This is a genomic window from Nocardia vermiculata NBRC 100427 (genome assembly GCF_001613265.1).
GTDB lineage: Bacteria > Actinomycetota > Actinomycetes > Mycobacteriales > Mycobacteriaceae > Nocardia > Nocardia vermiculata.
The window spans coordinates 111,909-164,753 of the sequence record NZ_BDCA01000016.1; the positions used below are offsets into that span (position 1 = coordinate 111,909).

At 67.5% G+C, this 52,845-nt stretch carries 50 protein-coding genes and 1 pseudogene (1 of these 51 cut by a window edge); 28 read left to right on the forward strand and 23 right to left on the reverse strand.

Going from position 1 to position 52,845, the window contains the following annotated elements:
* On the forward strand, nt 1-142 hold the 3' portion of the coding sequence (locus NV2_RS17870) for a hypothetical protein (RefSeq protein WP_157102958.1). Its footprint begins 71 nt before the window's first position; 142 of the gene's 213 nt are visible here — the last part of the coding sequence; its start codon lies beyond the left edge, outside the window; its stop codon occupies nt 140-142.
* Nucleotides 143-237: 95 nt separating this feature from the next.
* Nucleotides 238-2,412 carry a S9 family peptidase gene (locus NV2_RS17875; RefSeq protein ID WP_067875496.1) on the forward strand — a complete coding sequence of 725 codons (2,175 nt, stop codon included), beginning with the start codon at nt 238-240 and terminating at the stop codon, nt 2,410-2,412.
* 76 nt (nt 2,413-2,488) lie between these two features.
* Here NV2_RS17875 and gad read toward each other — a convergent pair whose 3' ends face one another.
* Nucleotides 2,489-3,898 (reverse strand): glutamate decarboxylase, encoded by a 1,410-nt coding sequence (gad, locus tag NV2_RS17880; protein WP_067875327.1) that lies wholly within the window; start codon nt 3,896-3,898, stop codon nt 2,489-2,491.
* A gap of 162 nt (nt 3,899-4,060) precedes the next feature.
* Between gad and NV2_RS17885 the strand changes: the two genes are divergently transcribed.
* Complete coding sequence (locus NV2_RS17885; RefSeq protein ID WP_067875330.1) at nt 4,061-5,431, forward strand: dipeptidase; 1,371 nt, start codon at nt 4,061-4,063, stop codon at nt 5,429-5,431.
* A 30-nt stretch (nt 5,432-5,461) separates the two neighbouring features.
* Here the strand turns inward: NV2_RS17885 and NV2_RS17890 are convergent, their stop codons facing one another.
* Nucleotides 5,462-6,106: an MBL fold metallo-hydrolase gene (locus NV2_RS17890; protein ID WP_067875333.1), complete on the reverse strand. Its 645-nt coding sequence runs from the start codon at nt 6,104-6,106 to the stop codon at nt 5,462-5,464.
* A 104-nt stretch (nt 6,107-6,210) separates the two neighbouring features.
* On the opposite strand from NV2_RS17890, the gene purS reads away from it, so the two are divergent.
* Both purS and purQ read left to right on the forward strand, forming a co-directional pair.
* Nucleotides 6,211-6,447: a phosphoribosylformylglycinamidine synthase subunit PurS gene (gene purS, locus NV2_RS17895; protein WP_067875335.1), complete on the forward strand. Its 237-nt coding sequence runs from the start codon at nt 6,211-6,213 to the stop codon at nt 6,445-6,447.
* The gene (gene purQ / locus NV2_RS17900; RefSeq protein WP_067875338.1) at nt 6,444-7,130 is read left to right on the forward strand and encodes a phosphoribosylformylglycinamidine synthase subunit PurQ; all 687 of its coding nucleotides are present in this window, start codon (nt 6,444-6,446) and stop codon (nt 7,128-7,130) included. Before purS ends, purQ begins: the two co-directional genes overlap by 4 nt.
* Before the next feature lie 15 nt (nt 7,131-7,145).
* On the opposite strand, the gene NV2_RS17905 is transcribed toward purQ, so the two are convergent.
* Nucleotides 7,146-8,213: a substrate-binding domain-containing protein gene (locus NV2_RS17905; RefSeq protein WP_067875340.1), complete on the reverse strand. Its 1,068-nt coding sequence runs from the start codon at nt 8,211-8,213 to the stop codon at nt 7,146-7,148.
* A 46-nt stretch (nt 8,214-8,259) separates the two neighbouring features.
* Between NV2_RS17905 and NV2_RS17910 the strand changes: the two genes are divergently transcribed.
* Nucleotides 8,260-8,694, forward strand: coding sequence for a MarR family winged helix-turn-helix transcriptional regulator (locus tag NV2_RS17910; RefSeq protein WP_067875343.1), 435 nt, complete (start codon nt 8,260-8,262; stop codon nt 8,692-8,694).
* A 23-nt stretch (nt 8,695-8,717) separates the two neighbouring features.
* Complete coding sequence (locus NV2_RS17915) at nt 8,718-10,016, forward strand: M18 family aminopeptidase (protein WP_067875346.1); 1,299 nt, start codon at nt 8,718-8,720, stop codon at nt 10,014-10,016.
* Here the strand turns inward: NV2_RS17915 and NV2_RS17920 are convergent.
* Complete coding sequence (locus NV2_RS17920; RefSeq protein ID WP_245662656.1) at nt 9,965-11,281, reverse strand: glycosyltransferase 87 family protein; 1,317 nt, start codon at nt 11,279-11,281, stop codon at nt 9,965-9,967. The two genes, NV2_RS17915 and NV2_RS17920, sit on opposite strands and share 52 nt — an antisense overlap.
* A gap of 161 nt (nt 11,282-11,442) precedes the next feature.
* Here NV2_RS17920 and purL point away from each other — a divergent pair, with 161 nt between their 5' ends.
* On the forward strand, nt 11,443-13,737 hold the full coding sequence (purL, locus tag NV2_RS17925) for a phosphoribosylformylglycinamidine synthase subunit PurL (protein WP_067875350.1): 2,295 nt from the start codon (nt 11,443-11,445) through the stop codon (nt 13,735-13,737).
* 15 nt (nt 13,738-13,752) lie between these two features.
* On the opposite strand, the gene NV2_RS17930 is transcribed toward purL, so the two are convergent.
* Together NV2_RS17930 and NV2_RS17935 are read right to left on the reverse strand one after the other, a co-directional pair.
* Complete coding sequence (locus NV2_RS17930) at nt 13,753-14,472, reverse strand: DUF2334 domain-containing protein (RefSeq protein WP_067875352.1); 720 nt, start codon at nt 14,470-14,472, stop codon at nt 13,753-13,755.
* A 75-nt stretch (nt 14,473-14,547) separates the two neighbouring features.
* On the reverse strand, nt 14,548-14,832 hold the full coding sequence (locus tag NV2_RS17935; protein ID WP_067875355.1) for a YiaA/YiaB family inner membrane protein: 285 nt from the start codon (nt 14,830-14,832) through the stop codon (nt 14,548-14,550).
* Between the two features lie 140 nt (nt 14,833-14,972).
* On the opposite strand from NV2_RS17935, the gene NV2_RS17940 reads away from it, so the two are divergent.
* The 3 genes from NV2_RS17940 to NV2_RS17950 are packed head-to-tail and all read left to right on the forward strand — an operon-like array spanning nt 14,973 to nt 17,799.
* Nucleotides 14,973-16,730: an alpha/beta hydrolase gene (locus tag NV2_RS17940; protein ID WP_067875357.1), complete on the forward strand. Its 1,758-nt coding sequence runs from the start codon at nt 14,973-14,975 to the stop codon at nt 16,728-16,730.
* A 13-nt stretch (nt 16,731-16,743) separates the two neighbouring features.
* Nucleotides 16,744-17,364, forward strand: a complete 621-nt coding sequence (locus NV2_RS17945; RefSeq protein WP_067875360.1) for a CPBP family intramembrane glutamic endopeptidase — start codon at nt 16,744-16,746, stop codon at nt 17,362-17,364.
* 48 nt (nt 17,365-17,412) lie between these two features.
* Nucleotides 17,413-17,799, forward strand: a complete 387-nt coding sequence (locus NV2_RS17950) for a sterol carrier family protein (protein ID WP_067875362.1) — start codon at nt 17,413-17,415, stop codon at nt 17,797-17,799.
* Here the strand turns inward: NV2_RS17950 and NV2_RS17955 are convergent.
* Complete coding sequence (locus NV2_RS17955) at nt 17,779-19,140, reverse strand: YhgE/Pip domain-containing protein (RefSeq protein ID WP_444980694.1); 1,362 nt, start codon at nt 19,138-19,140, stop codon at nt 17,779-17,781. The genes NV2_RS17950 and NV2_RS17955 overlap by 21 nt on opposite strands.
* 112 nt (nt 19,141-19,252) lie before the next feature.
* Between NV2_RS17955 and purF the strand changes: the two genes are divergently transcribed.
* Nucleotides 19,253-20,836, forward strand: coding sequence for an amidophosphoribosyltransferase (gene purF, locus NV2_RS17960; protein WP_067875368.1), 1,584 nt, complete (start codon nt 19,253-19,255; stop codon nt 20,834-20,836).
* Nucleotides 20,837-20,863: 27 nt separating this feature from the next.
* Here purF and NV2_RS32705 read toward each other — a convergent pair whose 3' ends face one another.
* Complete coding sequence (locus NV2_RS32705; RefSeq protein WP_067875370.1) at nt 20,864-21,493, reverse strand: TetR/AcrR family transcriptional regulator; 630 nt, start codon at nt 21,491-21,493, stop codon at nt 20,864-20,866.
* A complete protein-coding gene (locus NV2_RS17970) occupies nt 21,480-22,346 on the reverse strand; it encodes an alpha/beta fold hydrolase (protein WP_067875372.1) in 867 nt (288 codons plus the stop codon). The genes NV2_RS32705 and NV2_RS17970 overlap by 14 nt, the downstream gene beginning before the upstream one ends.
* A 190-nt stretch (nt 22,347-22,536) precedes the next feature.
* On the opposite strand from NV2_RS17970, the gene purM reads away from it, so the two are divergent.
* Complete coding sequence (gene purM / locus NV2_RS17975; protein WP_067875375.1) at nt 22,537-23,655, forward strand: phosphoribosylformylglycinamidine cyclo-ligase; 1,119 nt, start codon at nt 22,537-22,539, stop codon at nt 23,653-23,655.
* A 282-nt stretch (nt 23,656-23,937) separates the two neighbouring features.
* Here the strand turns inward: purM and NV2_RS17980 are convergent, their stop codons facing one another.
* From NV2_RS17980 to ygfZ, 4 genes are all read right to left on the reverse strand, one after another.
* Nucleotides 23,938-24,144: a DUF3073 domain-containing protein gene (locus NV2_RS17980; protein WP_067875378.1), complete on the reverse strand. Its 207-nt coding sequence runs from the start codon at nt 24,142-24,144 to the stop codon at nt 23,938-23,940.
* Between the two features lie 186 nt (nt 24,145-24,330).
* On the reverse strand, nt 24,331-25,293 hold the full coding sequence (locus NV2_RS17985; protein WP_067875381.1) for an asparaginase: 963 nt from the start codon (nt 25,291-25,293) through the stop codon (nt 24,331-24,333).
* The gene (locus tag NV2_RS17990) at nt 25,290-26,054 is read right to left on the reverse strand and encodes an MOSC domain-containing protein (RefSeq protein ID WP_373863580.1); all 765 of its coding nucleotides are present in this window, start codon (nt 26,052-26,054) and stop codon (nt 25,290-25,292) included. Before NV2_RS17990 ends, NV2_RS17985 begins: the two co-directional genes overlap by 4 nt.
* Nucleotides 26,051-27,178 carry a CAF17-like 4Fe-4S cluster assembly/insertion protein YgfZ gene (gene ygfZ, locus NV2_RS17995; RefSeq protein ID WP_067875502.1) on the reverse strand — a complete coding sequence of 376 codons (1,128 nt, stop codon included), beginning with the start codon at nt 27,176-27,178 and terminating at the stop codon, nt 26,051-26,053. Before ygfZ ends, NV2_RS17990 begins: the two co-directional genes overlap by 4 nt.
* A gap of 81 nt (nt 27,179-27,259) precedes the next feature.
* On the opposite strand from ygfZ, the gene NV2_RS18000 reads away from it, so the two are divergent.
* The 5 genes and pseudogenes from NV2_RS18000 to cydC all read left to right on the forward strand — a co-directional run bounded on the left by NV2_RS18000 (nt 27,260) and on the right by cydC (nt 34,590).
* Complete coding sequence (locus tag NV2_RS18000; RefSeq protein WP_067875387.1) at nt 27,260-28,171, forward strand: aminodeoxychorismate lyase; 912 nt, start codon at nt 27,260-27,262, stop codon at nt 28,169-28,171.
* Between the two features lie 180 nt (nt 28,172-28,351).
* Nucleotides 28,352-29,800, forward strand: a complete 1,449-nt coding sequence (locus tag NV2_RS18005) for a cytochrome ubiquinol oxidase subunit I (RefSeq protein WP_067875390.1) — start codon at nt 28,352-28,354, stop codon at nt 29,798-29,800.
* Between the two features lie 10 nt (nt 29,801-29,810).
* The gene (gene cydB / locus NV2_RS18010; RefSeq protein WP_067875393.1) at nt 29,811-30,872 is read left to right on the forward strand and encodes a cytochrome d ubiquinol oxidase subunit II; all 1,062 of its coding nucleotides are present in this window, start codon (nt 29,811-29,813) and stop codon (nt 30,870-30,872) included.
* A gap of 2 nt (nt 30,873-30,874) precedes the next feature.
* Nucleotides 30,875-32,563: pseudogene (cydD, locus tag NV2_RS18015) on the forward strand (thiol reductant ABC exporter subunit CydD); the annotation flags it as partial.
* A 314-nt stretch (nt 32,564-32,877) separates the two neighbouring features.
* The gene (cydC, locus tag NV2_RS18020) at nt 32,878-34,590 is read left to right on the forward strand and encodes a thiol reductant ABC exporter subunit CydC (RefSeq protein ID WP_067875396.1); all 1,713 of its coding nucleotides are present in this window, start codon (nt 32,878-32,880) and stop codon (nt 34,588-34,590) included.
* A gap of 525 nt (nt 34,591-35,115) precedes the next feature.
* Here the strand turns inward: cydC and NV2_RS18025 are convergent.
* The 6 genes from NV2_RS18025 to NV2_RS18050 all read right to left on the reverse strand — a co-directional run bounded on the left by NV2_RS18025 (nt 35,116) and on the right by NV2_RS18050 (nt 39,251).
* Nucleotides 35,116-35,796: a heme-binding beta-barrel domain-containing protein gene (locus tag NV2_RS18025; protein ID WP_067875504.1), complete on the reverse strand. Its 681-nt coding sequence runs from the start codon at nt 35,794-35,796 to the stop codon at nt 35,116-35,118.
* Nucleotides 35,797-35,977: 181 nt separating this feature from the next.
* The gene (locus NV2_RS18030) at nt 35,978-36,283 is read right to left on the reverse strand and encodes a DUF1416 domain-containing protein (protein ID WP_067875399.1); all 306 of its coding nucleotides are present in this window, start codon (nt 36,281-36,283) and stop codon (nt 35,978-35,980) included.
* Between the two features lie 6 nt (nt 36,284-36,289).
* Complete coding sequence (locus tag NV2_RS18035; RefSeq protein ID WP_067875402.1) at nt 36,290-37,123, reverse strand: sulfurtransferase; 834 nt, start codon at nt 37,121-37,123, stop codon at nt 36,290-36,292.
* 82 nt (nt 37,124-37,205) lie between these two features.
* On the reverse strand, nt 37,206-37,691 hold the full coding sequence (locus tag NV2_RS18040) for a DUF4395 domain-containing protein (protein WP_067875405.1): 486 nt from the start codon (nt 37,689-37,691) through the stop codon (nt 37,206-37,208).
* A gap of 310 nt (nt 37,692-38,001) precedes the next feature.
* Nucleotides 38,002-38,448, reverse strand: a complete 447-nt coding sequence (locus NV2_RS18045; protein WP_067875408.1) for a thioredoxin family protein — start codon at nt 38,446-38,448, stop codon at nt 38,002-38,004.
* On the reverse strand, nt 38,445-39,251 hold the full coding sequence (locus tag NV2_RS18050; RefSeq protein ID WP_067875506.1) for an LmeA family phospholipid-binding protein: 807 nt from the start codon (nt 39,249-39,251) through the stop codon (nt 38,445-38,447). Before NV2_RS18050 ends, NV2_RS18045 begins: the two co-directional genes overlap by 4 nt.
* A gap of 328 nt (nt 39,252-39,579) precedes the next feature.
* On the opposite strand from NV2_RS18050, the gene NV2_RS18055 reads away from it, so the two are divergent.
* The 6 genes from NV2_RS18055 to pstB all read left to right on the forward strand — a co-directional run bounded on the left by NV2_RS18055 (nt 39,580) and on the right by pstB (nt 45,733).
* Entirely contained in the window at nt 39,580-40,344 is a 765-nt protein-coding gene (locus NV2_RS18055; RefSeq protein WP_067875411.1) for a winged helix-turn-helix transcriptional regulator, read from the forward strand.
* A gap of 200 nt (nt 40,345-40,544) precedes the next feature.
* Nucleotides 40,545-41,522: a mycothiol synthase gene (mshD, locus tag NV2_RS18060; protein ID WP_067875415.1), complete on the forward strand. Its 978-nt coding sequence runs from the start codon at nt 40,545-40,547 to the stop codon at nt 41,520-41,522.
* A 324-nt stretch (nt 41,523-41,846) separates the two neighbouring features.
* On the forward strand, nt 41,847-42,959 hold the full coding sequence (gene pstS / locus NV2_RS18065; protein ID WP_067875417.1) for a phosphate ABC transporter substrate-binding protein PstS: 1,113 nt from the start codon (nt 41,847-41,849) through the stop codon (nt 42,957-42,959).
* A gap of 104 nt (nt 42,960-43,063) precedes the next feature.
* Entirely contained in the window at nt 43,064-44,032 is a 969-nt protein-coding gene (pstC, locus tag NV2_RS18070) for a phosphate ABC transporter permease subunit PstC (RefSeq protein ID WP_067875508.1), read from the forward strand.
* A complete protein-coding gene (pstA, locus tag NV2_RS18075) occupies nt 44,032-44,937 on the forward strand; it encodes a phosphate ABC transporter permease PstA (protein WP_067875420.1) in 906 nt (301 codons plus the stop codon). Before pstC ends, pstA begins: the two co-directional genes overlap by 1 nt.
* A gap of 19 nt (nt 44,938-44,956) precedes the next feature.
* On the forward strand, nt 44,957-45,733 hold the full coding sequence (gene pstB / locus NV2_RS18080; protein WP_067875424.1) for a phosphate ABC transporter ATP-binding protein PstB: 777 nt from the start codon (nt 44,957-44,959) through the stop codon (nt 45,731-45,733).
* 43 nt (nt 45,734-45,776) lie between these two features.
* Here the strand turns inward: pstB and NV2_RS18085 are convergent, their stop codons facing one another.
* The gene (locus NV2_RS18085) at nt 45,777-46,118 is read right to left on the reverse strand and encodes a cupin domain-containing protein (RefSeq protein WP_067875426.1); all 342 of its coding nucleotides are present in this window, start codon (nt 46,116-46,118) and stop codon (nt 45,777-45,779) included.
* Entirely contained in the window at nt 46,115-46,909 is a 795-nt protein-coding gene (locus NV2_RS18090; protein ID WP_067875428.1) for a class I SAM-dependent methyltransferase, read from the reverse strand. The genes NV2_RS18085 and NV2_RS18090 overlap by 4 nt, the downstream gene beginning before the upstream one ends.
* Nucleotides 46,910-46,992: 83 nt before the next feature.
* Between NV2_RS18090 and NV2_RS18095 the strand changes: the two genes are divergently transcribed.
* The 4 genes from NV2_RS18095 to NV2_RS18110 all read left to right on the forward strand — a co-directional run bounded on the left by NV2_RS18095 (nt 46,993) and on the right by NV2_RS18110 (nt 49,860).
* On the forward strand, nt 46,993-47,652 hold the full coding sequence (locus NV2_RS18095; protein ID WP_067875432.1) for a helix-turn-helix transcriptional regulator: 660 nt from the start codon (nt 46,993-46,995) through the stop codon (nt 47,650-47,652).
* A gap of 190 nt (nt 47,653-47,842) precedes the next feature.
* Nucleotides 47,843-48,301, forward strand: a complete 459-nt coding sequence (locus tag NV2_RS18100; RefSeq protein WP_067875435.1) for an MTB12 C-terminal domain-containing protein — start codon at nt 47,843-47,845, stop codon at nt 48,299-48,301.
* 12 nt (nt 48,302-48,313) lie between these two features.
* The gene (locus tag NV2_RS18105; protein WP_067875438.1) at nt 48,314-49,042 is read left to right on the forward strand and encodes an ABC transporter ATP-binding protein; all 729 of its coding nucleotides are present in this window, start codon (nt 48,314-48,316) and stop codon (nt 49,040-49,042) included.
* A complete protein-coding gene (locus NV2_RS18110; protein WP_174550603.1) occupies nt 49,039-49,860 on the forward strand; it encodes an ABC transporter permease in 822 nt (273 codons plus the stop codon). The genes NV2_RS18105 and NV2_RS18110 overlap by 4 nt, the downstream gene beginning before the upstream one ends.
* 9 nt (nt 49,861-49,869) lie before the next feature.
* Here the strand turns inward: NV2_RS18110 and phoU are convergent, their stop codons facing one another.
* Both phoU and NV2_RS18120 read right to left on the reverse strand, forming a co-directional pair.
* Nucleotides 49,870-50,541 (reverse strand): phosphate signaling complex protein PhoU, encoded by a 672-nt coding sequence (gene phoU, locus NV2_RS18115; protein ID WP_067875441.1) that lies wholly within the window; start codon nt 50,539-50,541, stop codon nt 49,870-49,872.
* A gap of 97 nt (nt 50,542-50,638) precedes the next feature.
* Nucleotides 50,639-52,495 carry an LCP family protein gene (locus NV2_RS18120; RefSeq protein WP_067875444.1) on the reverse strand — a complete coding sequence of 619 codons (1,857 nt, stop codon included), beginning with the start codon at nt 52,493-52,495 and terminating at the stop codon, nt 50,639-50,641.
* Nucleotides 52,496-52,845: the final 350 nt, after the last annotated feature.

Here is a 52,845-nt window from a genome sequence, read left to right on the forward strand (position 1 = left end):
GCACAGTCACAGCAGCTGTCCCAACGACCAATGCCCGCGTCGCAAAGCCGCACTGTTCTTCCTGATGGAATCTCGCCGTTCGGCCCGCGGCAACGGGCGTGACCTGCGTCGGCCTACGCCGCGCACTACCGGGCTGGGTTAGCTCGGGATCGGTACCCGCACTCGCCGCCGTGGATGACGACGGCGAGTGCGGGGTCCTGCGCCCGCTGGGGGCGGGCCGCGATTACGGTGGTCACCATGGCTCTCGACAGTGGTACCGGAACCATCCCGAATACCGGCGATCCCGCGGCGGTAACCCCGCCGGTTGCCAAACAAATCCCGGCGCAGCGCACCCATCACGGTGACACTTTCGTCGACCCCTACGAATGGCTGCGCGATAAAGACGACCCCGAAGTGGTTGCCTATCTCGAGGCCGAGAACGCCTATACCGACGCGCAGACCGAACATCTGGCTCCACTGCGCGCGCGGATTTTCGACGAGATCAAATCACGCACCCAGGAGACCGATCTGTCGGTGCCGGCGCGGCTCGGCGACTATTGGTATTACTCCCGCAGTTTCGAGGGGCGTCAGTACGGCGTGCACTGCCGTTGCCCGGTGTCGGACCCCGACGACTGGACCCCGCCACAGCTCGACGCCGACGTAGAGATCGCTGGTGAGGAGATTCTGCTCGACAGCAATGTGCTCGCCGAAGGGCACGATTTCTTCGCCCTCGGGGCCTATTCGATCAGCCACGACGGCACTCAGCTCGCCTATTCCACCGATACCGTCGGTGACGAGCGGTATGTGCTGCGCATCAAGGATCTGCGCAGCGGTGAACTGCTGGGCGACGAAATTCCCGGGACGGCGCCCGGTGCGACCTGGTCGCTGGACGGAACGCATATCTTCTATCAGACCGTCGACGAATCCTGGCGGCCCGATACCGTGTGGCGGCACCGTCTCGGTTCCGCGCACAGCGACGACGTGACCGTATTCCACGAGCCCGACGAACGGTACTGGGTGAGTATCGGGGCCACCCGTTCCGAGAAGTACCTGATGATCTGGGTCGGGTCGAAGATCACCAGCGAGGGCTGGATCCTCGAATCCGACCGGCCCGAGGGCGAGTTCCGGGTGCTGCTGCCGCGCCGCGAGGGCGTGGAGTACTCCGCCGAGCATGCGGTGATCGGCGGGCGCGATCGGCTGTTGATCCTGCACAACGATGTGGTCGACGGCGTGAAGGCGGAGAACTTCGTGCTGGCCGAGGCGCCGCTGGAGGACCCCTCCGCGATGACCGAGCTGATCGGGCACCGCGACGATGTGCGGCTCGAGGATATCGACTGCTTCGCCGAGCATCTGGTGCTGTCGTACCGGCGTGAGGCGCTGCCGCGGGTAGCGGTGTGGCCGTTGACCGCCGACGGCTACGGCGAGCGCCGGGAGCTGGACTTCGGCCTGGAACTGTTCTCCGCCGGTATGGGATCGAATCCGGAATGGGCGCAGCCGACACTGCGGGTGGGCGTGACCTCGTTCATCACCCCGATGCAGATCTTCGACTACGTGCCGGCCACCGGTGAGATGATGCTGCGCAAGCAGCAGCAGGTCCTCGGTGGTTACGATCCGGAAGAGTATGTGCAGCACCGCGATTGGGCGACCGCCGCGGACGGCACCCGAATTCCGATCTCGGTGGTGCGCCGTCGCGACAGCGAGGGTGCCGAGCCGAAGCCGTTGCTGCTCTACGGTTACGGCTCCTACGAGGCCAGCATCGACCCGGGTTTCTCGGTGTCACGGCTGTCGCTGCTGGACCGGGGTGTGGTCTTCGCCGTCGCACATGTGCGCGGCGGCGGTGAGATGGGCCGGCTCTGGTACGAGCACGGTAAGACGCTCACCAAGAAGAACACCTTCACCGACTTCGTTTCCTGCGCACAGCATCTGATCGACGCCGGGGTGACGACACCGCAGCAGATGATCGCCGACGGCGGTAGCGCCGGGGGTCTGCTGATGGGTGCGGTGGCCAATCTGGCACCGGAACTGTTCGCCGGCATTCTCGCGAATGTGCCGTTCGTGGATCCGCTCACCTCGATTCTCGACCCGTCGCTGCCACTGACGGTCATCGAATGGGACGAGTGGGGTAACCCGCTCGAAGATCCCGAGGTCTACGCCTATATGAAGGCGTACTCGCCGTATGAGAACGTCGCGGCGCAGAACTATCCGGCAATTCTGGCGATCACCAGCATCAACGACACCCGGGTGCTGTACGTGGAGCCGGCCAAGTGGGTTGCTGCCCTGCGGGCCACGAAGACCGGAGATTCCCAGCTCCTACTGAAGACCGAGATGAGCGCGGGACACGGTGGGGTCAGCGGACGCTACGAGAAGTGGAAGGAAGTGGCGTTCGAATTCGCCTGGGTCCTCGATACCTTGGGTCTCGGCGGCGAGAACTGAGCTACCCGGTGGCGCCGTCGCCGACGGCGCCACCGGTGCGTACCGGCCTGGTCCGAGGTGTCGAGGCGGGAAGCGGCTACCGCAGGTCGAGTGCGTTCGCGATCGACTCGTCCGATACCGCGGCGGTGGCATCGTGGGTGAAACCGCCCGCTTCCCGGCGGGTCAGCGGCACCGACAGCGGATGTTTCCGCAGCTGGTCGATGCATCGGTCGATATCGGCCAGCAGCAGATCGGCCATATCGTGGGTGAAGCCGTGCCGGATGACCGCGCGCATGATCGTCTCGTCCTGCCGATCGGCGGGCAGCGGGTAGGCGGCGATCAGCCAGCCGCGCGAGCGCAGCCGCTCGGACAGGTCGTAGAGGTTGAACCCCGGATCCCCGCGCAGCTTCCACGACACCGCACTGATGCCCTGCTCGGTGGAGCCGTCGTGAATCATCTCGAACAGCCCGGTATCCGACAGCCCCTGGGCCAGGTGCCGGCAGACCCGGTAGATCGCCGACTGCACCCGGGTGTATCCGGTTCGGCCCAGTCGGATGAAGTCGTAGTACTGGGTGATGGCCTGCCCGCCCGGTCGGGAGAAGTTCAGATTGAAGGTAGCCATGCTGCCGCCCAGATAGTCCACATCGAAGATCAGCTCGGCGGGCAGGTCGTCGGTGTCGCGCCAGATCGCCCACCCGGCGCCCAGCGGCGCCAGTCCGGTCTTGTGCCCGGAGGCGTTGATCGACTTCACCCGCGGTAACCGGAAGTCCCACACCAGATCCGGTGCGGTGAAGGGAGCGAGGAAGCCGCCGCTGGCGGCGTCGACATGCAGGGGAACGTCCAGTCCGGTGCGGGCCTGCAGTTCGTCCAGTGTCGCACTCATCGCGGCGATGTCCTCGAACAGGCCGGTGTAGGTCTGGCCCATGGTCGCCACCACCATGATCGTGTTCGAATCACAGTGTGCGGCAAGGTCGTCCGGATGCATGGTGTAGCGGTCCCCGCGCAGCGGCACCTGCCGGATCTCCACATCGAAATACCGGGCGAACTTCTCCCAGCAGACCTGGACCGGCCCGCAGACGAAGTTGGGCACGCCCTGCCCGCCACGTTTGCGCCAGCGTGTCTTCGCCGCGAGGCCACCGAGCATGGCGGCCTCGCTGGAACCGGTGGTGGAGGTGCCGTGTGTGGTGTCGGGATGCGGTGCATGCCACAGGTCGGCGACCATCCGGACGCAGCGGCGCTCCAACTCGGCGGTCTGCGGGTACTCGTCCTTGTCGACGATGTTCTTGGCCAGGCTCTGAGCCATCAGTCGCTGCGCGTACTCGTCGATCCAGGTGGTGCAGAAGGTGGCCAGATTCATCCGTGAGACGCCGTCGAGCATCAGCTCGTCGTGCACGATCTGGTAAGCCTCCTGCGCCGGCATCTCGGGATCCGGAAAGGTGCCCTTGGGGGCGCCGCGATCCAGATCGGGCATGGCGAACAGGTCGTCTGATTCCGGTAGTGCAGCCATCTCATCCTCTCCAGGGACTTCGATCGCGCTCGGGTTCGTATCCCATGATGCCCTCCGAGCTGCCCGGACGTGGACGAACGGCGCGATGGATACGCGCGCGGGTGGACCGACGGGGCGGATACGGTGGCTCGGGAATGTCGAGCACAGGAGAGGTGGCGGGCGATGACCGGCGACGAACGGACCGCGCGGCTGCGCGCACAGGTGCACTCGCTCATGCCGCAGGCGCGCACGGATCTGGCCCGGTTGGTGGCCTATCGATCGGTCGCCGACGAGCGGCAGTTCCCGGTGCAGGAGTGCCGGCAGGCGGCACGGTGGGTCGCCGATGCCTGCTCCGCCGTCGGGCTGACCGATGTCGGACTGCATCCGACACCGGACGGTAGCGAGGCGGTAGTGGCCAGGTATCCGGCACCCGCCGGCGCGCCCACGGTGTTGCTGTACTGCCACTACGACGTGCAGCCCCCGGTCGACGAGGCGGCCTGGGACAGCCCGGTATGGGAGCTCACCGAACGGGACGGTCGCTGGTACGGACGCGGCGCGGCCGACTGCAAGGGCAATCTGATCGCTCACCTCACAGCACTGCGGGCAGTACAGAACATGATGGGTGACAACGGATTCCCGGTCGGCATCACGTTGGTCGCGGAGGGGTCGGAGGAGCAGGGGACCGGCGGCCTGGAGGAATTCGTCCCCGCCCATCCGGAGCTGCTGCGCGCGGACGCGCTGGTGATCGCCGACTGTGGCAACGTCGCTGTCGGGGTGCCCACCTTCACACAAACCCTGCGGGGCAATGTGAACGTCCTCGTCACTGTCGAAACACTCTCGGGCCCAATACATTCCGGAATGTTCGGCGGTGCCGCCCCGGATGCGACCGCCGCGTTGGTCCGGCTGTTGTCCACCCTGCGTGACGAGCACGGCGACACCACCGTCGCGGGTCTGCCGGCCGAGCAGCGCTGGGACGGCGTGCAGTATCCGGCCGAGCAGTTCCGCGCCGACGCGGGCGTGCTCGACGGGGTGCACTTGCTCGGCAGCGGCGCTGTCGCCGACATGCTGTGGGCCCGTCCGGCCGTGACTATTCTGGGGATCGACGTGCCTCCGGTGGTCGGCTCGGCGGCGGCGATCCAGCCCACTGCGCGGGCCCGGCTCAATCTGCGCATCCCGCCCGGTGTGGACCCCGACTCGGCGTTGCGGGCCCTGACCGCTCATCTGGAATCGAATGCGCCGTGGGGTGCGCGAGTGCACATCGAACTCGAAGGCACCGGCGCACCGTTCCGTTCCGGGACCGGCGGCCCGGCCCGGCGGGCGATGGAGGCCGCGTTCGCCGCGGCCTACGGCCGCCCGGCCACGACGCAGGGACAGGGCGGCTCGATCCCGCTGTGCACTGTCTTCGCCGACACCTACCCGGACGCCGAGATCATGCTGATCGGTGTCGAGGAACCGGCCTGCCTGATCCACGCGCCCAACGAGAGCGTGGACCCCGGCGAGATCGAACAGGTGGCGCTGACCGAGGCATTGTTTCTCACCTCGTACACCGGGTGAACCCCGTCCGCGACGCGGCCGGGTGCGGACTCAGATGTCCCGCTGGGTCTCGGGCTCGACCGTGGTGAACTCGGTGCCTTCCGGTCGCATCTCGGTCAACCGGCCGAAATAGATGCCCTGCGCTTCGGGCGCGATGACGCCGTAGTGGATCGGCAGTGCGGTCCGCGGCGACACCGCGCGCAGGTAGTCGACGGTTTCGCTGAGCTTCATCCACGGTGCCGCGGCGGGAATGGCGAGCACACCTACCGGCACCGGCGGCACCCACAGCGAATCGCCCGGGTGCACGAACTGGGCCGGGTCGGCTGCGCTGCCCAGCTGGAAGACGGTGTTGTCGATGACCGGAATATCGGGATGGATCACCGCATGCCGGCCACCGCCCCCGGTGATCTGCAGGTCACCGACGTTCACGATATTTCCGGCGTGCACGGCCTCCCAGCCCTCGCCACGCTGCTGTGCGGTCTGCGGATCGCTGAGCAGCCGGGCGCCGGGGTTGGCCTCGACCAGCGCTTCGATCCGGGCCGGGTCGATGTGGTCGGGATGCTGATGGGTGATCGCGATGGCGTCGAGCCCGGTGATGCCCTCGAAGCCGTGCGCGAAGGTGCCCGGGTCGAACAGGACCTTCACACCGTTCAATTCGACGAGAACGCAGGAATGACCGAAGTGGGCGATACGCATATGCCCACGCTAGCGCTCGGAGGGCAGGTGGCCCGGCGCGGCGCCGGTCAGCAGCGCCGATTAAGCTGTTGCGGTAATCCCCCCACCAGCTTGAGGAGCAACGCGTGGCACGAGTTGTGGTCGAGGTGATGCCGAAGGCCGAGATCCTGGATCCGCAGGGTCAGGCCATCGCCGGCGCGCTCGGACGACTGGGCTTTCCGGGCGTTTCGGATGTGCGCCAGGGCAAGCGATTCGAACTCGACATCGACGAGAGCGTCAGCGATGCGGAGCTCGAGAAGATCGCCGAGGCCCTGCTCGCCAACACGGTGATCGAGGACTGGAAAGTGGTGCGGCTGCCGTGACCAGCACTGCGCGTATCGGTGTCATCACCTTCCCGGGCACGCTCGACGACGTCGATGCGGCTCGGGCGGTCCGGCTGGCCGGCGGCGAGGCCGTGAGCCTGTGGCATGCCGACGCCGACCTCCGCGGTGTCGACGCGGTGATCGTGCCCGGCGGCTTCTCCTACGGCGACTACCTGCGTGCCGGTGCCATCGCGCGGTTCGCGCCCGTGATGGGCAAGGTCGTGGAGGCTGCCGGTAAGGGCATGCCCGTGCTGGGCATCTGCAACGGCTTCCAGGTGCTGTGCGAGGCCGGACTGCTGCCCGGCGCACTGACCCGTAACGAGGGGCTGCACTTCGTCTGCCGCGATCAGTGGCTGCGGGTGGAATCCAGTGGTACGGCGTGGTCCTCCCGCTACGAATCGGGCGCGCAGATCCTGATCCCGGTCAAGAATGCCGAAGGTCGTTACCAGGCCTCGGAATCTGTCCTCGACGAACTGGAGGGCGAGGGCCGGGTCGTGTTCCGCTACGCGGGTGACAACCCGAACGGTTCGCAGCGTGCGATCGCCGGTATCGCGTCCGCGAACGGCCGGGTCGTCGGGCTGATGCCGCACCCCGAACATGCCACCGAGCCGCTGACCGGCCCGAGCGACGACGGCCTCGGGATGTTTCTGTCGGTACTCGACAGCCTGGTCGCCACCGCCTGAGGGCAACGCCTGCGCTCAGTACAGCGTATCGATGATCCGCAGGTCCACGCCCTCTGCCTGAGCGATCAGGCTGGGCGGGCGGACCACGTGGTTGTGGCGATACCGGCGCGGCCCGGAGGGTGTCTCCAGGATCAGCCCGGTGTCCAGCGCGGCGCGCATCTGCGGCACCTCGAGTGAGCCGACCGCCGTCGCCATGGCCCGTAACGTATGTAATGCCTCGTAGGCGGTGTTTCCGAAGTAGGTGAGCTTCGGTGCGAAGCGCCCGTGCATGCGGTGATAGCGTTCCAGCCGGCCGGGATCGGCGCTGACGTCGGGAAACATACTCGATGCCACGTAGAGGTTGGCATTGGCGCCCGGTCCGGCGGCGAGCAGCATCTGTTCGTCGATGACGGGACTGACCCGCACCTGGCCGGCCGCGCGGCCGGTGGCGCTGAATTGCTGATTGAAACGGACCGCATCCATTCCCACCAGCAACATCACCACCGCATCGGCTGCTCCGAAGCGCGGATCGGTGAGCACGGCGCGGAAATCACGGGTGCCCAGCGGAACGTACCGCTCGTACACGATCGATTCGCGATAGGCGGCGCGGATATCGCGGCCGGTCGCGACCGGCCAGATGTAGTCGTTGCCGATGATCGCCCAGCGGCGGGCACCGAATTCCCGGGCCAGCCACCGCATGGCGGGCAGGATATGGCCGGTGGGGGCCTCACCGATCATCACCACCTCGGCCGGTTCGTTGGGTAATTCCTCGTAGACGTTGGCGAACAGGTACGGAACCCGGCCCGCGGTTACTCGCGCGACTGCCTGACGGACCGCCGAAATATGCCAGCCGGTGATGGCATCGATCATTCCGGTCGCCAGCAGGGCGGCGACTTCGTCGGCGACCTCGTTCGGGGTCCGGCCGCCGTCCACGGTGGTCACCCGGACCTGCCGTCCCAGAATTCCGCTGCCTTCGTTGATTTCTTCGGCCGCAAGGGAAATGGCGGCCTCACACGAGGGAGCGACAATTCCGGCAGGCCCCTGCAGGGGCACGATATTCAGCACCTCGACCACTTCGTCCGGGCTCTCGCTGAAGGAGAACATTCGGTACCCTTCTTCGTATCCGAGCGAAATGATGGGGCGGAGAAATATGTCGACCATTCTAAATGGCGTCGCGACGTTGCACGGTGCACTGCGGGCTGCGGAACGCGGTTGGTTACGTCATCTGGACGCGGCGTTGTGTGATCGGCAGTTGACTGCCGACCAATGGGCGATGCTGTCGAATATGTCCGACCGCTCCGGCATCACCATGAGCGAGTTGGCGCTGCGTGCGCAGCTGCCGCCCTCCTCGGCCACTCGTCATGCCGATGCGCTCGCCGAACGCGGCCTGATCTTCCGCATCGCTGCCGAGGACGACCGCCGCCGGATCCTGATCGGGCTGACCCATCGGGGTAAGGACCTGGTGGATTCGGTGCGCGAGGAGGAGACGCTCGCCGAAATGGATCTCCGCCGGCGCATCGGTGCCGGAAACCATACGGAACTGCTGCGGCTGCTCGAGTTGATGGTGCAGACCGAGTCCGAGTGAGGGCCGGCCGATAGGATCGCGGCATGTCCGTTTCCACCGCCGCGACGGCCTCCGGATTGTGCGCCTTCGTCGATTCCGCTCCTTCTCCGTTTCATGTATGTCGGACGGCCGCAGCCGAATTGATCGCGCACGGCTTCACCGAACTGCCCGAGTCCCGGCCGTGGCGCGACACCGGGGGAGCCGGTCGGTACTTCGTGATCCGCGGTGGATCGCTGGTCGCCTGGGCCGGCTCGGCCACCGACCCGGCCGGTACGTTCCGGGTGCTCGGCGCCCATACCGACAGTCCGAATCTGCGGGTGAAACAACATCCGGACCTGGCGGTGGCCGGGTGGCAGCTGATCGGGCTGGAGCCCTACGGTGGCGCCTGGCTCAATTCCTGGCTGGATCGCGACCTGGGGATCTCGGGCCGGTTGACCGTGCGTTCGGGCGATGAACTGGTGCAGCGGCTGGTCCGCATCGACGATCCGGTGGTGCGGGTACCGCAGTTGGCGATCCACCTCTCCGAGGACCGGCGCGGGGTGAGCCTGGACCCGCAGCGGCATGTGAACGGCATCTGGGGGCTGGGCGAGCGGCCGCGGTCGTTCCTCGCCTATGTGGCCGAACGGGCCGAGGTCGCGGCCACCGATGTCCTGGGCTGGGAACTGATGACCCACGACCTGCAGCCCAGCGCCGTCGTCGGCCGTGACGGCGATCTGGTGAGCGCACCGCGGCTGGACAATCAGGCCACCTGCTACGCCGGATTGCAGGCCTTCCTCGCTGCCGCCGACGCGGACACCGGTGTGACCGCGGTGCTGGCGATGTTCGACCACGAGGAGGTGGGCAGCCAGTCCGATCGCGGTGCGCAGTCGGATCTGCTGCCCACGATTCTGGAACGCATCGTGCTGGCGCGCGGCGGTGGCCGGTCGGACTACCTGGCTGCCCTGGCAGGCTCGATCTGCGCCTCGGGGGATATGGCTCACGCCACCCATCCGAATTACCCGGACCGGCACGAACCGGCCCATCGCATCGAGGCCGGCTGCGGACCGGTACTCAAGGTCAACCAGAACCTGCGCTACGCCACCGACGCGGTCGGCGCCGGGGCCTTCGCACTGGCCTGCGCCCAGGCCGGGGTGCCGCTGCAGCGCTACGTGCACCGCGCGGATCTGCCCTGCGGTTCGACCATCGGACCGATGACCGCCGCCCGTACCGGCATGCCGACCGTCGACGTGGGGGCGCCCCAGTTGGCGATGCATTCGGCGCGTGAACTCATGGGCGCCGCGGATGTGGGGTCCTACGCGGCGGCGCTGGCCGCCTTCCTCATGCCCGCGGCCGCGGGACGGTAGGCGATCACCGCGATGACCAGGGCGGCGAAGGCCACGATCACATAGCCGCTGCCGATGATCTGCTCCCACCAGGCCCAGTCGAGCTCCCGGTCGGCATTGTGCGGCAGCACCCACTGCGGGCCCACCATGAACATCACGGTGATCGCTGTGGTGGCGGCGATCCACCAGCGCCGGCGCGCCGTGCTGCGGTCGTCCGCCCCCGGTTCACCGGCCTTCGGGATGCGGGCGATCGCATCACCGGCGACGAGCAACGCCGGGGCGATCCACACCCAGTGATGCGACCAGGACACCGGCGAGACGAGCAGGACCGCCGCGGTGTTCACCAGCAGTGCCGAGACCCGGTGGCCCTGATCGATCAGCCGCTTCATCCAGACGGCGGCCAGGCCGATCGCGATGAGCGACAGCACGATCCAGATGGTGGTCGCGGTCGCATCGGACACTCCGAGCCGGAAGGCGAACCCCTTGAGGGACTGATTTCCGGCGTACTGGGGCGGGCCGATGCGGCCGGTGTCGAACAGGGTGTGGAACCAGTAGTCGATCGAGTCGTGCGGGAAGAGCGCGAAACCCACCGCGACCGCACCGATCGCCGAGACGATCATGGTCAGGCAGGCGCGCCAGTCCCGGCGGATCAGGAAGTACAGCAGGTAGCCGGCGGGAATCAGCTTGATCGATACCGTGATGCCGATCAGCATTCCGCGCGGCCACCGTGGCTTGCGGACCAGGACGTCGAGTGCGACCGCCACCATCAGGACCAGATTGATCTGGCCGAAGTTGTAGGTCTGGCGGACGGGCTCGGACAGGCCGAGTATCGCGACCGCGCCGATCACCAGGATCAGCCGGGTGATCCGGTCCATCGTCGGGCGGATCCGGATCAGCACCAGCCACAGCGTGACCGCCAGGCTCGCGATCGAGGTGAGCAGCACCAGCCATTGCGCGCCACCCAGTGGCATCAGCGCGAGCGGTGCGAAGAACAGCGCGGCCAGCGGCGGATAGGTGAACGGCAGCCCGATCCCCATGACCTGCGGCATCGGGCCGTAGAGATCGCGGCCGTCCAGCCAGGCGCGGGCGCCGTTGCGGTAGACCTGCAGATCGATGTAACCGTGCCAGATATGGATGACCAGCGAGAAGGCGGCTGAGACGACGAACAGTCCGACGGCTGCCGCGAGCAGCTTGCGCTGCTGAGTGGTCAGTCCCCCGGTGGACCGGTCGGACGATGACGCCGCAGGAAGTTCGTCCGGATCCGCGACGCTGGATCGATCGTTCACGGGCTTACTGTAGCCGGATGCGGGTGCTGCCTGGTCGGGCTGGGTTTGACACCCCTTAGACTGTTGGCGAACCCCCCATCCGCCAGCATTGTGTCTCACACTCCAGCGCCGGAGCGCGTAGCTGCACGTTTGCCCGGCCGAAAGGACCAAGGTAGCCACCCGTGACTGTCCACGTCGACACCGTCAGCGCCGCCGCAGCCACCCCGGATACCCCGCAGCCGTACAAGGAGCTGGGGCTCAAGGACGACGAGTACGCCCGTATTCGCGACATTCTGGGCCGCCGCCCCACCGACGCCGAACTGGCGATGTACTCGGTGATGTGGAGTGAGCACTGCTCCTACAAATCCTCGAAGGTGCACCTGCGCTACTTCGGTGAGTCCACCACCGACGAGATGCGTGCCTCTATGTTGGCAGGCATCGGCGAGAACGCGGGCGTGGTCGACATCGGGGACGGCTGGGCGGTCACCTTCAAGGTGGAAAGCCACAATCACCCGTCCTATGTCGAGCCCTATCAGGGCGCTGCGACCGGCGTGGGCGGCATCGTGCGCGACATCATGGCGATGGGTGCGCGGCCGATCGCGGTGATGGATCAGTTGCGTTTCGGCGCCGCGGACCATCCCGATACCCGGCGTGTGGTCGACGGTGTGGTGCGCGGTGTCGGCGGCTACGGCAATTCGCTCGGCCTGCCCAATGTCGGCGGTGAGACCGTCTTCGATGCGTCCTATCAGGGCAACCCGCTGGTGAATGCGCTGTGCGCGGGTGTGATGCGGGTGGAGGATCTGCATCTGGCCTTCGCCTCGGGCGCCGGTAACAAGATCGTGCTGTTCGGCGCCCGTACCGGCCTCGACGGCATCGGCGGTGTGTCGGTCCTGGCCTCGGACACCTTCTCCGGTGACGAGTCCGGCTCCGGCCGCAAGAAGCTGCCCAGTGTGCAGGTCGGCGACCCGTTCGCCGAGAAGGTCCTGATCGAGTGCTGCCTCGAGCTCTACCACGCCGGCCTGGTGGTCGGTATCCAGGACCTGGGCGGTGCCGGATTGTCGTGTGCGACCTCGGAACTCGCCGCGGCGGGCGATGGCGGCATGCGCATCGACCTGGATCAGGTCCCGCTGCGTGCGGCGAATATGACTCCGGCCGAGGTGCTTTCCAGCGAATCGCAGGAACGCATGTGTGCGGTCGTGACGCCGGAGAACGTCGATGCCTTCATGGCGGTCTGCCGCAAGTGGGATGTGCTGGCCACCGTGATCGGTGAGGTCACCGAGGGCGACCGCCTGCTGGTGAACTGGCACGGCGAGACCGTGGTCGATGTGCCGCCCCGCACGGTCGCCCACGAGGGCCCGGTCTACGAGCGCCCGGTGCAGCGTCCGGAGGAGCAGGACGCGCTGGTCGCCGACACCACGTCGGGGCTGACTCGACCGAAGACCGGCGACGAACTGCGCGCCACCGCGCTGAAGCTGCTGTCCAGCCCGCAACTGTGCAGCCGCAAGTGGATCACCGAGCAGTACGACCGCTACGTGCGCGGCAACACCGTATTGGCCGAACACGCCGACGGTGGCGTGATCCGCATCGACGAGGAATCCGGTCGCGGTATCGCGCTGTCCACCGATGCCTCCGGCCGCTACACCAAGCTGGACCCGTACACCGGTGCCCAGCTGGCGCTGGCCGAGGCCTACCGCAACGTGGCCAGTACCGGCGCCACCCCTAAGGCCGTCACCAACTGCCTGAACTTCGGATCGCCCGAGGATCCGGGCGTGATGTGGCAGTTCCAGCAGGCCGTACGGGGTCTGGCGGACGGCTGTGTGGCCCTGGGGATTCCGGTGACGGGCGGCAATGTCAGCTTCTACAACCAGACCGGGCAGACCGCGATCCTGCCGACCCCCGTTGTCGGCGTGCTGGGCGTGATCGACGATGTGCACCGGCGGATTCCGACCGGGTTCGGCAGCGAGCCCGGTGAGTCGCTGATCCTGCTCGGTGAGACCCGCGACGAATTCGACGGTTCGATCTGGTCGCAGGTCGAGCACGATCACCTCGGTGGAGTGCCGCCGCAGGTCGACTTCGCCCGCGAGCAGTTGCTGGCCGAAGTGCTGACCTCGGGATCGCGCGACGGAATGATCAGCGCCGCACACGATCTCAGCGAAGGCGGGCTGTTCCAGGCCGTCGTGGAGGCGTCGCTGGCCGGTGAAACCGGCTGCCGCATCGTGCTGCCCGAGGGTGACGATCCGTTCGTCGCCCTGTTCTCCGAATCCGCAGGGCGCGTCCTGGTCGCGGTGCCGCGCTCGGAAGAGCCCCGCTTCACCAAGATGTGCACAGCTCGCGAATTGCCGTGGATGCGTATCGGTGTGGTGGATCAGGGCTCGGACTCGGTCGAGGTGCAGGGCCAGTTCTCGGCCACCATGGCCGAACTCCGCGCCGCCCACGAGGGCACGCTGCCCCAGCTGTTCGGCGCTTCCGCGAAGTAGGCGATCCGGCGGCGATTACGCCGCGTGCGGTAGCTGGAACGGTCGCCAGCGGTAGATGTCGGGGACTGCCCGGTGTAGCAGTGCCGAGTCCACCGCGTCCAGCATCGCCTGGCGTGGTCCGGGGCGGGACAGTTGTGGTGCCGAGATCGCCAGGCGCAGCGTGCCGCCGCGCCGCGCGATCCGGCCGGCGCTCAGTACCAGCGCATTGCAGCGGAGGGGTTCGGCCCGCAGTCCTTCGCCGAGTCCGTGTACCCGGCAGCGTTGTGCCGTACCGCTTTCCAGGTCGTGGATGACGGTCGCCGCCAGGGCCAGCCGGAAACCGACCTCGGGCAGCGCCCGCAGTGCGCCGTCGGAGATCGTCCACCGCGGGGCGGCGAACAGTCTGGTGCGCAATCCGGTCTGTTCCAGCACCCGGTCGGCGGCGGTGAGCCGCAGGCGTGCTTCGTGCTGGGGGAGGGTGGCGAATTCCGCGCGGCGGTTGGTGGTGGCGGCCTGGTCGTAGCCGTGTAGCACGATCGCGTCACCGGCCTCGCGGCGCCCGCGCAGCCACTGCTGGGTGCGGGGATCTCCGGCGAGCCGATATTTGCCCTTCAACCGTGGTGCCACCAGCAGCGACAGCCGTACGCCGCGGCTGTCCAACTCCGCGGCGAAGGTGTCCACCTCGTCGACTGTGGTGTCGCGAATCCCGGACACCGAGACGATCAGCTGCCCGGACTTCCGGTCGTTGCCGCTCATGACTCCACTGTGGACCGCGCGGGTATCGGCCTCGTGCAGCCGAGGTGACGCTCCGGAGAATTCCGGGGCGGCCGCTCACACCCGGAACGGATCGTGCTCGGCCATCAACTTCTCCATCCGCGCATCGTCGATCCGCGCGGTGACCCGGCCCGATTCGAACTGATCGCGGATCACCTTGGCCAGTGTGAAGGCGCTGGACACCATGAACAGTGTGGTCATCAGCAGAAATCCGCGCTGCCAGATATCCAGGGGCAGATAGATGATGCCGGCGGTGGCGGCGACGAAGCTCACTCCGAAGGCGATCGCGGCCTGAGCCAGGAACGCGGGGCTGCTCTTCTGCTGGGCGTTGTTGTCACTCATGCTGTCGAGTGTGCGATGCCGCGCCGTCCTGCACGCGCGTAGAACTACTCGAGTGCCGTAGGTAATTCCCGATTCGTCAGTTGCTTGTTTCACGTTCGGAGCTCCCCCGGATTCCGGGCGGGGACAGCCATACTTGTCGGGTGCTCGATACCGCCGAGACTCTCACAACGCTGCGCACGCGCGGCGTTGTGGTCTATCGGCGCGGTCTGAGCCTACTGCGGCGCGTCGAAGACGACATCATCGCGCTCAACTACGTGGGTCTGATCTCGGCCACCGTTTTCTTCGGATGGTCGGTGACGCCGTCGCTGCTGCCACGCGACTGGCTGTTCCAAGGGCTGATCAGTGGTCTCAATGCCGCGATCGGATACGGCGCCGGATGCCTGCTCGAGTGGGGGTTTCGTAAACTCGTCCGGCCGCGCCTGAACTATCGCACACCGTCGCTGCGGATCCGGTACGCGGTGAAGGTGACCATTCTGGTGCTGTGTGTGCTGTCCGCGCTGTACATGCTGGTGCTGTCGGCGGATTGGCAGCACCAGATCTATCACCTGATGGACATGGAAGGCACCACCCGCGCCGCCTATCTGCGCACCGGTGCGCTGAGCCTCGCGGTGGCCGCGCTGGTGGTGGCGATCTACCGCACGGTGCGGTGGCTGGTGCGGGTGGTCGCCCGGCTGCTGAGCCGCTGGGTGCGGGTGCCACCGAAGCTCGCCCCCACCGTCGGTGCGGTCGTGCTGGCAGTCGTGGCCGTGCTGCTGTTCAACGGCGTGCTGTCCCAGGCCTTGATCAACCTCGCCAACTCGGCATTCAGTGTGCGCAACGACAAGGAAACTTCCTACGCGGTGCAGCCGACCGACCCCTACCGCTCCGGGAGCCCGGCCTCGCTGGCCGAGTGGGACACCCTCGGATCCGAGGGGCGCTGGTTCGTTTCGCACGGTCCGGACGCATTCCGGATCGGCGCGGTGACGGGAAAGCCCGCGCGCGAACCGGTTCGTGTCTATGTCGGCCTGGGATCGGCACCGGAGGGGAAGACTCAGGAAGAGCTGGCGGTCGCCGAACTCGAACGCACCCATGCCTTCGATCGCAAGGTGCTTGTGGTCGTCACGACCACCGGAACCGGCTGGGTGAATTCGACCACCGCGGCCGCGATCGAATACATGTACGGCGGCGACACCGCCATCGTGGCATCGCAGTATTCGTATCTGCCCAGTGTGCTGTCGTTTCTGGCCGACCGGCAGAAGGTCGCCGCGGCCGGATCGAGGATGTTCGACGCGGTATACGATGCGTGGTCGGCGCGGCCGGCGCAGACCCGACCGAAACTGCTGGTCTACGGCGAAAGCCTGGGATCGCAAGGATCCGAGGCGGCATTCGGCAGCATGGCCGACCTGCGCTCGAAGGTGGACGGCGCGTTGTGGGTCGGTCCACCGAATTCGAATCGGTTGTGGGAACAGATCGTTGCGCGGCGGGATCCGGGGACGCGTGAGGTGGAGCCGGTCTACGCCGATGGACTGATCGTCCGTTTCGCCTCCAACGCAGCGGATTTGCATAAACCCTCCCCGGAGTGGCGCCGGCCGCGCATCGCCTACCTGCAACACTCCTCCGACCCGATCGTGTGGTGGTCGCCGGATCTGGCCTTCTCCCGGCCGGCCTGGCTCTCCGAACCGCGCGGAGCCGACGTATCGACACAGATGCGCTGGTGGCCGCTGGTGACCTTCTGGCAGGTGGCCGCCGATCTGACCAATGCGCAGGGCGTCAGCGACGGACACGGGCACCGGTACGGGACCCTGGTGCTCGACGGATGGGCGGCGGTACTACCGCCACCGGACTGGAATACCGAACTGCAGGAAAAGATTCGGCTACAGCTGGAACTGGCGGAAGCCTACGAACGTGCGGTGAAGTGAGGCGGTGCGCCCGATGATCGCGCGGACTCTGGCGGCCGCCGGCACGGCCGTGCTGTGGAGCAACGTGGTACTCCCTCGCACCGGATTCGGCATCCGGGGACGCACGATTGCCAACGCGGCGTTCGCGACCGGATACTGCCGGATCTTCGACGGGCGCGGGGAGTGGTGCTCGACTCGTGGCCTGCAATGGGGTGCAGGGGCTTTCGCGCTGACCGGGACGGTATACGCGGCCGCCGCGGCGATTGCGCCGATCCGGGATCGGATGGCCGAGGTCGTACCGCGCGCACCGGAGGTGAGTACGGCCGAATGGGTGGGAGTGCACATCCCGCTGGGGACCGTCTACAGCGAGGAGACGATCTTCCGGGGCACGCTCGATCCACTGCTCGCGTGGTCACTGGGGTCGGCGGGAAAATGGTGTGGACCAGTGGTTTTCGGGCTCTGGCACATCCGCCCCGCGCGGACCGCGGGAGATAGCGTCATCGGCACGGTGATCGCGACCACCGTCGGGGGAGCGGTGTTCTCGTGGCTGCGGCGCCGCACCGGCGGTGTCGCCGCGCCCGCGTCGGCACATCTGGCCTTGAACGCCGGGGGCGCGCTCGCCCCGCGCCTGGCCCGCGTGCTGCGCGACCGCTGAGCGTGCGTGCGCGAGCACTGATCGGCGCCGCTCACTACGCTCGGCGCCATGGCAAGACAATCGGCTGTGGACCCGGCGCAGGTGCGCACTTCGGTGCTGGCGATCGCGGACTGGCTGCGTGACGAGTCGGCGCCGAAGCCGGAACGCGCCCTGCTCGCGGCGGCGGTACGCGGGACGGCACGCAGCCTGGCGGCGACCGCACCGGGGCCCTCCGTGGAGGTCCGGGTGCCGCCGTTCGTCGCGGTGCAGTGCATCGAAGGTCCCCGGCACACTCGCGGTACGCCACCGAACGTCGTGGAAGCCGATCCGCGGACCTGGTTGTTACTGGCCACCGGCCTGCTCGACTACGACGCCGCGGTGCACTCCGGCGCGCTGAGCATTTCCGGGATCCGGGCGAGTGAGCTGGCCCGCTGGTTACCCCTCGTGCCGGTCTGAGGATGCGGTGGCGGGAGCGGCGGTGCGGTTGACGGGCTTGCGCTCCAACCCTTTGTGATCGTAGAAACGCGTCGCGACCAGGCCGAGAACCACCCCGATCGCCAGGCCGAGCACTGTCATCCAGAAGCCGCGGGTGAAGCCGGCGGCGCCGTTACCGCCGAAGTACAGCAGCGAGCGCACGGCCAGGAACACCTGGTGCATCGGTTCGAAGGTGGCCAGCCAGCCGAGATATTCGGGGGTCGCCTCGATCGGCACTGTGCCACCGGAGGACGGCAGGCCCAGCACGATGAACAGCACCATGTTCACCAGCAGCCCGGCCGAACCGATGGTCGCCAGGATGGAGATCCCGGTGAAGCCGACCGCGATCATCGCCAGCACGCCGTAGAGATACAGACCCAGTGGGTTGTCCATCGGCATCCCGAGGGCGCTGCCGACACCGACGAAGATGCCGGAGACCGCGACCGCGGCCACGGCCATTACGCCCCACTTGATCAGCAGTGTCCGCAGTCGCGACACCGGCGTCGGCGGATAGTGCACGTACCAGGGACCGTATTCGGTCGGGATGAATCCGAGCGTGGAATCGATCAGGGTGTGCACGATCATCGCGCCGACCATGCCGGCCAGCAGTAACAGCAGTGCGTAGAAGAACGCCGTGAGCCCTTCACCGGAACCGCCGGGGAGCGGATGGAACTCCTGCACGATGATCTGCAACGGATTCTGCAGTGCGATCCGAGTGGCACCGGACAGTTCGGGACCGGACCCGCCCTCGGGCGGAGTCAGTTGCGCCTGCACCTGTTCGAGGAGCTGCGCGCCGACCTGATCGTTGACCTGAGGCAGCGCCTGTTCGCCGAAGCGGGACACGATCTGGGTGGTGAACGCACCGGAGCGCGGATTGGTCTGCAGGGTGATGATCGGCCGTTCGATATCTCCCGGGACGATACTGCCGACTCCGAGAATGCCCAGCCGCTTGCTGAAATCGCTCGGGATGACGACGGCACCGTAGATCTGCCCGTTCTGCATGCCCTGCTGTGCTTCGGCTGGACCGAGTACCCGCAGGTCGAACTTGTCGTCGGGCACGGCCTGGCGCAACCCGTCGGCGACCTGATCGCCGAAGTTCACCCGATGCTCCTGGCCGGGAGCACCCATGGTTTCGCCGACGTCCTGATTGACCAGTGCGATCGGGAAGTCGTGCAGATTCCGTTCCGGGTCGACGACGTAGTCCAGATACAGTAGACCCAGCAGCCCGGAAATCAGGGCGACCACCGCGACCGGGAACATCCACCGAATAGGGGTCAGCCGCCGGTGATTCCGGCGCTGTGCTGCACTGTCCGTAGTCGACACGCTCGAACCGTAGCAGCAAACAGCCTGCCACCCGGCTGATCCGCGCGCAGGTTTCGGCCGGACGACCCGTAGAATATGTGGTGCCCCCCGCCCGACTAACAGGGAGCAAACGGTGACCAACGCCGACCTGTCGATTAACCGGACCGCGCCTGTGGACGAGCCCGAGAACGAACCTCGTGAGGAGTGTGGCGTCTTCGGCGTCTGGGCTCCGAGCGAGGATGTGGCCAAGCTCACCTACTACGGTCTCTACGCGTTGCAGCACCGCGGGCAGGAGGCGGCTGGTATCGCGGTCGCCGACGGCTCACAGGTGCTGGTATTCAAAGATTTGGGCCTGGTCTCACAGGTCTTCGACGAGCAGACGCTGGCAGCGATGCCGGGGCATATCGCGATCGGTCACTGTCGATATTCGACCACCGGCTCCACCATCTGGGAGAACGCGCAGCCGATCTTCCGTACCACCGCAGTCGGTACCGGGCTCGCGCTGGGGCACAACGGCAATCTGGTCAATACCGCGGAGCTGGCTTCGCGTGCCCGCGATGTGGGCCTGATCAACGGGCGGCTGCCGGGCGAGTCGATCAGCGCGACCTCGGATTCGGATGTGATGACGGCCCTGCTGGCGCATGCCGCGGCCGACAAGAGCATCGAACAGGCGGCGATGGAACTGCTGCCGACGCTGCGCGGCGCCTTCTGCCTGACCTTCATGGACGAGCACACCCTCTACGCCGCACGGGATCCGCACGGGGTGCGGCCGCTGTGCCTGGGCCGGCTGGAGCGTGGCTGGGTGGTTGCCAGTGAAACCGCAGCGCTCGACATCGTCGGTGCGTCGTTCGTCCGCGATATCGAGCCGGGTGAACTACTGGCTATCGACGCGGACGGGGTGCGGTCGCTGCGCTTCGCCAATCCCGAACCCAAGGCATGCGTCTTCGAGTACGTCTATCTGGCCCGGCCGGACAGCACCATCGCCGGGCGTTCGGTCCACGCCACTCGGGTGGAGATCGGCCGCCGGCTGGCCGCCGAGCATCCCGTCGACGCCGATCTGGTGATTCCGGTGCCGGAATCCGGCACCCCCGCCGCGGTCGGGTATGCGCAGGGCTCCGGAGTTCCCTACGGGCAGGGCCTGATGAAGAACGCCTATGTCGGGCGCACTTTCATTCAGCCCAGCCAGACCATCCGCCAGCTCGGGATCCGGCTCAAACTCAATCCGCTGCGCGATGTGATCCGCGGTAAGCGCCTGATCGTCGTCGACGATTCGATCGTGCGCGGCAATACCCAGCGCGCGCTGATCCGGATGCTGCGTGAGGCCGGCGCCCTCGAGATCCACGTGCGGATCGCGTCGCCGCCGGTGCGGTGGCCGTGCTTCTACGGCATCGACTTCGCCTCGCGTGCGGAGCTGATCGCCAACGGCGCCGGTCCCGAACTCCCCGAGGGAGCGGACACCGAGGCCGCGATGGTGGAGAACGTGCGGCGTTCCATCGGGGCCGACAGCCTCGGCTACATCTCGCTGGACGGTATGGTCGCCGCCACCGAGCAGCCGAGTACCAGGCTGTGCGCTGCCTGCTTCGACGGTAAGTACCCGATCCCGCTGCCCGAAGAGGCCGCGGTGGGCAAGAACGTGCTGGAGGGCATGCTCAGCGGAAAGCCGGAAGCGGAACTACTGAGCAACAACGTGAATGCGAATGCGCTGAGCCGTCCCTGAGCGGCCGGCCCGCCGGATTCGGGTGAGTCAGCCGGCGTCGTCGGGTTCCGCGCCGCCCGGTGCGAGGAGCCCGGCGACCAGGGCCAGGACACATTGTTCGGCCTCCGCGCCGGCCGCTTCCGGGTCCTGGGCGTGGGCCACGATCATGCCGGCCTCGGTGACCGCGGCCAGAATCAGTTGTCCCAGAGTGCGTACGGGGAGTGCGGGCGCGAGTCCGGCCTGCACGGCTCGTTCCAGCTGATCGGTAATGAGTCCGAGCCCGTAGCGCGATTCCATCTCCCGCCACGGCTGCCAGCCGAGGACCGCCGGCCCGTCGGACATGGCGATCTGCACGGTTTCCGGCCGCCGGCTGATGGTCAGGAAGGTGTGCAGCCCGATTCCCATGGCTGTCATCAGATCGTTCGGATCGGGCAGGGCCGCGATGGCACCGCGGACCTCCGCTGTGTTGTCGGTTTCCAGCTGTTCCAGCACTGCGACGAACAGTCCGCGCTTATCGCCGTAGTGATGGTGCAGCGCGCCGCGGGTGACGCCTGCCGCGGCGACGATCTCCTCGGCCGAGACCGCGGTGTATCCGCGTTCGGCGAACAGTCGTCGCCCGGCCGCCTCCAGGCCCGCCCGCGTGCTGCGTGATCTGTCCTCCTGGCTACGGCGTGGCATGCAGCCGAGTGAACTCCACGATCATCTCGGTGAGCAACTCGGGCTGGTCTTCGGCGATGAAGGTCAGTGAATCGTCGATGGTCCGCAAGGTGGCATCGGGAAGATCACGGGCCAGGCGCTGCGCGAACTCGATCCGGAACGACGTGTCCTCCGGCGCCCAGGCCAGCAGCACCGGGAGGTCGAGCTCGGGGAAGCTGCGTGCGGCGGCCAGCGTGTGGCGTGGGTGGATATGGCGCAGGAAGCGGCGCAGATCCGCGCGGATGGCTGTCGAACGGCGGCTGGGCAGCAGATAGGAATCCGCGATCTCCGGTGGTATCGGGCGCTTGGTGACCAGGCCGAAGCCCACCGGAAGTCGCTGGGCCGGCCGGAAGCGGAAGACCTGCAGGCCGGCGGTCAGCAGGCCGGGCACCCGGGACAACGCCGGGAGAGCTGTGAACGGCTGCGGGAAGAACTTGTCGTAGGCGTCGCAGTTGGTGAATACGACGCGCCCGATCCGGCTGCGGTCCCGCGACAGCAGGATCTGGGTGATGGCGCCGCCGGTGTCGTTCGCGATCAGCGTGACATCGGACAGGTCCAGTTCGCGCAGGAAGGCTGCGATCAGATCGGCCACGCCGGTGGGGCTGAGATCGGCCGCGGGCATCGGGATGGAGTGGGCGCCGTAGGGCCAATCCGGGGTCAGGCAGCGATGACCGGCTGCGGCGAGACCGGGCACCACGTTGCGCCACAGATCGGCGTTGACGAGCAAACCGTGCACGAAGACCACCGGCGCGCCGGAGCCGGTGTCGTGATAGCGGAGGCGGCCGCCGGGGAGGTCGACGTGCCGAATCGGACCGAGGCTGGTGCTGATTCCCATGACAGGCCTTTCGGAGCGGGGTGGGTACGCCTCCCAGAGTTACCTACATACAGTATGTATGTCAATGGTTTGCTGTGACGCCAGCCTCGAATCCGTACGCACAGGCCAATACCGGTGCAGCATTGTTATCCGGCTCCGGTAGCGTGATCAGGCATCTATCCGCCGATTCGGTTTGGAGCTTTCCCGAACAATGACTGAGCAGACCCCGAGTGGCGCCGGTGTGAACGACACCGGAGCCCAGGAGGCCCAATCCGGAGGCGCGTCCTACGCCGCCGCCGGTGTCGACATCGAGGCGGGCGACCGCGCAGTCGAGTTGTTCGCGCCGCTGGCCAAGAAGGCCACCCGGCCCGAAGTCCAAGGCGGTCTCGGTGGATTCGCCGGACTGTTCGCGCTCAAGGGCGGCTACCGGGAACCGCTGCTGGCGGCCTCCACCGACGGTGTCGGCACCAAGATCGCGGTCGCTCAGGCGATGGACAAGCACGACACCGTCGGCCTGGATCTGGTGGCCATGGTCGTCGACGATCTGGTCGTCTCCGGCGCGGAACCGCTGTTCCTGCAGGACTACATCGCGGTGGGCAAGGTCGTCCCGGAACGGGTCGCGCAGATCGTCTCGGGCATCGCCGAGGGCTGTGTGCTGGCCGGCTGCGCACTGCTGGGCGGCGAGACCGCCGAACACCCCGGCATGATGGGCGTGGACGACTACGACATCTCCGCTACCGGGGTCGGTGTGGTCGAGGCCGACGAGGTGCTCGGACCCGACCGGGTCCGCCCCGGTGACGTGGTCATCGCGATGGGCTCCTCCGGGCTGCACTCCAACGGTTACAGCCTGGCCCGCCGGGTGCTGCTCGACATCGACCGGATGGCGCTCACCGGGCACGTCGAAGAATTCGGCCGCACCCTCGGTGAGGAACTGCTCGAACCCACCAAGATCTACGCCAAGGATTGCCTGGCTCTGATCGCCGAGACCGATGTGCGCACCTTCGCCCACGTCACCGGAGGCGGACTGGCCAACAACCTGGCCCGCGTACTGCCGGCCGGACTGGTCGCCGAAATCGACCGCGGCACCTGGAATCCGGCCCCGATCTTCAAGTTGATCGCGCAGCGCGGCCGGGTCGAACGCGCCGAAATGGAGAAGACCTTCAACATGGGCGTCGGCATGGTGGCCATCGTCGCGCCGGAAGATGTCGACCGCGCGCTGGCGGTGCTGACCGCCCGCCACATCGAATGCTGGACACTGGGCACCGTCAAGAAGGCCAAGGATGCCGATGCCGTACGGGTGGCTCTGGTCGGCGAACACCCGCGCTTCTGAGTAGTAGTGAGCGAGTCTCCTCGGCACGGGCTGCGAGCCCGTGCCGAGGAGGTGCTGTGGTTGTCCGGACGGCGTTGCCGATCCGGCCTGTTACCTGGAGACGTCAGAAACGGGTAATGCCGCCGTCGGCACGGTCCGATTCTTCCGGACGTGCCGTGGCGGCAACCCGTATCCGCGAGCCCTTGGCGATGCGAAAGTCGTTCGACCCGTCGCTGTGATCACTATCGACGTGCGAAAGGGGAGGCCCCTCAGGTCCTCCCCACCGTGTACGTCGATACGAGATCAGCGGCGCCAGTCGTCGATGTCCTCATCGTCCTCCCAGCGCTTGAGTGGTTCGTCCGAATCGTGGTCTTCGGACAGCACACTGCTCTGCCGGGGAGGGTGCCCCGACAGTTCGCGCTGAAGGCTCGAGAAGTCGGTAGACGGCGAGCTGTACTTGAGCTCGCGTGCAACCTTGGTCTGCTTTGCCTTAGCCCGGCCACGGCCCATGGCTGACCCCCTCGCGTCACTGCGGGGCGGCCTGGGGTGGTTTGGCGGCCCCGTTCGAATTAATAATCTTCCTGACAGACACTTTAGCGTGTGTCAGGCAGTCGCGCTCCCAGGAGTGGGTGAAGACTCCGGAACGGCCGCTGTTTGCTGGGGGCCCACACGTGGATTCGGCGGAAACGTGACTTTTTACACGGTGCCGGGGATTGCCCGGATGATGCCGACCCTGGCTCCGCCGCCGAGCACCGGGGGGCCCGCGAGCTCGGCATGAGTCTCGGTCCACTCCACCCCCATACGCTGGAGAATCGCCTGCGTCAGCGGCATTCGGGCCCGGTCGTGCCCGTCATCGATCTTGTATGCGAAGGCCCGGCCGTCCGGCAGCGCACCCGCATGCAGACCGTCTGCTCCGATTTTGCAGAGCAGCCCGGGGGTTGCGCGCATAGTCTCCGAGTCGGGCGCGTTGGTGCCCGAAATCACGTACGGATGGTGCCGAATCGCATCCGCGACCCGGCGTTGCGGAGATCCGGAGGGAGCCGTCGCCAGCCCCGAGTAGGCACGGGCGAGGTTGATCAGCGATACCGGCACGATCGGCAGGCCGCAGCCGTCGATGCCGAGATCGGTTTCGGGTTCACCCGTCAGGTCGACGATGGTCGCGGTGACGGCCTGTTGCAGCGGATGACCCGGGTCGAGATATCCCGACGTCGGCCAGCCGTTGAGCGCGCAGGTCGCCAGCATCGCGGCATGCTTTCCCGAGCAGTTCATGTAGATCGGGCGCGCGGCCGTGGTGACGTCGTGCCCGGCCAGCGCCTCGGCCCGGGCCTGCTCGCCCATCGGCAGATCGGGCGGGCATTCGAGGTCCTTCTCGTCGAATCCGAAGCGGTCGAGCAACCGCTGCACCAGGGCGAGATGTTCGGGCTCGCCGAAGTGTGACGCCGTCGCGATGGCGAGTTCGGCCTCGTCGGCGGGTTCGAATCCGTTCCGCAACAGCGCGACCGCTTGCATCGGCTTGTTGGTCGAGCGTGGGTACACCGGCAGATGCACTTCCCCCAGGCTCAGTACCGGCTCCCCGTCGGCGCCGACGATCACCACTGAGCCGCGGTGCACACATTCGCGGAACCCGGAGCGGACGACCTCCACCAATTCGACGCTCATCGCACTCCTTCGCCGTCGGTCGCGGCACCGGCCGGACGGCGGCCGGTGCGCGGATCGTGGTTCGCGACGCGTCCGGCCGTCCGGCGGGTGTGCCGGGCGACCTGCATCCGGACGTCGTCGGACACACTCGGCTCGGCCGCCAGCAGCTGGGCCAGTCGGTCCGCATCGTTACCGGTGAACAGCTCGCGCACGGTCACACCGTGCGCGGGGACGTGATCGACCTGCACCCGGTCGCCCGCGCCGATCGAGCCCTCGGTGAGCACTCGCAGATACGCGCCGGTGTCGGATTGCAGCGTGAAGCGCTTGACCCACTGCGGCTCGGCTGCCCAGTGACCGAAGGTGGCGCACGGTACCCGGGGTGCGGTGACCTCCAGCAGGGTGTCGCCGACCCGCCAGCGTTCGCCGATCACCGCATCGCTGACCGGTAGCCCGCGGATACGCAGATTCTCGCCGAACCAGCCGGGCGGCAACTGTCGTCCGAGACGGTCGCCCCACTGCCGGGCATCCTCCTCGGCATAGGCGTACACGGCCTGATGGACACCGCCGTGGTGTTTCGTATCGCAGACGTGATCGCCGTCGAGTCCCAGTGCTCGCACCGCGACGCGGTCGTCGACCGGCCGCTTGTCTATCGCGGTACGCCCGACCCGGCTCACCTTCGCGGGCACCTCGAGTTCGGCATGCAGCACACAGACCGCGAGCACCCGTCCCAGCGCACCTGCCTGCCGCACAGCGGCATCCCCGGTGGGTGGGAGAGCGTTCACCGGCCGCGCAGCTTGTCCACGGCGAGCCGGCCGGCCTGCGGGGCCTCGTCGGTGGGGATCGAATCCGGGTCGATGGCCGCGGCCATCGGGCCCGCCTCCAGCCGGGTGTCGGCGCCGACGGCACGTTTGACCAGCGCCAGCGCGATCGGGCCCAGTTCGAAATGGTCGATCACGGTGCCGACCCGGCCGACCGAGCGACCACCGGCGCTCACCGGATCGCCCGCCGCCGGGCGGGCATCCGCGGATCCGTCCAGGTGCAGCAGCACCAGCCGGCGCGGCGGCTTACCGAGGTTATGTACCCGCGCGACGGTCTCCTGGCCGCGATAGCAGCCCTTGTTCAGATGGACCGCGCCGAATTCCTCCGGGCCGCCGATCCAGCCGGCCTCCTGGGGAATGGTGCGGTCGTCGGTGTCGATGCCGATGCGCGGTCGCAACGCCGCGGTCCGCAGCGCCTCGAAGGCCCACAGCCCGGCAGGTTCGGCTCCGGCCGCGGTCAGAGCCGTCCAGCGCTCGCTCAGTTGGGCGCGGGGCAGCACCAGATCGAAGGAATCCTCGGTGGGCCAGGGCATGCGGCGCAGGAATCCGCCGTCGGGGAGCGGGACCGCCTCGTAGACACCGGGCAGTTCGGACACGCCGAGCGCCTCGGTCAGCTCCCGCCAGCGAGGCCCCAGCAGGCTCAGTACCGCGTAATCGGGTTCGGCCTTCGGTTCCGCGGCGGCCCAGAAGACCATCTTCTGCAGGAAACTCAGCAGGTCGGGCCCGCGTTCACTCTCGGTGTCGAGCCATACCGTGCCGTTCAGGTCGGAGAGCACGAAATGATGCTGGACGCGGCCGTTCAGATCCAGATCGAGATCTTCCGCGGACCGGCCGTCGCCGAGTTCCGCGATGTGCTGGCTGGAAATCGTGTGGAGCCAGCTGAGCCGCTCGGCGCCGGTGATCGATGCCACGAAGCGGTGGGAGCGGTCGACGATCACCGCACGGTCGGTGGCGGCGCGTTGTTCGCCGAAGGGATCGCCGTAATGCCACGGGACTGCGGCATCGGGACTGTCTGGCGGGCCGGGCACGGCCCCTGGGAGGCCGAGCAGTGGACTGGGGGCGGCAACCACGGACACGTTCTCCACAATAGGCGGTTCCACCGACTCGCGCCCCCCACCGGCGAACGCGTACCCACGCCAGGTGGCCTCGATTCGCCTAGGCTGCCACGCATGGATCGAGTTCTGGTAACACTCGACGGCGCGGTTCAGGATCCGGGCGCGCCGTTGCTCTTCGCGGACGACATCGGCGCCCTGCGCGGTGACGGTGTCTTCGAAACGGTATTGGTGCGCGACGGCAAAGCGAGTGCGCTGGAATTACATCTGGCTCGGCTGCGGCGTTCGGCGGAGGCGCTGGAACTGCCGGATCCCGACGTCGCGCAGTGGCGTACAGCGGTGGAGGCCGCTGCCAAGGAGTGGGGGAGCGACCGCGAGGGCATGCTGCGCATGGTGCTGACGCGCGGGCGTGAGGGTGCCGAGGTGAAGCGTCCCGGCACCGGTGAACTCTCCGGGCCCGCACCGAGTCTCACCGGTTATGTGATGGTGAGCCCGGTCGCCGACCGGGTCGAACGGGTGCGCTCCGAGGGGATCTCGGTGATCACCCTGGCCCGCGGCATCTCGACCGAGTTGGCGACGAACGCGCCGTGGTTGCTGATGGGAGCCAAAACCCTCTCCTATGCGACCAATATGGCGGCCCTGCGGTTCGCGGCCCGGATGGATGCCGACGACGTGATCTTCACCAGTACCGAGCATCGGGTGCTGGAAGGGCCGCGATCGACCGTGGTCATCCAGCGTGACAAACAGTTGCTCACTCCACCGGCCCGGGACGGCGTGCTTCCCGGCATCACGCAGCGGGCGTTGTTCGCCGAGGCGGAGAAGGCGGGCTGGAAATGTGAGTACAAATCACTGTTCACCGCAGATCTCGTGACGGCAGACAGTGTTTGGCTACTGTCCAGCGTCACGCTGGCGGCTCGGGTGACGACCCTGGACGGGTTGCGCATGTCGGCGCCGGAGTGTGCCGCGGAAATCACGGAAATGGTGGACCGGGGCATCGACAGAGCCTGGAATATCGCCGACTGGAACTGAGGAGTATGCGAGACTGACGCGTAAGCAGTGGGGCCGAGATCCGGAACCCGTTATCGCGCAGCAAAAATTGTAGGGGCGTCGTGACGTAGGACTCGTTGCCCCACGGCCGTTCCGGCGTAGGCTCATCTACTACAGGTAGTAGTACGTGTGGATTTTCCGCATGACACAGGAGGCCGCCGGATGGATGTCGTCGACGTCTCACGTTGGCAATTCGGAATTACGACCGTCTATCACTTCATCTTCGTGCCCCTGACCGTGGGCCTCGCGCCGTTGGTCGCGGGAATGCAGACCGCCTGGGTCATCACGGGTAAGGACCACTGGTACCGCCTGACGAAGTTCTTCGGCAAGTTGTTCATGATCAACTTCGCACTGGGTGTCGCGACCGGGATCGTCCAGGAATTCCAGTTCGGAATGAACTGGAGCGAATACTCCCGTTTCGTCGGTGACGTCTTCGGCGCACCGCTGGCGATGGAGGGCCTCGCGGCATTCTTCCTCGAATCGACCTTCCTCGGACTGTGGATCTTCGGCTGGTCACGTCTGCCCAAGCTGGTGCACCTGGCCACCATCTGGCTGGTCGCTATCGGCGTGACCGCCTCGGCCTACTTCATCATCGCCGCGAACTCGTTCATGCAGCATCCGGTCGGCGCGCGCTACAACCCCGAGACCGGCCGCGCCGAACTCCAGAGCATCGCCGCCCTGCTGTCCAACAACACCGCGCTCGCGGCCTTCCCGCACGTCGTCGCGGGTGCGTTCCTCACCGCCGGCACCTTCGTGGCGGGGATCGGCGGCTGGTGGATGGTGCGCCACGCCCGCTCCGGCGACGCCGAGAAACTGGCCGAGGCGCGTTCGATGTGGCGTCCGGCCGCCCGGTGCGGCATGTGGGTGATCGTGATCTCCGGCATCGCCCTGGTCGTCACCGGTGACGTGCAGGGCAAGCTGATGTTCCAGCAGCAGCCGATGAAGATGGCCTCGGCGGAATCGCTGTGCCACACCGCCACCGACCCGGACTTCTCGGTCCTCACCGTCGGCACCCACAACAACTGCGACAGCGTCACCCACGTCATCGAGGTGCCGGGAGTGTTGCCGTTCCTGGCGGAGGGCAAATTCAGCGGTGTGACGCTGGAAGGCGTCAAGGACCTGCAGATCTCGTACAACGAGAAATACGGTCCCGGCGACTACCGGCCCAATCTGTTCGTCACCTACTGGACCTTCCGCGCCATGATCGGCTGGGCCGTCGGTTCGGCGCTGATCGCGGTGCTCGGCTTCTGGATGACCCGCCGCGGCCGGGTGCCCGATCAGAAATGGTTCAAATGGCTGTGCCTGATCTGCATCCCCACGCCGTTCCTGGCCAACAGCGCAGGCTGGGTGTTCACCGAGATGGGACGGCAGCCGTGGGTGGTCGCACCCAACCCCACCGGCAACCCGGAGATTCGGATGACGGTGCAGGATGCGGTATCCGGCCACAGTGCGGGCACGGTGCTGGCCTCGCTGATCGTGTTCACCCTGGTGTACGGCGTGCTGGCGTTCGCCTGGTTCTTCCTGATGCGCCGCTATGTCATCGCCGGCCCCGAGAAACCACCGTCGGAATCGGAAACGGCCGACGTCGGCAAGCTGTCGTTCGCGTACTGAGGAGCCGAGGATGAGTCTTCCCGAATTCTGGTTCTTGCTGATCGGTATCCTGTTCACCGGTTACTTCGTGCTCGAGGGATTCGACTTCGGCGTCGGCATCCTGATGTCGATCGTCGGGCGCGGCGACGAAATCCGAAAGCGCGCGATACTCAACACGATCGGGCCGGTCTGGGACGGTAACGAGGTGTGGCTGATCACCGCGGGCGGCGCGATGTTCGCGGCCTTCCCCGAGTGGTACGCCAGCTTGTTCTCCGGCTTCTACGTGGCGCTGCTGCTGATTCTGCTGGCGTTGATCGTGCGCGCCGTCGCCATCGAATGGCGCGGCAAGATCGACGATCCGCGCTGGCGGTGGTGGACCGATGCCGCCATCGCCTTCGGTTCCTGGGTACCGGCACTGGCCTGGGGATTGGCCTTCGCCAATATCGTGCGCGGGGTGCGGGTCGACGAGCACAAGCAGGTGCTCGACGGGTTCCTGGATCTACTCAACCCCTACGCCCTGCTCGGAGCGTTGACCACACTGTTGCTGTTCGTGCTGCACGGCGCGGTGTTCATCGCACTCAAGACCGGCGGTGACCTGCGCGACCAGGTGGAGCGGATCGCCCGCGGGATCTGGCTGCCCACGGTCGTCGTGGTGGGCGGGTTCGGCGTGTGGACCCAACTCGCCTACGGCCACGGCTGGACGTGGATCCCGCTCGGGCTGGCCGTATTCGGTTTGGTGCTGGCCGGCGTCGCGGTGCTGCGCCACCGCGACGGATGGGCCTTCACCGGAACGGCGCTGACCATCGTGGCCGCGCTGGTACTGCTGTTCGGCGCGCTGTTCCCGTACGTGCTGCCGTCCACCCTCGATGCCGCGTACGGACTGTCCGTGGACGGCCGGACGGTCGACGGGCACGCCACCGTCAGCGCCTCGTCCACGCATTACACCCTGGTCGTGATGAGTTGGGTGGCAGTGGTGCTGACCCCGGTCGTGCTGATCTATCAGGGCTGGACCTACTGGGTGTTCCGCAAGCGGATCACCGTGGAACAGATTCCGCCGCCGATCGGGCTGCCGCTGCGCGCCCGCACCCGATAACCATGGCCAGGCCCGTCGATTCCCGGCTGTGGCGCTATGCGAGCACCGCACGGCGCTACCTGATCATCAGCGTGGGCCTGTCGGTGGTGGTCACGGCGAGCATCGTGGTCGCGGCGCTGATGCTGGCGCGCGTGGCGGCCGGCGTGATCACCGATCCCGGCCGCCGGACCGCCGGAGCCTGGGCCACCGAACTGGTGGTCCTCGCGGCGGCACTCGCGGTGCGGGTGCTGGCGAGCTGGTGGCAGTCGCGGCTTGCCCATCGGGCGGGGGCGCAGGTGGTTGCGGAGCTGGAGACTTCCGTGCTCACCGCCGGCGCCGCCCTCCCGCCGCGTGAATTGGATTCCCGGCGTACCGAACTCGCCGTGGTGGTCGGTGACGGGCTCGGCGGGTTGCGTGCCTACCTGACCGGATACCTGCCGGCGCTGCTGCTGGCGGCGCTGGTACCGCCGATCGTGCTGGTGGTGATCGCGCTGCACGATCTCACCGCGGCGATCATCATTCTGGTCACACTGCCGCTGGTTCCGCTGTTCATGATCCTCATCGGCCTGATGACGAAGGGGCGCGCCGAACAGGCGCTCAGCGCGACCACCCGGCTGTCGGATCAGATGCTCGATCTGTTCGCGGGCATGCCGACCCTGCGCGCCCTCGGCCGCGAAACCGGTGCCGCCGACGGGCATGCGCCGTCCATGCGGGGCCGGGTACGCGAGCTGGGGGAAGCACTGCACAAGCGGACCATGGCGACGTTGCGGGTCGCGTTCCTGTCGTCGATGGTGCTGGAGATGCTGGCCACTCTGTGTGTGGCGCTGGTCGCGGTATCGATCGGCATGCGGCTGGTCTACGGGAACATGGGGCTGTACGCCGGATTACTGGGCCTGATCCTGGCGCCCGAGGTCTACCTGCCACTGCGCACGGTGGGGGAGCGCTTCCATGCCGCGCAGGACGGGATGGCCGCGGCGGAACGGGCTTTCGCGGTACTGGATCCGCCCGGTGCGGAACCGCCGCACCGAGACCGGGCCGCGCCGACGGGTTCGGCGGCGCCGGCGCCCGGACCGATCGAACTGTGCGGAGTCGGTGTGCGGGCGAGGGACGGCTATGCACCGGCCGACCTGTCGGCAGTCCTGCGGCCGGGGACGGTCACCGTGCTCACCGGACCGAACGGATGCGGTAAATCGACGGCGCTGCAAGCGATCCTGGGGCTGACACGGCCCGAACAGGGCAGTGTGCACGTGGGTGGCCGCCCGCTCGACGAGCTGAACCCCGAGGCATGGTGGGCCCGCCTGGCCTGGTTGCCGCAACGGCCCGTGCTGCTGCCCGGCACCCTTCGGGAGAACCTCGAACTGTTCGGTGCGGACCCGGCGTCCCCGGATATCGCCCGGATCTGCGCGGCCACCGGCTTCGACGAGGTGCTGGCCGAACTGCCGGACCGGTGGGACACCGTCGTCGGTGCGGGCGGGCTGGGCCTGTCCCTGGGCCAGGGCCAGCGCCTGGCCCTGACCCGAGTACTCGCCGCCGACCGCCCGGTCCTGCTTCTCGACGAACCCACGGCACATCTCGACGACCGCAGTGAGGCAACAGTTCTCGCCGCCCTGTCGGAGCGGGCGCGGGCAGGCGCCACCGTCGTGGTGGTCGCACACCGGCCCACTGTGCTCGCCATCGCGGACCGAATCGTCGAGGTCGAGGCGAGTGGGGTGCCGAGTGGGGAAGAACCGGAACCGCCGCGTCCCGGCCCGCCCCGCCGAGCCCCGACCACGGCTGCCGAGCGCGTCGCCGACGCCGGACCGGCTGCCGGCGCAGAGCAGTGGCCGGTCGGAGAAACCGAGCCGCAGCAGGACTCGGAACACGAGGACGCGATGGCGCACCCGCAGCGGATCGACCGGCAAGACCGGCAGTTGTCGTCGGGCCGAGCGGGTTTCGCGGACTTCTCGGTGCCCGGGACTGCGGGGGTGGCGTCCACGCAGGTGGTTCCGGGCGGACTGTCCGGCCCGGGCGCAGGAGGGGGAAGACGATGAGACTGTGGTCGGAACTTCGGGATCTGCGCCGCTTGTCGCAGATATCGCCGTGGCGGGTCGCGCTGTCGGTTGCCTGGGGGACCGTCGCGCTGGGGAGCGGTCTCGGACTGGCGGCGCTGGCGGCCTGGCTGATCGCGCGCGCCTGGCAGATGCCACCGGTCCTGGATCTCACTGTCGCGGTGGTCGCGGTGCGGGCGCTGGGTATCTCGCGTGGGCTGTTCCGCTACATCGAAAGGCTCGCCACCCACGATGTAGCGCTGCGGGCGATGACGACTGCGCGGACGACGGTGTATACCGCGCTGGCTCGGGCCGATATCTGGACTACGCGCGGGCGTGGCCGAGCGGTGACACGGGACAAGTCCGCACCGCTGCGCCGGGGAGATCTGCTGACCAGAATCGGCGCCGATATCGACGATCTCGGCTCGGTGGTCGTGCGAGCGTTGGTCCCCATCGCGGTCGCACTGCTGCTGTCGATCGCTGCGGTGGCGCTGCTGGCCACCATTTCCGGGCCGGCCGCGGCGATACTCGCGGTGGCCCTGCTGGTTTCGGGAGTATTCGCGCCCTGGCTGTCCGCGCGCGCCGGACAGGAGGCCGAGCTGGCGGTGCGCGACGATCGTGCCGAATTCCGGGCCGCGGCGGTGACCGTCCTCGACCACGCTCCCGAACTGCGGGTGGCAGGTCGGCTCCAGGACGCCGTCGGGACCGCCACAGCGGCCTCCGAACGCGCGGTGGCGGCCGAGGACCGGGCCGCCTCGCACAGTGCGTGGGCGGCCGCGGCCACGCCGCTGTCGATCGGGGTCAGCGTGCTGGGGGCATTACTGATCGGCATCGCGCTGTACGGCAGCGGGTCCGATGCGGTGGCCGAACGGCTGCAGCCTGCCGCGCCCGGCGGGATTTCGCCCATGGCCTTCACGATCCTGGTACTGCTGCCGCTGTCGGCTTTCGAGGCGGTCGGGGTGTTGCCCGCCGCCGCGCAGGCACTCACCACCGGCCGCGCTGCCGTACGCCGCATCCGCGACGTGGAACGGATGAGCCCCTCCGCGGTGCGGGCGGGCGCGGTGAGCGGCACCGAAGTGGGCGCGCCGAGCGAATCCGAGATGCTCGCGGACGGGCAGCTGCGGGCTCGGCTCGCGCGGACCCTGCCCGAGATCCCGCCGGGACGGCGGATCGCCGTGGTCGGCCCCAGCGGCGCGGGCAAGACCACCCTGCTCATGGGCTGGGCGGGGCTGTTCGATACGCCGCGGCCCGGCATTACCTTCTTCGCTGAGGATGCCCACCTGTTCGGCACCACGGTGCTGGAGAATCTCCGGGTCGCCCGCGGTGATCTGAGCGCGGACGATGCCGAACAGGCCCTGCGCGCGGTGGGGGCGGGGCCCTGGCTGGACGCCCAGGTCGAGGGCCTGGACACCGATCTGGTCGGCGGTGCCGCCGCGGTCTCGGGTGGTCAGCGGCGCCGGCTGTTGCTGGCACGGGCGCTGGTCGCCCCGGCTCACACCCTGCTGCTCGACGAACCCACCGAGCATATGGAGGCCGGTGCCGGTGCGGACCTGCTGCGGGCGCTGCTGGACGAGACCAGCGGACTGATCGCACCCGATCGCACCGTGGTGGTGGTGACCCATCAGCTGCCCACCGACCATCGCGCCGACACCGTGGTCACCGTCGCACCGGGCGGGGCGGTCACCGTCTCCCATCCGGCAGCCACCGCTTAACCACCAGGTCACGCAGCGAATTCGGCTGTGGGGAAAATCCGTTGCGTGCCTGTCCCGGCGCCGGTAGTTTCGTCGGTACACGGGAAAGGAGGTGGTTCGACGAATGAATATTCATAGGACGCGTGAGGTGGCTGCCGGTTGAGCGCCACAGCCGCGGTACCCGTACCGCGGCACGCTGCAGTGGATTCACTCCCCGCGCGAGCGCTGAGCTAATCCAAGGCAGTCACCCGGCCCCCGAGCTCCCGGTTGTCCGACCGGGTACGGCGACGAGAAGTAATTCTCCGCCGTAAAGCTCGGGGGCTGTGCCGTGCCGCCTCCCCGCAATTTTAGGCCAGGCTCGGGTGCGGGGTTGCTTCGCGTCGGCGGGTGCGGTGGGGCGTTCGGTCTGCTCAGCCCGTACCCGGTGAGTTACCCATGTTCTGGCGAGATCAGTGGTTCTGTTGGTGCAGGAGAACAGTGGGTTTCGCGCTGGTGTGATCTGGGGTTTCGCCGGCGGGCAGGTCGGCTTCGTTTGCGCTTACGCGTTCAGCCGATGTAGCGCTGGAGGCGGGCGGACAGGCGGGGCTGGAGGGCTCCGTCGGATTCCACTCGCTCCTCTACGTAGCCGAGGTCGCCGCCTTCGACGATGCCGTAGAGGCGTTTCGCGCCGCCGACGACCGCACCGGACTGGCTGCGGATCACCACATCGGTCGCGAGTTCCCAGGAGGACTGGGTCAGGGCTTGGCCGTAGAACAGTTCGACGACGCCGGAGCTGTGGGTCAGCAGCAGTTCGAGAACTTCGTCGTCGCCTTCGATGCCGACCCGCCAGAACCCGCTCTCGCGCAGGTCGGGGCCGGAGTACTCGCCTTCGGAATCCAGCACCCAGGAACGGGACTCCCAGGCCAGATAGTCACCGCCGTCGTGCGACACGATGATCTGCTGGCCGAAGCGATAGTCGCCGCCGCGCTCGGGGTCGTTGCCCTCACCCTCGCCGCGCCACACACCGACCAGCGGGAGCAGCGCGAGCATGGAGGCGCTCAGATCGGGACCGACCCGCAGATTCGCGGTGTCCTCGGGCAGCGGTAGATCGGGCAGCTGGGGAATGTTGCGCCCACCGGTGGACTCGGCGCGCTCGGCAGCCTTCGCTACGGCCTCGTCGCCACTACCGCGGCGGGCCGCATCGACAGTACCGCGGCGGGCCGCATCGTCCGCCGACTCCGTCACGATTCGGTGAACAGCCGGTAGAGGACGTACAGACCGAACCACGCGATCAGCACGGAGACGAGGACCAGCAGAATTTCGAAGGCTAAGACCACATATCGGAGTTTAACGACTACCCCCGCCGATACGAAAACTGCCCCGGGAATGTTGTTCCCGGGGCAGTTGACGGAGGACGTTCTCGGTGGTCCTACTTGGCGACGCTCACGTCGACATTGTGGACGCCGGCCCCTTCGGGGCTGACCTCTGCCGAGCCGTTGCCCGCCGACGACAGGGCCCGCAGGGTCCAGGTGCCGGGCGCGGCGAAGAAGCGGAAGTCACCGGTGCCGGAGGCCACGACCTCGGCGGTGAACTCGTCGCTCGAGTCCAGCAGGCGGACGAAGGCGCCGCCTACCGGGTTCCCGTCCGCATCGAGGACACGGCCGGTGAGGACCGTCTCCTTCTCGGTGTCGACGTTGGCCGGAAGGGCCTGACCCTGGGTAGGTGCTGCACACATGTCTGGTTACGCTCCCAACTCGATCGGTGCACCGACGAGGGAGCCGTACTCGGTCCAGCTCCCGTCGTAGTTCTTGACGTTCTTGTGGCCCAGCAGCTCCTGCAGCACGAACCAGGTGTGCGAGGAACGCTCACCGATGCGGCAGTAGGCGATGGTCTCCTTCTCGCCGTCCAGGCCCGCTTCCTTGTACAGGGCGGCCAGGTCCTCGTCGGACTTGAAGGTGCCGTCTTCGTTGGCGGCCTTGCTCCACGGCACGTTGATGGCGCCGGGGATGTGGCCGGGACGCTGGCTCTGCTCCTGCGGCAGGTGCGCGGGAGCGAGGATCTTGCCGGAGAACTCGTCGGGCGAACGCACGTCGACGAGGTTCTTCGCGCCGATCGCGTTGATGGCGTCGTCGCGGAAGGCGCGGATCGACAGGTCCTGCTCGGAGGCCTTGTAGCTGGTCGCCGGGCGGGCCACCACATCGGTGGACAGCGGGCGCGCGTCGAGCTCCCACTTCTTGCGGCCGCCGTCGAGCAGCTTCACGTCCTGGTGGCCGTACAGCTTGAAGTACCAGTAGGCGTAGGCCGCGAACCAGTTGTTGTTGCCACCGTAGAGCACGACGGTGTCGTCGTTGCTGATGCCGCGGGCCGACAGCAGATCGGAGAACTGCTCACGGTTGACGAAGTCACGCCGAACCGGATCCTGCAGATCCTTCTTCCAGTCGATCTTTACGGCACCCTCGATGTGGCCCGTGTCGTAGGCGGAGGCATCCTCGTCGACCTCGACGAGAACGACGCCGGGGGTGTTGAGGTTCTCTTCGACCCAGTCTGCGGAGACCAGGACATCGGAGCGAGCCATGTTGTTCCTTTCGATGTGACTTCTGGGGTATGTGGAGATATCGGTCGGTGGTTTCGGGGCCGGTCGGTATCCGACGAGCCGGTCAGTGTGCTGCGCCGGCCGGAGTGCCGGAGCGGGTGGTCAGCCGCTGGATCAGCGGGTAGGCGAGGCAGCCCAGGCAGATGCCGAAGGCTGCGTTGAGCAATGCCGCGAACAGGGCGAACGCGGTGAAGACGGCGCCGACCACGCCCGCGCCGGCCACGAAGCCGATGAAACCGGCGGCCGCGAAGACGAAGCCGACCAGCTGGGCGAACCGAAGCGGCGGCACCGGTTCGGTCTCGGTGGCCGGTCCGATCCGCGGCGCGACGAACGCGGCGAACAGCCGGCCGTACGGGCTGCGTCGCGGCCCGTACGCCGCACCGACAGCGAAGACGATCGCCTGCAGCGCGATCAGTACTGCCGCGGCCGGTGTGGAGAAGGCCGAGACGACGAGGACGAGAACGAGGACGCCGGTGGTGACCCACGCCGCGAACCGTGGTCCGCGCACGTCCACCTGCCCGGGGTTGGGGGTATCGGTGTTCTGAGGCACGAATGCTCCTGCGCTGAAGAAGGCTTATCTGTCAGAGATAGTCGGATCACCGGGGGATCGTCGAGATCACACACGCGGTGGACAACCGGTCGGCGGCAGGGAAACGAAAGGCCGACCGGCTACATGCACAGGCAGCAACAACCGCCGAGGCGGCACAGATCTACTGTGCGGCGTCGGGTGAGCATCAGCTCTCGGCGGGTTTGCACGTAAAGCAGTTTACCCGGTTTCGGCAGGGAATTGGACCCCGGGTACGAAACTCGGCGCCAAGATGGGGCGCCCGGTATCGAAAAAGCAGCGTTGACCAGGAAGTTCAGGCCGCTTCGGCGAGGGTCAGTGGCGTCAGGGCACTGCGCAGATCGGCGGCCTTGGGCACGCCCGAGATCCGGAACCGTTCCCGGCCGCGGGCATCGAAGACGAAGGTCGTGGGCAGCGACAAGACGTTCAGTTCACGCGCCAGCTCCGCCTCGGCATCGATATCGACCTCGATATCGCGCGGCGGTGCCGCGGTGTCGGACAGATCCGCGACGACCCCGGCCACCACTCGCCGGACCGCGGAGCAGGGGCCGCACCATTCGGCGGAGAAGTGCACTACCGCGGGTACCGCATCGGTGACGCCCACGGCGGTGAGCAGTTCGGCGCGTGAGCCGCCGAGCTCATCGACCTTTCCCGCGCGTACCCGGCCCTCCCGGTAGCGCAGGACGAATCCCACGGCAACACCGGCCAGCAGTACGACGATCAGGATGACGAGTTGAGTCATGGTCGGGCAAACCTGTCCATATCAATGCGGATATTCTCCCCTTCCCCCTCTACCACGATATTGCCGCCGACAGCCTGCACCTTCTTCGGGGGCACTCCGAAAGGTAGATCCCTGGTGTCGATGGTACGGGTGAATCGTGCCAGCACAGCGGCCTTGTCCAGATCCGGACCGAGTTCGGAGGCGGTGGTCACGGGAGCGGTGGTGTCGACGCCACCGTGATACAGATCGGTGGCGACCAGTTTGATCTGATCCCCGTCGAGAAACAGGTCGGCCTTCACGCTGATCCGGTCGGTGCTGCGGTTCTCGGGGCCGAGCCGGATGCTGCCGGTGAGTACCAGGGCCCCTTCGGTCGTCATTCCCGAACCACCGGAGCCGCCGGTACCGTCGGATTTGTCGGCCGGACGGGTGACCACCTCGAGGTCCGGGATGTTGAACAGGCGGCCCAGTTCGACCGGTTCGATCCGCATCCGCCCGGCGACCCGGTCCACCATCACCGATCGCATCTGATTGTCGATCAGATTGCGGGTCGACAGGTGCACACCGTTGAGGGTGCTCTCGACCAGGATCTCGCCGGGGATATCGGGCCGGTTCGCGCGAGCCTGCACTTCGATATCGCGGTAGTTGCCTTGCGCGGCCTGAATCAGGAACGGGAACCCGTGAATCGTCACCTCGGGATCGGCGCTGAGCTCACCGCCGGCGCGCAGCGACCGCGATACCCGGTATTCCGAGTAGGCCGCGGCGGTGAAATCGACCACTACGGCGATCGCGACCACCGACAGCAGTCCGACGATCAGTTTTCTCATCCACATGCTCCGAGTTCAGGCCGTCCGATGCGCGGGAACCGAGGGGTCGCGCGCGGAGGATTGTCCAGGTGCGGGGGCCTCGGTGAGGAGGCTACCCGGGTAGGCACGATATCTGCCGCCGCGCCGAACGCCGCGAGTGCCTCGGAGGAACGATCCCGGGGGGCCGGCGGCTATCGCTGCTGGACACAGTGCCGAGCCGAGTGGATCCGGAAAATCCGCCCCGGTTCGGGCGCGCGCTAATGTATCCAGCAATTACCTGTGCCGACGCGCATGGTTTCGCGATCGACGTCGTGGTTGCCGCGGACATGCCAGATTGGGAGGAGAGCCGGTGGAGCTACTCCTGCTGACGTCCGATTCGAACCCGGAAGCCGTCCTGCCCTCGCTGGCACTGCTGCCACACCATATCCGTCCCGCTCCGACCGAAGTGGCGTCGCTGCTGGAGGCCGGCACCGCCGATATCGCCCTGGTGGATGCCCGCACCGACCTGGCCGCGGCACGGGGATTGTGCCGACTGCTCGGCAGTACGGGATCCTCGGTGCCGGTCGTCGCGGTCCTGACCGAGGGTGGGCTGGTGGCGGTCAACGCCGACTGGGGACTCGACGACATCCTGCTGCCCGGGACCGGCCCGGCCGAACTCGATGCACGCCTGCGCCTGTTGGTGGCGCGCAGCGGTGGTGCGGCCCCCGAGAACACCGGCAAGGTCACCCTCGGTGAGCTGGTGATCGACGAGGGCACCTACACCGCCCGCTTGCGCGGCCGCCCGCTCGATCTGACCTACAAGGAATTCGAGCTGCTGAAGTACCTGGCCCAGCACGCCGGCCGGGTATTCACCCGCGCCCAGCTACTGCAGGAGGTGTGGGGTTACGACTTCTTCGGCGGTACCCGCACCGTCGACGTCCACGTGCGGCGGCTGCGCGCGAAGCTCGGCAGCGAATACGAATCGCTGATCGGCACCGTCCGCAATGTCGGTTACAAGGCAGTGCGGCCGGCGCGTTCGGCCAAGCCCAAGGGCGGCGAGCAGTCCGCACCCGCGCCGGACGAGGACGGCGACACCGAGACCACCCCGCTCAGCCCGGCCAACGGAACCAGCTGAGCTCGCCCTGCGCGGGTGCGCCCGGCGCTGCTGCGCGGTGCATCTCGGAGCTGCGGCGCAGTGCGTCCCGAAACCGCTGCGTGGTGGGTCCGTGAGCTGCAGCGCGGTGCGCCGGGAACCCGTATCCGGTGCGCCGGGAATTATCGTGGCGCTGACCCCGGTTGCCCGGGGCGGCGAATTCGGATGAGTGAGGGGTCGTTGTGAGCGAGCAGTTGCCGGTCTGGAACACCGAACTGACACCGGAGGTCGCGGCGCAGGTCGCGGAGCTGGTGGATCGGGCGAGCGCCACCGACGGCGTCGCGCCGATTTCGGAGCAGGCGGTGCTCTCGCTGACCGCGCCTGCCCCCGCCCAGGCCGCCGACGCCTCCGAGGCACCGGGCGCCGGGGAGGCCGAGTCGGCTGCTCCGGTCCGGCACCTGCCGATCGAGCGTGACGGGGAACTGGTTGCCTACGCGAATCTCGTGCCGGCGCACGGTGAACACCCCGCGATGGCCGAGGCCGTCGTGGATCCGCGGCTGCGTGGCCGGGGTATCGGCGCGACGCTGGTGGCCGGGGCACTGGAGGCGGGTGGACCGGGGGCCCGGATCTGGGCGCACGGAAATCTGGCACCGGCGCGCGCGGTGGCCGGACGCCTCGGACTGGTGGTGGCCCGTGAACTGTGGCAGATGCGCCTTCCGGCAAGCGTCGAGCTACCAGCGTTGCAGGTGCCCGGCGACATCACCCTGCGCACCTACGCCGGGCCGGCGGACGATGCGGAGATCCTGCGGGTCAACAACACTGCCTTCGACTGGCATCCGGAGCAGGGCGGCTGGACGGAATCGGAGATCGACGCCCGCCGGGCAGCGGCCTGGTTCGATCCGAAGGGCCTGTTCATCGCGACCGATGCCGCCGATCCGGAGCGGATTCTCGGATTCCACTGGACCAAGGTGCACGAGCCCGACCGTGGCGACGACGGCTCGGCCGCACTCGGTGAGGTGTACGTGGTCGCGGTCGACCCGGCCGCCCAAGGGCGGGGGCTGGGTCGGCTGTTGACCCTCGCCGGCCTGCACCATTTGCGGGAACGTGGTCTGGGTGAGGTGATTCTGTACACCGAGGCCGACAACACCGCCGCTGTACACACCTACTCCCGGCTGGGCTTCGAGACCGCGCATATCGACGCCGCCTACGCTGCTCGCTGACCGGCGGTCGGCTATCTTCTGGTGACCGACTGTTCGGGTGAGATTGATTACGGTCGCCGCCGCCGGGTATCGCCTCGCGTATGCGTGCGAGCAGGGCTGTTGCTGGGGCAGATGCGGCGCACTTCACAGGATCGAATCCGTTTGGCGTCGGGCTGTTCACCTCGCGTTCACTCGGCCAGGTCCCGCTGTCAACCGGGCGAACCTACGTTACTTGTGGGCGGCATTCGCTGCTCGGTGTGCAAGTTCTCTGCGAACGGCCACCCACAGGACCCGTCCGGTCGTTGAGGGATCGGACGAGTACGAAGCGATTCCCGGAGGAACCAGGTGAATCTCAAGCGCAGCGGCGCTCTCCTCGGCGTGCTGGCGGCAGCCGGCGCTCTGACACTGACAGCCTGTGGCAGCGACAACAACTCGGCCGCGACCGGAAACACCACCACGGCGGACGTCGCGTGTGGCGGTAAGGACTCCTTGAAGGCGAGCGGATCCTCCGCTCAGAAGAACGCGATGGACCGTTTCATCGCCGCCTACGAGAACAACTGCGACGGCCACACGCTGAACTACACCTCCAGCGGATCCGGTGCGGGCGTGAACGAATTCCTGGGCGGACAGACCGATTTCGGCGGTTCCGACTCGGTACTGGATGCGAAGAAGGACGAGCCGAAGCGCGCCGCGGAACGGTGTGGATCCCCAGCCTGGAACCTCCCGACGGTTTTCGGCCCGATCGCGGTGACCTACAACCTCGGTGGGGTACAGGACCTGGTGCTCGACGGCCCGACCGTCGCCAAGATCTTCAACGGAACCATCACCAGCTGGGACGATCCGGCGGTCAAGGCGTTGAACCCGACGGCGAACCTGCCGCAGCAGCCGATCCACGTCTTCTTCCGCAGTGACGAGTCGGGAACCACCGACAACTTCCAGCGTTATCTCACGGCCGCCTCGGACGGCGCGTGGGGCAAGAGTGCGGGCAAGACCTTCGCCGGCGGCGTCGGTGAGGGACTCAAGGGCAACGAGGGAACCTCGGCTGCGGTCAAGAAGACCGAGGGGTCGATCACCTACAACGAATGGTCGTTCGCCCGGTCGCAGCAGCTGTCCACGGCGCAGATCGTGACCGGAGCCTCCGACCAGCCGGTGCCGTTGAACACCGATTCGGCGGGTAAGGCCATCGCTGCCGCGAAGATCGTCGGTGAGGGCAACGACCTGGTCATCGACACCAACTCGTTCTATCAGCCGACCGATGCGGGTGCCTATCCGATCATGCTGGCCACCTATGAGATCGTCTGCTCGAAGTACCCGGACGCCGCCACCGCTACCGCGGTGAAGGCCTTCCTGCACTCGGCGATCGACAACGGTCAGATCGGCCTGGAGGATTCCGGCTACGTGCCGATCCCGGATGCGTTCAAGACCAAGCTGACCACTGCCATCGACGCCATCTCCTGATTGCGAAGCACATGACAGTCCACGAAGAAGTGTCCTCCGCGGGCCGGCCGGATTCGGCCGGGTCGCGGCAGGGCAGTGCAGTACCGCCGGGAGATACTTCCTCCATGCCGAGCGAACCGAGCAATAAACCGGCCGGTCGCAATGGTGGTCGTGACCGCCGCGGAGAACGGATCTTCCGCTCCCTGGCCACGGCCGCCGGCGCCACGGTCGTCGGCGCTATCGCGCTCATCGCCCTGTTTCTGCTGATCCGCGCCGTGCCGTCGATTCTGGCGAACAAGGACAACTTCTTCACCAGCACCGAGTTCCGGGTCTCCGATCCGGACAATATGCACTTCGGCATTCGTGACCTGTTCATGGTCACGGTGCTCAGTTCGCTGCTGGCCCTGCTGATCGCGGTACCTCTGGGCATCGGCATCGCGCTGTTCCTCACCCAGTACGCGCCGAAGGTGCTGGCCCGGCCGTTCGCGATGCTGGTGGATCTGCTCGCCGCGGTGCCCTCGATCGTGTTCGGGCTGTGGGGCCTGCTGGTGCTCGCCGATCAGCTCGCGCCGGTCGAGAAATTCCTCAACCAGAACCTGGGCTGGTTCTTCCTGTTCCGGGAAGGCAACGTCTCGATCGACGGCGGCGGCACCATCTTCACCGCCGGGGTCGTGCTCGCGGTGATGATTCTGCCGATCATCACCTCCGTCAGCCGCGAGGTCTTCCAGCTGACACCGCGGGCGCAGATCGAGGCGGCACAGGCGCTGGGCGCCACCAAGTGGGAGGTGGTGCGGATGACCGTGCTGCCGTACGGCCGCAGCGGCGTGATCGCGGGATCCATGCTGGGACTGGGCCGGGCGCTGGGCGAAACCATCGCGGTGCTGATCGTGCTGCACACCGCTGCCGAAGCCGGCAGCTGGTCGCTGTTCGACGGCGGTTATACCTTCGCCTCCAAGATCGCCTCGGCGGCCTCGGAGTTCAGTCAGGCTCTGCCGACCGGCGCTTATATCGCCGCGGGCTTCGTCCTGTTCGCACTGACCTTCGTGGTCAACGCGCTGGCCCGGGTTGCCGCCGGCGGAAAGGTGAACGGCTGATGACCACCACGACCACATTCGACGAGCCGGTCAAGGCTCCCGCGTTCCGGCGGGTGAGTACCGGACGCAAGATGCGCAACAATCTGGCCACCGGTGTCATGTGGCTGTGTTTCGCCATCGCGCTGGTGCCCCTGGGCTGGGTGCTGTATCTGGTGGTGGAGAAGGGATTCAGCGCCATCACCAGTAGCACCTGGTGGACGAATTCACAGAAGGGCATCCTGCCCGATGTCGTCGGTGGCGGTGTGTACCACGCCATCTACGGCACCGTCGTGCAGTCCGCGGTCGCCGCGCTGATCGCGGTGCCGCTGGGCATCATGGCGGCGATCTACCTGGTCGAATACGGTCGTGGCCGGCTCGCCAAGACCACCACGTTCATGGTCGACATCCTTGCCGGCGTGCCCTCGATCGTGGCGTCGCTGTTCGTGTTCGCGCTGTGGATCGCCACCTTCGGGTTTCCGCAGTCGGCGTTCGCGGTGTCACTGGCACTGGTGCTGCTGATGCTGCCGGTCGTGGTCCGCAGCACCGAGGAAATGCTGAAACTGGTTCCCGACGAATTGCGCGAAGCGTCCTACGCGCTGGGGATCTCGAAGTGGAAGACCATTCTGCGGATCGTCGTGCCCACCGCACTACCGGGCATGATCAGCGGCATGTTGCTCGCGGTCGCCCGCGTCATGGGTGAAACCGCGCCGGTGCTGGTGCTGGTCGGCTACTCCAAGTCGATCAATTTCGATGTCTTCGACGGAAATATGGCCTCGCTGCCGCTGATGATCTATCAGGAACTCACCAACCCGGAACCGGCCGGTCAGCTGCGAGTGTGGGGTGCGGCGCTGACGCTGATCCTGCTCATCGCGCTGCTGTACATCGGTGCGGCCGTGGCCAACAAACTGCTCACGCGGAAACGATAGAAGCGAACGGAAGACGACAATGGCCAAGCGGATCGACGTCAAAGATCTCAACATCTTCTACGGCAAGTTCCATGCCGTGGGCGATGTCTCGCTGACCGTGTTGCCACGCAGCGTCACCGCCTTCATCGGTCCGTCGGGGTGTGGCAAGTCCACGGTGCTGCGATCGCTGAACCGCATGCACGAGGTGACTCCGAACGCACGGGTCGAGGGCGCTGTGCTGCTCGACGGTGAGGACATCTACGGCTCGGCCGTCGACCCGGTGGGTGTGCGCCGCACCATCGGCATGGTGTTCCAGCGGCCGAACCCGTTTCCCACCATGTCTATTCGCGACAATGTGGTGGCCGGACTGAAGCTGCAGGGGGTACGCAACCGGGGCGAGCTCGACGAGGTCGCCGAGCGCTCGCTGCGTGGCGCCAATCTGTGGAACGAGGTGAAGGATCGCCTCGACAAGCCCGGCGGTGGCCTGTCCGGTGGTCAGCAGCAGCGCTTGTGTATCGCCCGCGCCATCGCGGTCTCACCCGATGTGCTGCTGATGGACGAGCCGTGCTCCGCGCTGGATCCGATCTCCACGCTCGCGATCGAGGATCTGATCTCGGAACTGAAGCAGAAGTTCACGATCGTCATCGTCACCCACAACATGCAGCAGGCTGCGCGGGTAAGCGATCAGACCGCGTTCTTCAACCTCGAGGCCCAGGGCAAGCCCGGCAAGCTCATCGAGATCGACGAGACCGAGCGCATCTTCTCCAACCCCACCCAGAAGGCGACCGAAGACTACATCTCCGGCCGCTTCGGCTGAGGTCCGCTCCGGCGGTGGAGCGGGATGTGCCTGCCCGCCCGGCTTATTCGGTGTCGATATTGCGGTGCAGGGTGACGTGCACGACCGAGTCCTCACCCGCGACGAGCCGGTGCACGTCACCACCGACGACGTAGACGACGGTCCCCGCGACCAGCTCGTAGGTCCGAGTGCCCGCGGCGGTGTGGACGTCCAGGGTGATCGCGCCGCTGACACAGGTGATCAGAATCGGCCCGGGGGCGCGGTGCTCGTCCAGGATCTGCCCGCGCCGGAAACTGATGCGCACCAGGGTCAGTCCCGGTCCGGCGAGCAGCCGGCGGGCCTGCGGAGCGTCACCGTCCCGCGGGTCGAAGGATGTCGTGTCGGTGGCGATGGGTGCGTCGGTCATGCGGCGGGCTTCCTGGCGATAACGGCGATGGCGGTGAGGCTGCGCCGATGGGTCCGGAACGTGGAACGCATGGCGAGCACGCGTTCCCGGGCAGGGCGGTCGCGCAATACATTACGGATGATCCGCGCGGTGCCGGCCACACCCTCGTCGGCGACGACCCGGCGCGGTTCCAGCAGTGCCATCGGCGCCAATTCCACCGTCTCCACCTCGAATCCGCCGTCGGTCAGCAGCTTGGTCCATTCGGCGCCGGTCAGCGGGCGGGCGTTCACCTTGATCGAGCGCGCCAGCGCCTTGCGGATCTCGGTCTTGGTGTCCTCGGCGAGCTCGTCCGGTTCCAGTGCCATCTCGTGAATGGCGTAGCGGCCGCCGGGCCGCAGCACCCGGAACGCCTCGGCGATGATCGCCGCCTTGTGTGGGTCGGTCTGCATGGTGAGCATCGCCTCACCCACCACGACATCGGCGGAGTCGGAGTCCAGGCCGGTCTCGGCCGCATCGCCACTGGTGATGGTCCCCGCACTGCCCACGGCGGCGGCGCTGAGCGCGGCGGCTGCCGAATCGGCCTCCACGCCGCGATAGCTGGCCGGCTTCCGGTGCAGGATCGCGGCGGCCGTCTTACCCAGCCCGGGGGCCAGCTCCACGACGTCGGTCCGCGGCAGTGCGGCGGCGTCGAGCATGCGCTCGGTCAGTTCCTTCCCGCCGGGCCGCAGGATTCGCTTGCCGAGCCGGGCGAGGAGCCAATGACCCGGTATGTGCGCGGAGTCGCGCTCGTCGAAGGGCAGTGGTGTGCTCATCGTGGTTCCTGTCGTCGGGCCGCGAGCTGCGGCGGGCCGGTTTCGGGGGCGGTCTTACAATCGGTGGTGAAGAAAGGAGCGCGATGGCAGACACGCCCCGGCAGCGGGATCGGGTCCTCGCGCTCGTGCGCGATTCGCTGGAGCCCCTCGACGCGCCGCTCATCGCGCAGGCGCTGGGAATTCACATCACTACGGCCCGTTTCCATTTGAACGCGCTCATCGACGACGACCTGGTGGAGGGCACCTGGCTGCCCTCGGAAACGGTGGGCCGGCCGCGCAAGGGGTATGTGGCACGCGACAACGACCCCACCGCACCGGTATTGGCGGCGCTGCTCGCGCAACTGGGGGACACCGCGGCGGCACGGCAGCGTAAAGCCGTCGCCGCGGGTCGGCTGTGGGCCGACAGTCTGACCGGAATCGACACTCCCGGAACCGAACTGCCGGATCCGGTCACGATCGTCACCACGACGCTGACCCGGCTGGGCTTTCAGGTGTCCGCGGCGGTGTCCAGCTTCGGCACCCACGAGATCCGAATGTGCAACTGTCCGCTGCGGCGGATCGCGCAGGACTCGCCGGAGATCGTGATCGGTCTGCAGCAGGGCATGATCGAGCGGATTCTGCAGCGGCACTCGCCCGCGCTGGACTCGCAGTACGACGTCGAGGTGCATCCGGACGCGGGCGGTGACTGCGGTGTGACCCTGCGCCTGACCAGCAGGGCCTCGCACCCTGCGGCCGCCGGCTGATCGCTGCCTCACCACCTGTTTCCACCCTTTCTCGCTGTTTCCGGGGTCGCTGACGCCTGGCCCGGACCGTTGTGGATGCTATTTAAATAAGTATTGACGATGCAGCTTAGGCTACGCTAATTTCCTCGGGTCAACAGGATCTTCACCTGGAAGACGGGGTGTTGTCCAGCTCACTCGAAAGGGTAATTAAATGATCAAGACGAGGATGCTGTCCGGTGTCGCCGCGATGACGGCAGCGGTTCTGGTGACCGCGCCCCTGGCCGCGGCCGACTCCGGAGACTTCCGCATCACGCGTGAGGTTCCCACCCTGTCCGATCTCAACGAGCAGGTCCGCTTCCTGGTCGAGACACCGGCGTCCGACGAGGCCAAGGCTGCCAACCTGGAGGGTGGCATGAATGCCGTGGTGGTGCCGCGCACCGTCTACAACCTCGGGCTGTTCCGTGCGCCGAAGGGCTGGAACGAGGTCACCGGGCCCGAGACCCACCACGGCGACGAACACACCGCCGTCCTGCACAGCGGCTCCGCCGGTCGCCCCGAGATCACCATGAAGGTCACCTGGAAGCGCATCGACGGCTCGTGGAAGATGGCCAACAGTTCCCTGTGCGAGGGTGTGAAAACCGTCGGTCTGCCCATTCCCTGCACCTTCTGATCCGCCGGCGCGATGATCGAGATTCGTGACCTCTGCCTCCGATACCCGGGGGCGACGGTGCTCGAGGCCGCCGAACTCACCGTCCCGGACGCCGCGGTCACCTATCTGCTCGGCCTCAACGGTGCCGGGAAGTCGACGCTGCTGCGCTGCATCTGCGGCATTGTCGCCCCGGCGGCCGGCACCGTCCGGGTGGACGGTGCCCGGGTCCGGGCCCGCCGGGCCACACCGCCTTCGCTGGGGATACATCTGGATTACCGCGCGGTCGACCCGCGGCACACCGCCCGTCGCCATCTGCGCTGGATCGCCCGTGCCCGCGGATTGCCGCTGTCCCGAGTTCCGGAAATGCTGGAACTGGTCGACCTGGGACCGGTCGCGGACCGGCGGCTCGGTGAGTACTCGTTGGGGATGCTGCAGCGGGTCGGCATCGCGGCGGCCCTGCTGTCCGAACCCGCCACCCTGCTGCTCGACGAACCGCTCAACGGACTCGATATCGACGGCATTCTGTGGCTGCGTGCGCTGCTGCGGCGCCTCGCCGACCAAGGCACCTGCGTTCTGGTCACCTCACATCTGCTCGACGAGGTGGAACGCAACGCCGATCGGGTGGTGGTGCTGGGAAGCGGCCGGGTGCTCGCCGACGCTCCCGTACCGGAACTGCTCGAATCGGTGCCCACGGCAACAACTCTCGAGGACGCTTATCTGTCGATCACCGGCCTCGGTGCCGCGACGGAGGCGGCCGCGTGAACGCCGCACCGGCCTGGACGGAACTGCGCCGCGGATTGGCGGCGGAGTGGACCCGAACCGGCGGGCGCAGCTTCCTGTGGCTGGTGGCGATCCCACTCACCTTCGGGCTACCGCTGCTCATCACCTTCGGAATCGCCGCTGTCGCCGAACGTTTCGCGACCATTCCCGGGCAACTCGGCGTCACCGCGGTCTCCACCACCAACTCGGTGTACTGGGTGATCACCTTCGCCGGCTCCATCATGATGGTGACTGCGGCCTTCGCCCACGCCGGTCAGTGGCGCGGAAATACCCGCGACCTCAACGCATTTCTGCTTCCGCGAGCCTGGACCGCAGCGCTGGCCCGGTGGATCTTCTACGGTGTGCTCGCCGCATTGGCCACGCTGATCCTGCTGGTGGTGGTCATGTCCGCACTGCCGCGGCTGTATCCGGTCGTCTACGGCGAAGTGACGCTGACCGATACGGCCGGTCTGCGCTTCCTGTGGACGGTCCCGATCTACGCCTTCGCCGGCTGCGGGGTCGGCATTGCGGCCGGGTCTGCGGTGCGCAGCCCGTCCGCGGCGGTGGCCGTACTGCTGTTCTGGGTATATGTCGCCGAGAATTCGATGAGCCTGCTCCCGCACGGCTACGAACTACAGGCCTACGCACCGTTCCTCAACGCGGTCGCGTCGACCGGCCAGGAATTGGCCTTCCTGCCCCGGTTCGGGGCCAACGGCTCACTGATCTATTTCCTGCTGGTGACGGTGGTGCTGTTCATCGCAGCGGTGACACTGCCCACCCTGGCGGGCCGGTGGTGGCCGCGGCGGGCCCGCCGGGTGTGAACCGGCGGCTCAGACCTTCTCGGCCTCGGCATCGGTGTCCGGCGGCAGCACGCCGGTCACCAGGAAGACCACCCGGCGGCCGATCTCCACGGCGTGATCGGCGAAGCGCTCGTAGTAGCGGCCCAGCAGTGTCACGTCGACGGCCGCGGCCACACCGTACTTCCACTCCCGGTCCATCAACAGCGAGAACAGGTGGCGATGCAGATCGTCCATCGCCTCGTCGTCCTCGTTGAGCTGGGCGGCACGCTCCGGATCGCGGGTCTCGAGCACCTCCTTGGCTGCCGCACCCATATTCACCGCGATGCGGCCCATCTCGGCGAAGTATCCGTTGACCGATTCGGGCAGCGCATGGTTCGGGTGCCGTCGGCGGGCGACCTTGGCCACGTGCAACGCCAGCACACCCATGCGATTGACGTCGGAGACGATCTGGATGGCGCTGATCACCTGACGCAGGTCGCCGGCCACCGGGGCCTGCAGGGCGAGCAGGGCGAACGCCTTCTCCTCGGCCTGCCCGATCATCTCGGCGATCCGGTCGTATTCGGTGATGACCTGCTCGGCCAGCGCGATATCGGCCTCCAGCAACGACTGGGTGGCCCGGTCCATGGCTGCACCGGCCAAACCGGCCATCTCGCCCAGCATGGTGGCGAGATCAGCCATTTGTTCGTTGTAGATGACGCGCATGAAACCAAACACTAGTTCCCGGCGCTGACCAAGTCACGAACGGAGGGTGAATCGTCGGTGCCGATATCCGCCACCGGTCGGTGCAGGTGAGCGCGGCTCACTTGCAGAGTTCGTCGGCGGCGTTGACATGCTCCAGGTCCGAGGGCAGGGCGACCGGCTCGGCACTCTGCGCCGACGGGTCCGGCGCGGTGACCGGCGAACCGAATTCCGTCGGGGCGTTCACGGTGCCGGAGAAGTCCGAGCCGAGCGCCACCTCCACGATGCTGCCCAGGTCCGGTGACTCCTCCATCGTCGCGCCGGGCAGTGAGGATGCCACCGTCGCCGCCGCCGCTTCGTGCCCGGAGGAATACCGGACCGTCGTGGTGTCGACATCGCCGCCGTCGTAGTTGCCCACGCTGTAGATCTGGAAACCCTGGCCGGCGAATGCGGTCGCCGCCGTTCCCGCCATCCCGCTGACTCCGGAGGCGTTGGACACCTGGACCGATACCGTGCTCGGATCGACCGCCTGCAACTTCGGCGGCGCCGGGGGCGGCGGCGCTTCCGAGCTCGGTGCGGCGGGCGCCTTCTTCTCACCCGGGAGCGGCTGGTCGTCGATGATCGCCTGGAAAATCGCCTTGATGTCGGATTCGCGCGGGATCTCGTTGCCGTAGGACGTGGTCCCCGCGGTCGGCACGGTCAGGAAGGTGATCGCACCGGCGTCCATCTTCTGCATCGAACGGCCCAGCATCAGCAGATCCTTGGTGCTGACATGGTCCATGAACGCGTGGCTGCTGAAGGCGTTGATGAATCCGTTGAGCTTGCCCAGGTCGAACAGCACCTTCGACGACAGCGCGCCGCGCAGCAGCGACGACAGGAACAACTGTTGACGGTGAATGCGGTCGTAGTCGCTGCGTTCCTCACCCTGGACGTGGCGGGCGCGGACATAGTCCAGCGCGACCGGTCCGTTGAGCTTCTGCCGGCCGGGCTGAGCCAGGATGGTGCCGAGCTCATCGTCGATCAGCGGCCGATTGGTGCACACCTCGACACCGCCGATGGTGTCGACCATCGACTGGAAACCGCTGAAGTCGATACCGATGAAATGGCCGATCTTCAGGCCGGACATCTTCTGGATGACCTTGGTCAGGCACTTCGGCCCGCCGAGCGCGTAGGTGGCGTTGAGCTTGTCGCCCATCGCGGGTTCGAAGGTCGTATCGGTGTACTTGGCCTTCTCGTTGTCCCAGCCCTCGCATTCGGGGCGGCTCACATCGAGGTCGCGCGGATAGGACACCGCCACCACCCGGGACCGGTCGGCCGGGATATGGACCAGCATCACGGTGTCCGAGCGCGCACCCTCGGCATCTTCGGTGGTACCGGCGCCCAGCTGGGCGTCGACGCCGGCGCGGGTGTCGGTACCGACGATCAGAAAGTTCTCGTCACCCAGCTGACCACCGGGGTCGACGATATCGGCGGAATTCTCGTCCAGCGCCGCGACCTGGGTGAAGCCGTTGTCGGTGGCGCGCAGGTAGTTCCAGCCGACACCGGTCATGAGCAGCGCGAGCACCGCGCAGATCGAACCGGTGGCGCGTGCCGCGGTGCGCGTACGCCGGCGGCGGCGCAACTTACTCGCCGCGAGCCGGGACAACGGTGGTTCGTCGTCCGAATCGTCCTGAGTATCGGGTTCGTGGTGGTGCTCCGCGTCGGCGACGGAAGCAGATGTGCCGAGCTCGGATTCGTCGTCCGGCATGGGCAGCAGCTGGTCGGTGGCCGGGTCGGCGGCCGGTGCCCGGCCGCCACGAGCGCGCCGATCCACCGGGGCGTCGGGAGCGAGATGGACCGCGGTGGGCTGAGCAGCACCGGCAACCGGCGGCGCGGCCCGATTCCCCGCGGCGGCACGCTGGGCTCCGGTCGGGTCGGCGGGTGTGGCGGCCGGCGCAGGTCCGGGATCGACCGGGGGTGCGGCCGGTCCCGGCGGCACGGGCCCACCCGTGCGGGGCGCGCGTTTGGTGGGGTGCGCGGCGGATTCGGGCCTGGCGGCCGGCGGTTCCGGCCGGGCTGCGGGCGCTTCGGGCCGGGCGGCGGGAGACTGCCTGCCGGGCGCGGGAGCGTCGCCGCGAGGAGGTTGAGACGGTGTACGCCGGCCTGGAGCAGGCCGGGCACCGGGCGGCGGATTGTCCACCGCATTGCGGCCACGGGTGGTGCGGCCGGAGTCCATCGGACCGGTAGGGGGCTTACCGCGCGTATCCGCTGTGCCGGGCGCTGGCGCGCTGCCTTCGGGCCGCCGCGCTGTCCGGCCCGTAGGCGTCGCGCCGGCGGGGTTCTCACCCG

What these genes read in the sequence shown, in the direction of transcription:
- NV2_RS17910 (WP_067875343.1), top strand. Translation starts at nt 8,260, where the DNA reads ATGTCGACCATTCTAAATGGCGTCGCGACGTTGCACGGTGCACTGCGG.
- NV2_RS17930 (WP_067875352.1), bottom strand. Translation starts at nt 14,472, where the DNA reads ATGAGCGGCAACGACCGGAAGTCCGGGCAGCTGATCGTCTCGGTGTCC.
- NV2_RS18000 (WP_067875387.1), top strand. Translation starts at nt 27,260, where the DNA reads ATGGATCGAGTTCTGGTAACACTCGACGGCGCGGTTCAGGATCCGGGC.
- cydC (WP_067875396.1), top strand. Translation starts at nt 32,878, where the DNA reads ATGAGACTGTGGTCGGAACTTCGGGATCTGCGCCGCTTGTCGCAGATA.
- cydB (WP_067875393.1), top strand. Translation starts at nt 29,811, where the DNA reads ATGAGTCTTCCCGAATTCTGGTTCTTGCTGATCGGTATCCTGTTCACC.
- pstC (WP_067875508.1), top strand. Translation starts at nt 43,064, where the DNA reads ATGCCGAGCGAACCGAGCAATAAACCGGCCGGTCGCAATGGTGGTCGT.
- NV2_RS17985 (WP_067875381.1), bottom strand. Translation starts at nt 25,293, where the DNA reads ATGAGCGTCGAATTGGTGGAGGTCGTCCGCTCCGGGTTCCGCGAATGT.
- NV2_RS18035 (WP_067875402.1), bottom strand. Translation starts at nt 37,123, where the DNA reads ATGGCTCGCTCCGATGTCCTGGTCTCCGCAGACTGGGTCGAAGAGAAC.
- pstB (WP_067875424.1), top strand. Translation starts at nt 44,957, where the DNA reads ATGGCCAAGCGGATCGACGTCAAAGATCTCAACATCTTCTACGGCAAG.
- NV2_RS17950 (WP_067875362.1), top strand. Translation starts at nt 17,413, where the DNA reads ATGGCAAGACAATCGGCTGTGGACCCGGCGCAGGTGCGCACTTCGGTG.
- NV2_RS17945 (WP_067875360.1), top strand. Translation starts at nt 16,744, where the DNA reads ATGATCGCGCGGACTCTGGCGGCCGCCGGCACGGCCGTGCTGTGGAGC.
- NV2_RS17890 (WP_067875333.1), bottom strand. Translation starts at nt 6,106, where the DNA reads ATGCGTATCGCCCACTTCGGTCATTCCTGCGTTCTCGTCGAATTGAAC.
- NV2_RS18030 (WP_067875399.1), bottom strand. Translation starts at nt 36,283, where the DNA reads ATGTGTGCAGCACCTACCCAGGGTCAGGCCCTTCCGGCCAACGTCGAC.
- NV2_RS18090 (WP_067875428.1), bottom strand. Translation starts at nt 46,909, where the DNA reads ATGAGCACACCACTGCCCTTCGACGAGCGCGACTCCGCGCACATACCG.
- NV2_RS17980 (WP_067875378.1), bottom strand. Translation starts at nt 24,144, where the DNA reads ATGGGCCGTGGCCGGGCTAAGGCAAAGCAGACCAAGGTTGCACGCGAG.
- NV2_RS18095 (WP_067875432.1), top strand. Translation starts at nt 46,993, where the DNA reads ATGGCAGACACGCCCCGGCAGCGGGATCGGGTCCTCGCGCTCGTGCGC.
- purM (WP_067875375.1), top strand. Translation starts at nt 22,537, where the DNA reads ATGACTGAGCAGACCCCGAGTGGCGCCGGTGTGAACGACACCGGAGCC.
- NV2_RS18100 (WP_067875435.1), top strand. Translation starts at nt 47,843, where the DNA reads ATGATCAAGACGAGGATGCTGTCCGGTGTCGCCGCGATGACGGCAGCG.
- NV2_RS32705 (WP_067875370.1), bottom strand. Translation starts at nt 21,493, where the DNA reads ATGCCACGCCGTAGCCAGGAGGACAGATCACGCAGCACGCGGGCGGGC.
- NV2_RS18050 (WP_067875506.1), bottom strand. Translation starts at nt 39,251, where the DNA reads ATGAGAAAACTGATCGTCGGACTGCTGTCGGTGGTCGCGATCGCCGTA.
- gad (WP_067875327.1), bottom strand. Translation starts at nt 3,898, where the DNA reads ATGGCTGCACTACCGGAATCAGACGACCTGTTCGCCATGCCCGATCTG.
- NV2_RS18005 (WP_067875390.1), top strand. Translation starts at nt 28,352, where the DNA reads ATGGATGTCGTCGACGTCTCACGTTGGCAATTCGGAATTACGACCGTC.
- NV2_RS17875 (WP_067875496.1), top strand. Translation starts at nt 238, where the DNA reads ATGGCTCTCGACAGTGGTACCGGAACCATCCCGAATACCGGCGATCCC.
- NV2_RS18085 (WP_067875426.1), bottom strand. Translation starts at nt 46,118, where the DNA reads ATGACCGACGCACCCATCGCCACCGACACGACATCCTTCGACCCGCGG.
- NV2_RS17915 (WP_067875346.1), top strand. Translation starts at nt 8,718, where the DNA reads ATGTCCGTTTCCACCGCCGCGACGGCCTCCGGATTGTGCGCCTTCGTC.
- NV2_RS17885 (WP_067875330.1), top strand. Translation starts at nt 4,061, where the DNA reads ATGACCGGCGACGAACGGACCGCGCGGCTGCGCGCACAGGTGCACTCG.
- NV2_RS18045 (WP_067875408.1), bottom strand. Translation starts at nt 38,448, where the DNA reads ATGACTCAACTCGTCATCCTGATCGTCGTACTGCTGGCCGGTGTTGCC.
- phoU (WP_067875441.1), bottom strand. Translation starts at nt 50,541, where the DNA reads ATGCGCGTCATCTACAACGAACAAATGGCTGATCTCGCCACCATGCTG.
- pstA (WP_067875420.1), top strand. Translation starts at nt 44,032, where the DNA reads ATGACCACCACGACCACATTCGACGAGCCGGTCAAGGCTCCCGCGTTC.
- NV2_RS17905 (WP_067875340.1), bottom strand. Translation starts at nt 8,213, where the DNA reads ATGTTCTCCTTCAGCGAGAGCCCGGACGAAGTGGTCGAGGTGCTGAAT.
- NV2_RS17970 (WP_067875372.1), bottom strand. Translation starts at nt 22,346, where the DNA reads ATGGGAATCAGCACCAGCCTCGGTCCGATTCGGCACGTCGACCTCCCC.
- NV2_RS18105 (WP_067875438.1), top strand. Translation starts at nt 48,314, where the DNA reads ATGATCGAGATTCGTGACCTCTGCCTCCGATACCCGGGGGCGACGGTG.
- NV2_RS17935 (WP_067875355.1), bottom strand. Translation starts at nt 14,832, where the DNA reads ATGAGTGACAACAACGCCCAGCAGAAGAGCAGCCCCGCGTTCCTGGCT.